This window comes from Arthrobacter sp. GQ119, from assembly GCF_059759125.1.
This window is the reverse complement of record NZ_JCAXEA010000024.1, coordinates 1-55198: the sequence shown is the minus strand read 5'-3', so window position 1 is coordinate 55198 and position 55198 is coordinate 1. Positions and strand designations below refer to the sequence as shown.

The window sequence follows — 55198 nt, the reverse complement described above, 5'->3', positions numbered from 1 at the left end:
CGTCGGCTTCAAAAATGCCTGGACCAGAGCATCCCTGACAGCGCGAACGCTGTCCCTTTCGAGCGCCGAGGACCTGGCTATGGCGACGATGCTGCGGTGCGAGTCGCCAGGCAGCCGCGCGGTAGGGCTGCTGCTCGGACGAAGCCCCATCATCAGGGGCGTGGCGAGTGTGATGCCCACACCGGATTCGGCAAGTGCGATCGACACTGCGGTATCGGTGACAGTGTGTTGAACATTCGGCTCGATTCCTGCCGTGGCACAGGCGAACCGGCACGCCCTGCCGAAATTGGAATCGACAGGCGGGAGGACCCAGTCAGCGACGTTGGCAAATTCGATCAGGGCTGCGCCGTCACCGCGCAGTTCCCTGGCCTCGGGCGGAAGGACCATGAGGAACGGCTCGCGGTGCAGGAGCTCGGTCACAACTCCACGCAAGGGAGGCTGCGGCGCATCGGCATAGTTCAGGCCGAGAGCAATATCAATACGGCCATTGAGGACTGCCTGCGGCATGTCCTCAACGTCCACCTCGACGGCCTGAATGGCAACGTTCCCGGCCGTGCTGCGCAGATAGCTGATGGCCGGGTGCATCGCCGATACCGCCGCAGACCCGAAGACCCCGACAGATACAAGCGCGCGCTGGTGGGACTGCGGTCCGCTTAGCGCCGCAGCCGCGTTGCGCTCCTCCTCGAGCAGGACGCGGGCGTGATGGAGGAGTGTCACGCCGGCGTCGGTCAGGGTCACCCTGCGCCCATCCCGGGCGAAAATGCGGCGCGGAAGGCCAGCCTGCAGTGCTGCCATCTGCTGCGACACAGCCCCGGCGGTGAAGCCCAACGCTTCCGCGGCAGCCGTCATGGTGCCCAGCTCCGCCACCACTTTGAACGTCTTGAGCTGTTCGAAGGTCCACTTCATATAGCAAATCTATACGAATCGTTCACAAAGAATCGATAGACCTAAACGACCTCGTGCCCTGAAGCTTGATCCAAGAGAACAATGTTGGAGGGATCACAATGCGTACAAAACACGTGGACAATGTCGTTCCGCTGGTTAAGTCGCCCGACCGGTCGTTGCCTGCCGAAGGTGCGGTTGTCATTCTGGGCGGGGGGATCATGGGGGCCAGCATTGCCTACCATCTGGCTGAAGCGGGCGTGCGGAACGTCGTCTTGGTCGAGCGGAATGTCCTCGGGTCTGGGTCATCTGCCAAGCCATTGGGCGGCGTCCGTGCCACGTTTTCAGATCCGGGCAATATCAGGCTCGGCCAGCGCAGCCTGGAGGCCTTTGAACGGTTCGGTGAGAAATTCAGGACGGACATCGGGCTCCGGCAGGTCGGATATCTTTTCCTGTGCCGCAACGAGGCGGAGCTGCAACAGGTCGAAGACAGCACGCATATCCAAAACCGCCTCGGCGGTTCCAGTCGGATGGTTGCCCCGGACGAGGCCCACGGGATCAACCCCTTCCTCGATCCGCGCGCACTCGTGGCGGCTTCCTACTCCCCCCGTGACGGCTTCGCCCAACCCTCCAAGGTCGTTAAGGCCTATGCCGAAGCCGCGCAGCAGCTCGGTGTAACGATCTGCCAGGACACTGAGGTCCTGGATATCGACGCCGCCGGCGGTGAAGTCCGGGCTGTTCACACGAACCGGGGTTCGATCCGGACCTCTACCGTCGTTTGCGCGGCAGGCGCCTGGTCCACAAGGCTGGGGGCGATGGCCGGGGTGCATTTGCCGATCGAGCCTGTCCGGCGTCAGATCGGCATGACCCCGCAGGGCAGCAGGCCGCTTCCCACGGTTCCGTTCACTCTGGACCTGTCGACGACGCTGTATTTCCACAACTATCTGAACGGGATGCTGCTGGGTATATCCAACCAGGACCAGGGGCCGGGTTTTTGCCGGGAATTCGACTACCAGTGGCTGCCGGCGTTCAACCGGGCCGCGGAAGTTGTTGCGCCCTCGCTGGCGCACCAGGATCTCGACGTCGGGTGGGCGGGACTGTATGAAAACACCCCGGACCACAACGCGATGATCGGATCTTCGGACACCGTGTCCGGTTTCATGTACGCCACCGGGTTCTCAGGCCACGGCTTCCTGCAGGGACCGGCTGTGGGAGAACTCGTCAGGGACATGTATCTGGGGAGGGAGTCCTTCATGGATCCGGAACAGTTCAGCGCCGCACGGTTCGTCGGCGAACTCTCCCAGGTCAAAGAAGTCCACATCATCTGATGATCAGCGCCCAACAGGGCGCCATCGCCGAAGACACAGCACCAGAAAGGACAACTCCATGCCAACAACAACGAAGCTGCAACTGTGGGAACTGAGGGCCGAATTCGCCCTGCGCCTGGCCACGCTCTACGGGAACGAAGTGCCGGCCTACAACACCCTTGTGGACGTCTCCCGGGAGGTCAACGAAGACTTCATCCGCAAGAACGGCGAGGACGCCGAGCGCCTGGGAAGCATCCAGCGCGTCACTGCCGAACGCCATGGCGCCATCCGCGTCGGATCCGCCCGGGAACTCGCCCAGGTAGCGCGGGTCTTTGCCGCCTTCGGCATGTATCCGGTCGGCTTCTATGACCTGCGTGACGCCTCGAAGAGTTCCGTCCCTGTCGTGTCCACGGCATTTCGCCCTGTCGATTCCGATGAGCTGGCCAGGAACCCGTTCCGGGTCTTCACCTCGATGCTGGCCCACGACGACCGCCGGTTCTTTGATGGGGAAACCGAGAAGCAGCTCGAGTCCTTCATCGGGAGCCGCACCCTGTTCAGCGAGGAGCTGCTCGCCCTTGCGGACAAGGCAAGCGCGGAACAGGAACTGTCGCAGGAGGAAGCCGCACGCCTTCTGGATCATGCGACGGCCGCCTTTGAACTCTCCCAGGAACCTGTTGACCATGACTGGTACTTCAAGCTTGAAAAGATTTCCGCGGTCGCCGCCGACATCGGAGGCGTCCCGTCAACACACATCAACCACCTGACCCCGCGCGTACTGGACATAGACGACCTGTACGCCCGGATGGAAGCCCGCGGCATCGCGATGATCGATGAGATCCAAGGACCGCCGAACTGGGAAGGTCCGGACGTGCTGCTGCGCCAGACGTCCTTCCGCGCCCTTGCCGAGGAGCGCAGGTTCCGCCACGCAGACAGCGCAGTGCGGCCGGGATCCCTCCGGGTCCGCTTCGGCGAAGTGGAACAGCGCGGCATTGCGCTGACCGAACACGGCCGGGACATCTATGACCGGATGGTCGCCGAAGTCGACAGCAGGCTCGCCGCAGCCCCGGCGGGGACTACCCGGGTAGAGATAGCCGGGCAGGTCTGGCGACAGAACCTTCCGGACACGGAGCAGGAACTTGCCCTGCAGGGCCTGGGGTACTTCACCTACCGTGTGGCCGATCCGGGTCAACCCCCCGGGAAGGAATCCGTTTCCCTGCGTGAGCTCGTGGAGGCCGGCGTCCTGTTCCCCGAGCCCATCGTCTACGAAGACTTCCTGCCCCGCTCGGCCGCCGGGATCTTCCAGTCGAACCTCACCGACGACGGCTCCCGCGACGACGAACAGCTCGGCACCCCGTACGACATCGACCGGCTCTCGGAGGTGCTGGGGACCAGGATCTTTGACCCCAACGAGCTGTACACGGCGCAGCAGACCGCCTCCATCGAGGCAGCCGGGCGGCGGCTCGGCATCACCATCACAGACCTCCCCTCCTAATACCAACCGCATATCCACCGCCAAACTTCGAAGGAAGGCAATCATGACCACCGTTACCTCCACCATCCCGGCAACCGCCGAAATCACCGAAGAGGTCCGCAACAGCCTCCAGGCCATCGGCGTGGACCCGGCGTCGCTGGACGGCACCCGCGAAACCCGCACCCCCATCACGGGAGAAGTCATCCTCCACACCAAGGTCCACACCGGAGAAGAAATCGAAGCGGCCATCTCCCAGGCCGCCGAAGCCTTCAAGACCTGGCGCAACGTCCCGGCGCCGGTGCGCGGAGCGCTCGTCAAGCGCTGGGGCCAGCTGCTGACCGAGCACAAAGAAGACGTCGCCACGCTGATCACCGCTGAGGTCGGCAAGATCCGCTCAGAAGCTCTGGGCGAAGTCCAGGAAATGATCGACATCGCAGACCTCGCCGTCGGCCAGTCCCGTCAGCTGTACGGCAAGACCATGCCCTCCGAGCGTCCGGGACACCGTCTGGCCGAAACCTGGCACCCGCTTGGCGTCGTCGGCATCATCTCCGCCTTCAACTTCCCGGTCGCCGTCTACGCGTGGAACACTGCACTGGCTCTCGTTGCCGGGGACACCGTGGTGTGGAAGCCGGCAGACGCCACCCGCCTCTCGGCCCTCGCCGTGGACACCCTCCTTGCCCGGGCGGTCAAGGACGTCGGGGCACCCGAGGGCATCCATCACCTGCTCCTGACGGACCGTGTCGGCGGGCAGAAGCTGGTCGAGGACCCGCGCATCGCCCTGGTCTCAGCCACCGGGTCGGTACGCATGGGCCAGGAAATCGCTCCCGTGATCGCCAAGCGCTTCGGCCGCATCCTGCTGGAACTCGGCGGCAACAACGGCGCCATTGTCGCCCCGTCCGCAGACCTGGATCTGGCCCTGCGCGGCATTGTGTTCGCCGCCGCGGGCACTGCCGGCCAGCGCTGCACCTCACTGCGCCGGCTCATCGTGCACTCGTCAATCGCCGACACGCTCGTCAGCCGGATCGTCGAGGCCTACCGCACGCTGAACATCGGCAGCCCCACGCAGGAAGAAACCCTCGTCGGCCCGCTGATCAACGCCGGCAGCTTCCAGGCGCAGCAGGATGCCCTGATCCAGGCAGTGGCCCAAGGCGGCGAGGTCATCTACGGCGGCAACCGCGTCCTGGCCGGGGACCAGCCCGAGGCCTACTACGTCGAACCGGCCGTGGTGCGCATGCCTGCGCAGACCGCCGTCGTGCATGACGAGACGTTCGCCCCCATCCTGTACGTCATGACGTACGAGACCCTGGAGGAGGCCATCGAGATCCACAACAGCGTCCCGCAGGGCCTGTCCTCGGCGATCTTCACGCAGGACCAGACCGAAGCCGAGCAGTTCCTCTCGGCCAGCGGGTCTGACTGCGGCATCGCCAACGTCAACATCGGCACCTCCGGCGCCGAGATCGGCGGGGCCTTCGGCGGCGAAAAGGAAACCGGCGGGGGACGCGAGTCCGGCTCCGATTCCTGGAAGGTCTACATGCGCCAGGCCACCAACACCATCAACTTCTCGGGGGAACTGCCGCTCGCCCAGGGCGTGAAGTTCCTCTAGGGATTCCCCGCAGGCGCAACGGCGGAAGGAACGGCCATGAACGCAACGGAACAGCAGCTGCCTTCCCGGCAGGAACAGATCCGTGACCTGTCGGACTGCGCCCGCGACTGCTACTACTGCACAGGCCCGGAGACCGACTGAGACCAAAGATGCGGTGGCCGCCCCCGGGCGGCCACCGCATCTTTTTTGCACCGGATTAAGGGCAGAACCCCACCAGACAAAGGAAGACCACCGTGATTACACCCATGGACCTGACGGAAGGACTCAAAGGCAGGATTCTGACCGATCCGGCCGAGCTGGTCCACTACAGTTCCGACGCCTCCCGTGCAGTACCCGAGGGGCTGCCGCTGGCTGTCCTCGCAGCACGCACCACGCAGGAGGTGGCAGCCGGCGTCCGCTGGGCGGCAAGGCACAATATCCGTGTGTCCGTCCGCGGCGCCGGCACCGGCCTCGCCGGCGGCGCCGTCGCCTACCCGGGCGGCCTGGTTATTTCCCTCGCCGAGATGGACACCATCCTCAGCATCGATCCCGGAAACAGGCTCGCGGAGGTCCAGGCCGGCGTCATTACGGCCGACGTCGACGCTGCCGCGGCCGAATACGGGCTCATGTACGCCCCCGACCCCGCCAGCTACCGCCAATCAACCATCGGCGGAAACATCGCCACCAACGCCGGCGGACTCCGCTGCGTGAAGTACGGCGTGACCACGGACAGCGTGGCCGGACTGGAAGTGGTGCTGGCCGACGGCGAGATCATTCGGACCGGGTCAAAGACCCGCAAGAACGTGGTGGGTTACGACCTCACCAGCCTCTTCGTCGGGTCGGAAGGAACCCTGGGCATCGTCACCTCAGCGACCGTCAGGCTCAAGCCGCGCCCGGCCGGCAAGGCCGTCACCTTCCGCGCGATCTTCCCGACGGCCGCGGCCGCCGGGCGGGCCGTCACCGGGATCATGAACAGCTCAGTGGTCCCCGACGTCCTGGAGCTGATGGACCGGGCCAGCGTGGAGATCGTCGAACAGTTCCATCCGACTGGGCTCTCGACCGACGGGGCAGCCATTCTCGTGGGGCAGTTCATCTCGCCCAGTTCCGAAAAGGATGCCGCGGTGGCTGCACGGATCTGCAAGGACGCAGGAGCCAGCAGCGTGGAGCAGGCCGAAGGTGACGTGCTCCTTGAAGCGCGCCGCGTGTCCGGCAAGGCGCTTGACGCCAGGGGCCTGCGTGCCTCCTGCGACGTCGCCGTGCCCATCGCCCGGCTGGCTGAGATGTTCGAAGCGCTGGAGAGGATCAGCGCGGATGAGAACGTGGCCATCCCCACGTTTGCCCACGCCGGCGACGGAAACCTCCATCCTTCCGTTGTCATAGCTGACGAGTCTGTCGAGGCGTACACGGAAGCGGAACGGATCCTGGACCTCATCACCGACCGGGCACTGGGTCTGGGCGGCACCATCAGCGGTGAGCACGGCGTCGGGTCGCTCAAATACGGCTCCCTGGCGAAGCAGCTCGATCGCGCCACGCGCGCGGCGCACCTCCGGATCAAGAACGCGTTCGACCCGCAGGGGATCCTCACCCCGGGCCGCGGCGTCTAAGGCTTCCCGCGACAAGAACCACGAAGAGGCGGTCCCCCATCGGGGACCGCCTCTTCGCTGGTGCTCTTCGCTGGTGCCGCAGTGCTACTTGATGAGGCGCGCCTCTCCAGTGTCCGCAGCCGAGGCTTCCAGGCCGTTGGCCTTCAGGATCTCCTCAAGCTTGCCGTTTTCCCGCAGTGTTTTCAGATCCGCGTTCAGCGCTGCGAGGAGTTCGGTGTTCTTCTGCGGTACGGGGATGGCGATTTGAGCCGCTTCCTTGGACGCGGCTATCGCCTCGTGGGGCTTAATCACGGCGACCTTGAAATCGCCCTTTTTGTTGAACTGGGCGGAGCCGTAGCTGTCGATTCCGACGTCGATGCGGCCGGCCGCGAGGTCCTGGTTCATGTTCAGCGTGGTCGGGTAGACCTTCAGGGAATCGCCGAGGAGTTTCTTCATGTCGTCCACCCATAGGTAGCCGTCAACGGTGCCGACGGTCTTGCCCTTCAGCTGCTCGGCAGCATCCAGCCCATCCTTGGAGATGATGGCCATCTGGTCGGTGTAGATCGGGTCGGTGAGGCCCACGATCTCGGCCCTGGCAGCTGTGCGGTACCAGGCTGCGATGGACACGTCGGCGCGGCCGGCCTGCACGGTGGGGATGTTCGCCGCGGTCGCGACCGACTTTGCCGCGACCGTCAGGCACTCCATCTCTGCGATGGCGTTGATGATGTCGCCGTCGACACCGGTCACCTTGTTGCCTTGGAGCCTCGAGAACGGGGGGAGGTCGTACAGGACCACCGAGAGCTTGCCCTGCGCGACCGTGGGAAAGGTGTGGGCGGGCTTGCAGTCGGCGCTCGGGGCACCGCTGGCGGCAGCGCCGCAGCCGGTCAGGGCGGTGGCTGCGAAGGCGAGCGCTGCGACGACGGCGGTTTTCTGGGTTTTCATTTTTCTCTCCTTGGGGGGTGGGGACTTAGAGGTGCCGGGCAAGGCGTTTTTCTGCCCTGCCGGTGAGCCAGCTGGCGGGGATGGTGATGGCTGCGTACATCAGACCCGCGAGAACCAGCACGCTCAGGTAGTCGAAGGTCGTGGATCCGATGGAATATGCCTGGCTGAGCAGTTCGGGCAGCGCCACGGTGTAGGCGAGGGACGTGGCCTGGAAGATCAGGATGGCGAAGCCGATGAGGGACGGGATGGCCACCCTGAAGCCCTGGGGGATGACGATGAACCGCAGCGTGTCCCGTCGACTCATGCCCAGGGCGCCGGCTGCCTCCACTTCACCCTGTGGCACGGCCTGCAGGCCGCCGCGCAGGATCTCGCTGGTGTACGCGGCCGTGGTAGCCGCCAAAGCAACAACACTCGCCCACATGGAGGACAGGGTGAGGCCGCTGGCCGGCAGGCCGAAGTAGAAGATCTGCAGGACGACCAGGGCCGGCGTTCCGCGCCCAACCTCAACGATGCCGATGATGAGTATTCTCACGAGTTTCTTCTTGCTGCTGGCGCCAATGGCCAGCAGCAGGCCGCCGGGAAGACCGACGAGCAGGCTTAGCAGTGCCACCTGGACGCTGATGCCAAGGCCGGCCAGCAGCCCGGGAAGGTAGGAGGGCCAGTCGCTGAGGATATTCATCGTGCTACTTTCTGCCGCAGTCGGGCGTCCAGGGCCCGGGTAGCCCAGGCGCAGGGAATGGTCATGATGACGTACACCAGTGCGGCCAGGAAGAACGGTCCGAGAGCGTCTGAACTTTGGCGGGACTGGTCATTGGCGAAGTACACGATTTCGGAAACACCGATGGTGTAGGCCACGGACGAGTCTTTGAGCAACCCGATGGCGTAGCTTGCCGCGGCCGGAACGGAGACGCGGAAGACCTGGGGTCCGATGATGAACGTCAGGACGGACTGTCTGCCCATACCCAGGGCTTCCCCGGCTTCCCACTGTCCGCGGGTGATGGCGGAGAGGCCGCCCCGGTAGATTTCGGCCATGTAAGCGCAGGAGATCAGTCCCAGGCCGATGATCGCGGAGGTGAGCGGATCGAGCACCGGCAATGCTGTGCCGAGGCCGAAGTAGATGATGAAGAGCCAGACGATGGGCGGGATTCCGCGCAGGATTTCGATCAGGGAGACGGCAACGAAGCTGACCCCCGGGATGGTGGAACGGCGGCACAGCGCCAGCGGGATTCCGCCGAGGGCTCCAATGCCCAGGGCGGCCACGGTCAGCCCGATTGTCATCGGGACGCCTTGAAGAATGGTCAGGAAAATGTCCATGGGGCCCTCAGCGCTCCAGCACGGCGCGCAGGAATTCACGGGTACGCGGCTGCACCGGGTTGGTGAAGATCTGGTCCGGATCGCCTTCTTCGAGGATTGACCCGTTCGCCATGACCACCAGGTGATCGGAAACGTCCCGGGCAAACTGCATCTCGTGCGTCACGACGACCATGGTCATTCCCTCCGCCGCCAGTTCCTTCATGACGGCGAGGACTTCGAGTCCAACTTCCGGGTCGAGGGCCGAGGTGGGCTCGTCGAAGAGCATCACCCTCGGATCAAGGGCAAGCGCCCGGGCGATCGCGATGCGCTGCTGCTGTCCGCCGGAACAACGGGATGGGTACTGCTTGGCCTTATCTGCGAGTCCCACGCGCTCCAGCAGCTTCATGGAGCGGATGTCCGCTTCCTTGCGTGAGCGTCCCAGAACACGTTCCTGGGCGATGCTGACGTTGCGCAGCACGTTCAGGTGCGGGAAGAGGTTGAACGACTGGAACACCATTCCGACGTTCCTCCGCAGTGCGGCCAGGTCCTTCGCCGTGAAGTTGGTGCTGGCATCGATCTGGCTTCCTTCCACCGTTATGCATCCGGTGTCCGGACGCTCCAGCAGGTTGATGCACCGCAGCAGTGTGCTCTTGCCTGCGCCACTGGGTCCGATCATGGCCGTGACCTCGCCTTCCCGCACCGACAGCGACACGTCGTTCAAGACGGTGTGGTCGCCATATTTCTTGGCAACAGAATCAAGCTGTATGGCCATGGGTTTGGTCAGGGGTTTGTCCTGGATATGTGGCGGCATTGGGCTGTGCTCCTATGGATTGACGCATGGAATACATGGGTGGGGACAGGGCGGCTTCGGCAGACAAAGCGGTGACCAACGGGCCTTCCGCTTGGACGCTGTGGCCGATATTTGCCCGTCTTATCTGGATGACTATGCCGGAGGGAATCGGGGAGTGGAAGGCTCCCAGAATGACCGATCGTGGCCCTAGGGCAAGCAAAACTTGCCCTCAGCTTCCGTGCATTGTCCGAAGCCGCGACGAATCCTTTGCGCTTGTGAAGGAGATGGGGTTAGCTGGCCGTATGCTCAATCCCCTGCACCTGAGAACCCTTATTGTGGTTCTCAGGACCGGCTCATTCGCCGAGACGGCGCGCCAACTCGGATATACCGGCTCAGCGGTCTCACAACAGATGGCCAGCCTCGAACGGGCGGTGAGGATGTCACTGTTCGAGAGGGACGCCCACGGCATCAGACCGACGCCCGCTGCCGAGTTTCTCGCTGAGAAAGCCCAGGAGGTGCTGTCAGCCTTTGGCGCCTTTGAGGACGAGGTCCGCGCCATGTCCGAGGGCAGCGTCGGACGGGTCCGCCTGGGCAGCTTCCCTACTGCCAGCCAGAAGCTTCTTCCACTCGCCCTCTCCGCCTTTGTCCAGGCCCACGGAAACGTGGAGATTGAACTCGACGAAGGCGAGCCCGACAAGCTCGTTCCCCTGCTGCTGGACCGGGACCTGGATCTCGCGCTCGTCTACCACTACGACCTCGTCCCCCATTCCTGGCCCAGGGCCCTCAGGTCCGCGCCGCTCCTGAGCGAAGATCTCGTGCTGCTCCTGCCGAAGGGCCACCGCGTAGAGGGGCAGGAGATCCCGCTGACGGAACTAAAAGACGAGTCATGGGTATCCACCGGGGAACGCACCCCCGGGGCCCGTTCCCTCCGCCGTGCATGCGCGGCTGCCGGCTTTGAGCCCGACATCAACTTCCGCAGCAACGATTATGACGTCATCAGGGGCTTCGTCCGGTCGGGCCTTGGAATCGCGGTCATCCCCGCTCTGGGCCACATCAGCACGGATGACATCTCCACCGCCCATATCACCGATCTCCACGTCCGCCGGCACGTCGTGGCCCTCTACCCTCCTACTGCCGTGAACCCGGCGGTGGAAGGCGCCGTAGCAGCCCTCAAGACCGCGGCGGCCGCGGCCGCCAGTGAGACCGCCGGGGTGTCCGTCAGCTAGGGCCGCCGTCGTGGACTCCTGCCGCCCGCTTTTCCACCACGGTGGCGGGCCCAGCCGCTTGCCGTGAGCAGGGCAAGAACTGCTTATGCCAGGTGCACCAACTGTGGCTCTGTAGGTCTGGTGCCAGCGGAAACTGAACCTGCAAGCTGATTAGCAACTGCTAATGCTTGAGACAGGAATGGATCTAAAAGTGACTGACAACGTGTTTGGACTGATGGACGAATGGGGCCCCGAAAAGATCGTTGTCGTCTCCGACCGCAAGACGGGCATGCGTGGAGTGCTGGTCCTGGACAACACCGCACGGGGAACCGGCAAGGGCGGGACCCGGATGAGCCCCAGCCTCACGGTCGGGGAAGTGGCACGGCTGGCCAGAACAATGACCTGGAAATGGGCCGCCGTTGACCTCTTCCACGGCGGAGCGAAGGCGGGCATCCTGGGAGACCCCAACGATCCCAGCAAGGAAGCGATACTCCGGGCCTTCGCCCGCGCCCTCGCAAATGAAGTCCCCGCGGAGTATGTGTTCGGGCTCGACATGGGACTGGCCGAGGAAGACGCCGCAATCTTCCTCGATGAACTCGGGGACCGGGGCGCTTCGACGGGCCTCCCCCGGGCTCTCGGCGGGCTGCCGTATGACCAGCTTGGCGTCACGGGCTATGGCGTTGCGGAAGCCGCCGAGGCGGCGGCCGAAAGCCGGAACATCGACCTCAAGGGATCGCGGGTTTCCATCCAGGGGTTCGGCGCGGTGGGACAGGCCGCAGCCCTGCGCCTCGTGGCACTGGGGGCCACCGTCGTGGCCGTTTCGACGGCGGCCGGCGCCGTCCATGACTCCGGCGGCCTCGACATCGACAAGCTGGTGAATCTCCGCGCCGAAACCGGAGACGCCTGCGTGCACCACTACGGGTCTGCGGTGCCGGCGGATTACGCCCTGACTGCCGACGCGGACATCCTGATCCCGGCCGCGCGCGAAGACACCGTCAACGACGTCATCGCAGCGTCGACGAACGTCAAGCTCGTGATCGAGGGAGCCAACCTCCCCACGTCCCCCAGCTCCCGCAGGATTCTCCACGAGCGGGGCATCGCGGTAGTTCCGGACTTCATCGCCAATGCCGGCGGCATCGTGGCGGCAGCACACTCCATGGCCGCCAGGTACTCCCCCTTCGTCGTGGAGCCTGCCGACATCTTCACCATGATTTCCACGAAGCTGAAGGCCAACACCACTGCGGTCCTGGACGAAAGCAGCCGGGCCGGGCTGACGCCGCATGAAGCCGCCTACGGCCTCGCGCAAAAGCGCGTCCTGGAAGCCATGCGGCTGCGCCGTCAGCTTCCGAAGGCCGCCACTGACACGATCGATGTCCTGGTGTAGACATGGACAGAAACCCGGCCTGTGAGCAGTCTCACGCGCCGTCAGCTTGAGACGACGGTGCCGCGCCGGGCATCATGGAACGGAAAGCCGGGCACACGATTTCCCGTCCGGCGGGGCCCTGAGGTTCATGCTGACGCGTAGATATTCAGTGGCTGAGAAGCACAGCAATACCCAACCTGGTGGACGCAACGAGGCCAAACCAGTGAGCTCAACTGAGCTTCACCAAGGTCTCCGATCGTTCACGGATTGACCGTTCCGGGCTTCGCGCCGACGCAAAGCCCATGACCGATATACGAATGAGGCACCGAATAATGACGTTCGAAACCACTGACTCCGTAACGCTGAAGATCTGGGACCGGTCCGCAATCGACCACACACTGGACACCGTCGTGCAGGACCTGTCCGCCAGGGCGAACGCCCCCAAGCACAGCATTGCAGTAACCTGCAGCGGGCCCAACACCTTCACGGTCAGCCTGAACCGCAGCGCCCCGACCTTCGAGGACGTTACGCGCTAGAACGCAACAGCAAAGAACGACGGCGGGAGCTTCCCGCCGTCGTTCTTTCGCGTTCCCCGAAGTCGGCCAAAGCGCAGCTGCACCATCATGCCAGTCATTGGTTTCTCCAATCTTTAACCTTCAGATATGATCGCTTTTCCTTATGTAATTTCCCTTCCATACTGGACAGGATTCACAACGACGTGAAGGCTGGCGCAGCTTCGGCGCCCGGCCGCCCCGACAAGAAGGCGACGGACCCATGACGGCTCTGACTTACCCTCAAACCTCTGACGTGCAGGAGCGGCGCCCGGCCGATCCAGTCCTCCCGTTGGAGGACTTTGACTGCAGCACCGGGGAGGAATGCTTCTTCTGCGCTTGCCCTGAAACTGACTGAGATGACAGCCACAACAGCCACGGACATGACCGCGACAACCACCGGAAGGCCCGCGGTCCACCCTTGGAGCGTCCGCGACTTTCACTCGGACGATCTCGACCAGCTCATCGGCGTCTGGCAGGATTCCAGGACACCCGGCGCACACCCCGTCTACAGCCTCTCCGAGATCATCGACGCGTGCTCCAACGGCGTGGGGGTCGTCGCCGTGCGGGAGGGACGGGTGGTCGGGGCAGCGGCGTGCAGAATCCACGATGGCCGCGCCTGGATGGTGCTGCTCGCACAGGACCGGGAGTGGCGGGACCAGGGGCTCGGGAGCGCCCTCCTCGCCGGCATGGAAGACCGGCTCACCAGCCAGGGCATCCGGCGGATCTCGGCGCTCCTGCCGGCCTCGGAAACCAGGGTCCGCGCCTTCCGCAACAGCGAGTACAGAGTGGAGGAGGACCTCCACTACTTTGAGCGGACCATCCCGCTGCAACCCCGCGAGATGGGGCCGCTGAGCCAGCTGGGTGGCCGCCTCCTCCCCCACGGGCTCTGGGAGGCGCTGGCCGGCATGCAGCGCGAAAAGGCGCTGATCGAACAGCGGCTGATCCTGCCGCTGGCGCGCACGGAACTCGCCAAGTCCCTGGGCGTCACGCCGCCGCGCTCCGTAGTCTTGTTCGGGCCTCCGGGCACGGGCAAAACCACCTTCGCCAAGGCAGTTGCCTCCCGCCTCGACTGGCCCTTTGTCGAAGTCTTCCCCTCCCGGCTCGCCTCCGATCCCCAGGGTCTCGCCGGTGCCCTGCGGCAGATATTCCTCGAGATCAGCCGCCTCGAGCACGCCGTCGTGTTCATCGATGAGGTCGAAGAAATAGCCGCCGCCCGCACGGGGGAAGCGTCGTCTGCGCTCCAGGGGGTCACCAACGAACTGCTGAAGATCATCCCGGCATTCCGGGAAAAGGAAGGCCGACTGCTGATCTGCGCCACCAACTTCATCCGCTCACTCGACAAGGCCTTCCTCCGCCACGGCCGCTTCGACTACGTCATTCCGATCGGCCCGCCGGACCTGGACGCCCGCAGGGCCATCTGGAACCGCTACATCCCGCCAGCCGTGTCCCCGCAGATCGACCTGGACGCCCTGGCCCTTGCCAGTGAGCGGTTCTCCCCGGCGGATATCGAGTTTGCGGCCAGGAAAGCTTCCCAGCAGGCCCTCGAGCACGCGGTGCAGGCGCCGCAGCCCGTACCGGAGGAGCAGATCCTCACGACCAGCGCCTACTTACAGGCCATCGAAGGGACCCGTGCCACGGTCACCGAACCGGTCGTCAGGGACTTCCTGGAAGACATCGAACGCATTGCGCGGGTCTAAGCGGGTGGCCAAAGACCGGAAATAGAGAACGACGGCGGGACCTTCCCGCCGTCGTTCTCTTGCATTGTGCGTTGCTGCAGCCCTTACGGCTCAGGCGCGGGAGTGCTCGGCGAGGAGGCCGTCGATCTGGCCGGCAGCCTCCTTCATGCCCTCCTCCATGCCCATCTTGACCATCTCTTCCATCTGCTCTTCGGAATCGAAGGTGGACCGGACGGTCATCCGCGTGCGGCCGCCGATATCCTCCAGCGTGACGGTCGCATGGGTTGTGCCCATGGCCTCGTCCGGCGCGCCGTTGTCGTCGGCGAAACCGTCGTCGAACTCGAGGCGGTTGGGGGCATCAATGCTGGTGATGCGCCACCAGCCGCCGGCTTTCTCACCTTCGGGGCCGGTCATGTAGTAACTGGCCTCTCCGCCCGGGGTGAATTCGTGCTTGCTGAACGTGGCCGGCCAGGTGGGCGGACCCCACCAGCGCTCCAGCTGGCGCGGATCTTCCCAGATCTGCCAGACCCGCTCGACGTCGGCGTCGAACTCGGCCACGAGGGTGAAGCTCAGCGTCTCGGGATTCTTCGTGGAACTGATAACGGTCATTGCCGGACCCTTCCTATTCTTCAGCCAGGATGTCGGCGATCCGCCCGACGCGCTGCCGCCAGATCGCCTCGTATTCATCAAGCAGCCGGCGGGCTTTTTGCAGGCCTTCATGGTTTCCCCGCACGATCTGCTCCCTTCCGCGCTTCTCCTTGGTCACCAGGGACGCGCGCTCCAACACCGCCACGTGCTTCTGAACGGCGGCGAAGCTCATGGCGTAGAGGGAGGCGAGGCCGGACACCGAGTATTCGCCCACAACCACGCGGCGCATGATGTCCCTGCGGGTGGCGTCGGCGAACGCCTGGAAGAGGCGGTCGAGTTCGGCATCGCCCATCTGATCTACAACCATTTGGTTGTAGGATATTCCCGTCGGGGAAGGGTGTCAATGGCAATTTCCTCCCGCCCGCAACGACAAGAGGCCGACGGCGGGAATCCCCGCCGTCGGCCTCTTGCCTCTACAGAACGAGCCGCAGCTTAGCGCTTGACGGCGTCCAGCTTGAGCATCTTGGCGATGACGCCGTCGAGTTCGGAGTCGTCGAAGATCTTCTTCCAGTCGTCCTTGATGATGGTGTCCTTGCCGTACTGGATGGCGATTTCGCATGCCTCGGAGAACGGGTTGGAACCGCGCAGGGCGTTGGTGAGCGCGATCTGCACGTGGCCGAACAGCATCGCCTTGGCTGCTTCCTCGGGCACGCCGGCGGTGTGAACGGTCTCGTGGAGTGCCTCGTTGAGCAGGGTGCCGATCATGCAGGCCACGGTCTCAACCAAAGTGGGTTCGAGGATGGCGAGCTGCTTCACGGTGACCCAGTGGACGTCGATGACGGGGGCGTAGATGATGCGGATGGTGGCCTCGGCCGCGGCCTTGGTTGCTTCCGGGGCGTCCTCGTCGATTGCGGCCACGACGTTCTGCGGGGCTCCCTGGCCGCCGAAGGTGTCGGCCCATTCTTCCTTGGTGGTGCGCTCCAGGAACACGGACGGGTGGCACGGGTGGGCCACCGCCTGGACCACGTCGTCGCGCTTGGCCAGCAGGCCGGCGTAAGCGGCAGCCGGATCGAGGGTGAGCAGGATGGCGCCGGACTTCATCTGCGGAACCACGCCTTCGGAGACAACGCCCAGGACGGTGTCCGGGACGGCGAGGATCACGACGTCGGCGCCCTTGACGGCGTCGTCGGTGGCGGTGATCTCACGGCCCTCGGCGCGGACCCGGTCCTGGCCCGCCAGCGAGTTTTCGCTGTAGAAGACGGTGTGGCTGGATTTCTGGAGGTTCCGGGAAACGCGCATCCCCATTTTGCCTCCGGCTCCGATGACGGCGACGGTCAATTTTTCTGCTGACATTTCATTTGCTCCTTAGGAAATCGATGCTTTGTTGGGTCCACTGGTTTTCGAGGCGGATGGTTTCGTCCTCGGTGTCCTGCCACGGCAGCCAGTGTTCGACGATCTGGTTGATGTTTCTTTGTTGGGGCTGGATCTTCCGGGCCATGTAGTCGTAGTCGAGAAGTCCTTCGCCGAGGGGCGCGCCGGAGTATGTAAATCCGACCCATCCCTCCTTGCGGCTGAACGCAAAGTCTTTGATGTGCATGTTCAGGACGTAGGGGGCGACGGCGTCAATCACCTCACGGGGCATCTCCAGTGCCGCGACGGTGTTGGCGGGGTCGCTGCAGATACCGAGGTGCGGGCTGTCCACGCGGCGGATGACCTCAAGGATCCGGGCGGTGGGGACCTGTTCGTAGGTTTCCACCGCGATCTTCACTCCGGCTGCCTCGAACTCCGGCAGCGCGTCCTTGAGGATCGCCACGGCCTCCTCCGCGCCGGGGGTGTGCCCGCGGACGTTGAACATGGTCCGCAGCAGCGGTGCGCCCAGGATCCCGGCGATGTGCAGGAATTTCCGCAGGTGCTCCGGGCGGATGCCCTTGGTGCCGAGCTCCAGGTCAATCCCTTGCGAGTCCGCGGTGGCGCGGACCTCCTTGAGCTCGGCATCGGTCATCGCCTCGAGCGGGGCGTAGTCGCAGATCTGGAAGAGATCCACGCCCATCGCCGCCGTCCGTTCCAGTGCCTGGTGGATCGTGAGCGGCTTGCTGACCTTGTCCGATAGCTGCCAGAAGAACGCGTAGCTGCTCAGGCCAATTCGGCTCATGCTGCTACCTCCATGAGGCCCAGCCGCTCGGCGGTCTCGTCCAGGATGTCCCTGACGGCTGCCGGGTTATGGGCGAAGCGGCCCAGGAACAGGCCGGCGACGGCGGGGCCGAGCCGGGTGATGAGGCCGGGGCCGGCGCTGCCGCCGTAAATGACCCTGCTGTCCTCCAGGCCTGTGTCAGTGCCGGCAGCCCGGGTGCGCAGGTGCGCGTCCAGGCCCGTGATGACCTCGCTGATGAACTCCGGAGCGGCCGGTTCGGGTGCCCCGATGGCCCACTGCGGCTCGTAGGCCACGATGGTGCGCCCGGTGCCTGCCAGGCTTCCGGCACGGTTCAGCACACCGTCGATTTCCCGGATGCAGTACCTGATGGCGTCCGATGCTGTGCCGCGGGCGGGTTCGCCGACGCACAGGACGGGGGTGAGTCCGTTGCGGTAGGCCGCTGCGGTCTTCAGCCCAATCACGTCGTCGTCCTCGCCGAAGATGCGGCGCCGTTCGGCGTGGCCCACCTCGGCGTAGCGGCCGCCGGTTTCGGCCACCATTTTGCCGCTGACTTCTCCGGTGAAGGCGCCTTCGTCCTCCCAGAAGATGTCCTGGGCGCCGGCGCCGGCCCCGGCGGCGGCGAGGATCCTTGCCGCTTCGGGCAGGACCGGGTGGGCGGGCAGGGCGAACAGTTCGATGTCGCCGCTGCGGACGGCCGGATGTGCGGCGGCGATGCCGGCCACGTCCCGGCACCACTCCAGCGTGCGCCCGTAGCCGAAGTACATCTTCAGGCTGACGCCGATGATGGCCCGCGGCCGGATTGCTCCTGCCTCACCCGTGGTGAGGGAATTAGCAGGAAGTGACACCTTCGTAGTCCTTAATCAGCGTGACCTTCTCGGCGGAGGCCGAAGACTCGTCGAAGGTGTAGGTGAGCCATTCCTTGGCGAGCCGGCGGGCGAGTTCCAGGCCCACCACGCGCTGGCCGAAGGTGAGCACCTGGGCGTTGTTGCTCAGGACGGAGCGCTCGACGGAGAAGCTGTCGTGCGCGGTGACGGCGCGCACGCCGGGGACCTTGTTCGCGGCGATCGCCACGCCCAGACCCGTGCCGCAGACCAGCAGGGCGCGGTCGGCCTTGCCGGCGGCGACAAGTTCGGCGGCGGCGATGGCCACGGACGGGTACGGGGTGTGGCTCGTGGCGTCCACTCCGACGTCGGTCACGGACTCGACCAGATCGGAGGCCTCCAGGTCAGCCTTCAGGGCTTCCTTGTACTCGAAACCGGCGTCGTCGGCTCCGATGACCAGGCGCAGTTTGGCGCTCATGCGTTCTCCTTAGTGGTGGTTGCTGCGGCTTTCGCCTCGAGGAAAGTGGTGTGGATTGCGCGGACGATCAGCGCCATCGATACGGCGCCGGCATCCGGGGTGCCGAGGCTCTTCTCGGCGTGCGGGCGGGCCCTGCCCATCAACGGCAGCAGGTTGGCTGTGTCGTCGGCGGCCTGCTGCGCTGCGGTGGCCGCGGCGCCCCAGGCATCAGTGAGGGACTGCCCGGCATTCACTCCGGCGGCGAGGGCGTCGCGGAACGGGACCAGGACATCGACGAGGGTCTTGTCGCCGGGTTTGGCCTTGCCGAAGTCCATGATCGCGGACGCGGCACCGGCAACACCGGTGGCGACGGCGCCGCCGTCGGGTGCGTTGCTGTCCCCGATCGCATCGCCGACCGCCCGCAGCGCCATGCCCCACAGGGCACCGGAGGTGCCGCCGGCCCGGTCGGCCCAGGCGTCCGCTGCCAGGTGCAGTGTGGTGGCGGCGCCGGCTCCGCGGCCGACGGCGGCGGCAGCGGCCTCGACGGCGGCCCAGACGCCGCGTTCCATGCCGATGCCGTGGTCCCCGTCTCCGGCGATCGCATCGATCCTGCCGAGTTCCTCAACGTTGGCATCGATCACGGCCTTCGCCGCCCCGAGGGCGGCCAGGACGCGGAGGGCTGCGCCGCGGGAGTCCTCGGTGGCGTCCGGAATCGCTGCGGCCTCCACGACGCCTGAGGCCAGTTCATCGGCGTCGAGCTTCTGGGCATCAAGCTTCTGGGCGGTGACCGCGCCGCGGCGGAACGCGGGGGCGTCCGCGGGGGCATTCCAGAGCGTTTCGAGTTCCTCGTCCAGCCAGAACAACGTCAGCGAGGTGCCGGCCATGTCAAAGCTCGTGACAAGCTCTCCCACCTGCGGGTCCACGGCTTCCAGGCCGGCTTCAGCCAGGAGCTGGGCGACCCGGCGGTACACGACGAAGAGCTCTTCGTACTTCACGCTGCCCAGGCCGTTCAGGATGGGGACCACCCTCGCGCCGCTGAGGTCAAGGCCGTCGGGCACCTCGGTGAGAAGCTTGCCCACGAGCAGCTCGGCGAGTTCATCCGCCGTCGGGATATCCGTTTCGCCGATGCCCGGCTCGCCATGGATGCCCATCCCCACGGCCATCCGGCCCTCCGGGACGGAAAACAGTGGATTCTCGGCCCCGGGAAGCGTGCAGCCGGTAAACGCGACGCCGAAGGAACGGGTGCGGTCGTTGGCGCGTTCGGCGATTTCGACTGTGCGGTCCATGCCGTAGCCGGCCTCGGTGGCAGCGGCCGCGACCTTGAAGACCGTCAGGTCCCCGGCGATGCCGCGGCGCTTGGCACGCTCTTCCAGCGGAGCGGAGGAGACGTCGTCGGTGACGGCGATGCTGCGGCAGTCGATGCCCTCCTTGCGCAGGCGCTCCTGCGCCTGGGTGAAGTGCAGGACGTCCCCGGCATAGTTGCCGTAACCCAGCAGCACGCCCGCCCCATTATTGGCGGCCTTGGCCACGCTGTAGACCTGCTGGGCGGAGGGGGACGCGAACAGGTTGCCCATCGCGGCGCCGTGCGCCAGGCCCTGGCCCACCAGCCCGGCGAACGCCGGATAGTGCCCGGAGCCGCCGCCGATCACCAGTGTCACGGTGTCCGGGGTGCTCTTCGTGCTGCGGGCCACGCCGCCCGGGACACGCCGCACCCACCGGCCGTGCGAGGCAACAAAGCCCTCGATCATCTCATCAGCAAACGCTGCGGGTTCATTGAACAGGCGGGTCATGGGAAGCTCCTGGGCCTAACTAAGGGGACGTCGGTTCTGGGGTGGCGGTTTGCGGGGGCGTCCTTCCGGGAGAAGGACGCCCCCGGGTTTGTCAGGGCTCCGAGTGGTGCCCGGCACCCGCCGGGTCAAGGGCTTCGGCGGGCACACCCTCGCTGACCTTGCCGGAGCGGCTGAGCGCCAGCATGAGGATGCAGGAGAGGAGCATGAATCCGCCGACGACGAACATGGGCACTGTGTAAGCGCCGGTCAAGTCCTTGAGCCAGCCGGTGATGTACCCGGCGCTGAAGCCGGCCAGGTTGCCCACGGTGTTGATCAGGGCGATGCCGGCCGCTGCCGCCGCGCCGGTGAGGAACTGGGTGGGCACCGTCCAGAAGTTGGGCAGCGCGGCGAAGATGGACATGGCCGTGATGGTGATGACGGCGATGGTGGCCGCCGGCGAACCGGCGAACAGTGCCAGCGGGATGCTCAGGCCGCCGATGAGGGCCGGCAAGGCGATGTGCCAGGTCTTGACGCCGCGCTTGGTGGCGTCCTTGGACCAGAAGTACAGGGCGAATGCTGCAGGCAGGTACGGGATCGCGGTGATCAGGCCCTTCTGGAACACATCGAACTTGGTGCCGTAGAGACCTTCGAAGCCCGCGATGATCGTGGGCAGGAAGAAGCCAAGGGCGTACAGGCCGTAGATGAAGCCGAAGTAGATGGCGGAGAGCATCCAGACCCGGCCATTGCCAAAGACTGTACGGACGCTGACGTGCTTGTTGCTGGCAGCGGTTTCCTTCTTTTCCGTTTCCAGGGCGCCGGTCAGCCAGGTCTTTTCCTCAGCGGTCAGCCACTTGGCCTTGGCGGGAGAATCGGCGAGGTAGAACCAGGCGATGATGCCAACCACGATGGCGGGAACAGCCACTCCGAAGAACATGAACCGCCAGCCTTCAAGGCCGAAGAAGACGCCTTCCTGCTGGATGAGGAGGCCGGCGAGCGGAGCACCGATGACCGTGGTCAGCGGCTGGGCAAGGTAGAAGAGAGCCAGGATCTTGCTGCGGTGCCTGGACGGAACCCAGAGGCTGAGGAACAGGATCGCGCCGGGGAAGAAGCCTGCTTCGGCCACACCGAGGATGAAACGGAGGATGTAGAGCTGCTCCACGTTGCCCACCCACGTGAACAGCAGGGAGACGATGCCCCAGCTGACCATGATGCGGGCCAGCCAACGCCGTGCGCCGAACTTATGCAGGGCGAGGTTGCTGGGGACTTCCAGCAGGATGTAGCCGATGAAGAAGACGCCGGACGCGAATCCGAACTGTGCCGCGGACAGCGCCAGATCGGTGTTCATACCGTTGGGGCCGGCAAACGAGATGGCCGTGCGGTCCAGATAGTTGATGAAGAACATGAGAGCGACAAACGGCACCAGCCGGATTGCCACTTTCCTGATTGCAGATCTTTCGACCACTGATTGGGTGGTGTCCACATTGACTCCTAGATGTTGGTCTCCCGGGCGCTTCCTGCTCTGGATGCTTTGGGATGTGTCTCGGTGCCTAGTGCGGGTAGCTGGCCGGGTTCCGGGCTAGGCGCGTGATTAACACCATAGGTCCAATTCGAAAATTGGTCAACCGGTTGACGTATTCATTTTTACCCGGGCTGCGCGCCCATGCGCCGCCGCTCCGGTTGCTACGCTTTGACTGTGTCAGCAAACTCCGCCGCGTCGACGGCCAAAATCAGTGCCGCCCTCGGCTCCATGGAGCAGGGCTCTGTGGTGTCCGAGGTGGCGGAACGCCTGCTGGCTTACTTCACCAGCGGCGAAATCGCCCCCGGAACCCGCCTGCCAGCCGAGCGCACACTGGCTGCATCCTTGGGCGTGGGCCGTTCCGCTGTCCGCGAGGCCCTGGCCGCCCTCGAGATCCTCGGGATTGTGGTTGTCCGGCCCGGCTCCGGAACATACCTGCGCGACGGCGTCTCGGAACTGCTCCCCCGCACGCTCAGCTGGGGAATGATGCTCGGTGCTCCCCGGACCCGGGAACTGGTGGAACTCCGCGGCGGGCTTGAGGTGCAGGCAGTCCAGTTGGCGGCCCAGCTGATCACCGATGAAGCATTGGACCGCATGCAGGCCAACCTGGACACCATGGCGCAGAACCTCGATGACCTGAAGGCCTTCGTAGAGGCGGATGCCGCCTTCCACCGCGAAATCGCGTCCGGCTCAGGCAACCAGGTCCTGGAGGAACTGCTGCAAAGCATCCGCTCGCTGCTGCGGATCTGGGTGGACCGTGCCCTGACGGACGAAGGGCACGCTGCCGCGGCACTGGCTGAACACACGGAAATTTTCCAGGCACTGAAGTCCCGGGATGACGCCGCCGTCACAGCGGCCATGCGCTCCCACATGAACACGGCGGCCAGACGCCTGCTGGCCGGCTACGACGCCGACCGCCTTGAGGCCGGCGAGTAGCCCGAACCATGGCAATGTCCGAGCGTGAAACTCCGGCCCAGGCGGACCGTCCGGGCAGAGTCCGCTCGGTGCGTCCGGTGGGAACGCGCACAGTACTCGCGGAACTCTCCGGGCTGCAGGACGTGCTCGCACTGCAGGCTGCGCTCCTTGAGGCGCCGCTTCCGGGGCAGCAGGACGTCCTGGCTGCGGCCGAAACCGTCATGGTCAGGGCAGAGTCGCCGGCAGCCGCCCGGCGCATTGGCAGGATCCTCCTGGAGCTGGACCTCACGACCCAGGCGCCGCAGGACGGCGGGCTGGTGGTCATCGATACGGTGTACGACGGCGACGATCTCGCCGAAGTCGGGAAACTGACCGGCCTCGGCGTTGAGGGCGTAATCGCCGCGCACTGCGGCCAGACCTGGACCGTGGCGTTCGCCGGCTTCGCCCCCGGCTTCGGCTACATGGTGGGAGAGAACCAGTCGCTCGAGGTTCCCCGCCGGAGTTCCCCGCGCACCGCTGTCCCCGCGGGGTCGGTCGCGCTGGCCGGAAACTACTCCGCCGTCTATCCGCGCAGGTCCCCCGGAGGCTGGCAGCTGATCGGCCGCACCGGAGCCCGCATGTGGGACCTCCACCGTCCCGAACCCGCTCTGGCAAGCCCGGGCCACCGGGTGCGGTTCCGCGCGGTCCGCGACGTCGTCCAGATGGCGCCGGAGCCCTCCGCTGCACCGGGCGGGGAGCAGCCAGCCACGCAGGCCAGTTCCGGGCTCCGTGTCCTTTCGCCGGGAATCCAGAGCCTGATCGAGGACCTGGGCCGGCAGGGCCATTCCGCTTTGGGTGTCTCCGCGGCCGGGGCACTCGACCGGGCCTCGCTCCGCAGGGCCAACCGCCTCGTGGGAAACAGCCCGTCGGCAGCTGCCATCGAAACCGTGTCCGGCGGGCTCAGAGTGCAGGCCGTCGGTGACCAGGTCCTGGCCGTTGCCGGCGCACCGTCGGACCTCTCGGTCCTCACGCCGTCGGACGCCGATTCCGGAGAAGCCGAACAGCGGCGCACCATTCCGGTGGCCACACCCTTCGCCCTCCTCGACGGCGAAATCCTCACCATCGGGGTTCCGGAAGCAGGCTTCCGGAGCTACCTCGCCGTTCGTGGCGGCGTGGCGTCCGAGCCCGTGCTCGGCAGCCGTTCCACGGACACCATGTCCGGAATCGGGCCCCCGCCCCTGGCCGCCGGACAGCTGCTGCCCGTCGGCATCGAAACGGAATCCGGCGTCGTGGGCAATCCGGAGGTCCAGCCCGACTACCCGCGCGGGGTCACCGTACTGGACATCGTCCCGGGCCCCCGCGCGGACTGGTTCGACCAGGCTGCCCTGGATTCACTGTGCGGGCAGGACTGGACGGTCACACCGGAATCCAACCGGGTGGGCATGAGGCTGCAAGGGACGCCCCTGCAGCGCAGTCGCACCGGCGAACTCCCCAGCGAGGGAACAGTGGCCGGCGCAATCCAGATGCCGCCGGAAGGCCTGCCCGTGCTTTTCCTCGCGGACCATCCCATCACCGGCGGTTACCCGGTCATCGGCGTCGTGGTGGACCACCAGCTTGACCTGGCCGCCCAGGTTCCCATCGGCGGACGCATCCGCTTCCGCATCTCCCCCGAATACAAAACCCCCGGAAGGTCCTGATGCCAGCAACACGGGTCAGCGCCGAAGACGGCGGCGGGACCTCCCGCCGTGGGGACCTCCCGCCGTCGTCCGCCGTTTGACGCGGGTGCCCGTGATTGTTCACAGTGAAACCGTGCGGTCAAACGTCAAAAATGGAGCCTCCGGCTCCCCACACCCGGGCAGGCAACCCTGGGTGCGGAACACCACCGCGCTGCTCTGCTTTCTGGCGGTGTCGTGGACGGTGTCGATGCTGGGGTCCCTGCCGATCAGGATGAACGCCAACGGCTGGTACGCCGCTGCGGAGAAGGCCCCGTGGACCCCGCCCGGATGGATGTTCGCCATGACCTGGTTGACGCTGTACACCGCGATGGCGGTGGCTGCCTGGCTTGTCTGGGCAGCGGCGGGTCCCCCGCGGTGGCGCGCTCAGGCTCTACGCGATCCAGTTGGCACTGAACCTCGCGTGGCCGCCTGTGTTTTTCGGCATGTACCCGATGCTGGGGACCGCCGCCCTGTGGCTGGCATTGATGATTCTTGGAGCCCTCACCGTGGCAGTGATTCTCACCGTCCTCCGCTTTGGACCCATCAGCAAGGCGGCCGGGCTGCTGATGCTGCCGTATGTTTCATGGCTCGTGTTCTCGGGAAGCCTGAACCTTTACGCAGCCCTGCACAACTGAGTCGTGCGGCGGCGTGGCTGGTTTGCGGTGCTTGTGCCCCCGCCGGAGCCTGCGCTACCGCCTGCCCCGCGGTAGCCTTGGGACGTGGAGGGCAGATGACGGTTCGAAGCGCAGGCATCCTGCTGTACCGGCAAAAGGCGGAATCGGAGCCGGACGTCTGGATAGCCCATATGGGCGGGCCGTTCTGGGCCCGCAAGGACGACCATGCCTGGTCCATCCCGAAGGGCGAGTACCTCGAAGACGAGAATCCGCTCGTAGCCGCCATGCGGGAATTTTTCGAGGAGATGGGCACCCCTGCACCTCCCGGCGACTACACCGAGCTTGGCGCTTTCCGGCAGCCCTCAGGCAAGATCATCACGGTCTTCGCGGCCGAGGCGGATTTCGAGCCCGAGCAGATTGTGAGCAACACGTTTTCGCTGGAGTGGCCCAAAGGGTCCGGGGTAGTTCGCGACTATCCCGAGATCGATGCCGCCAGGTGGTTCACAGCATCCGAAGCGCGCACGAAGCTGGTGAAGGGGCAGGTACCGATCCTCGACACGCTCCTTGAGCTCCTGGAGCCCGCTTAGCCAGTCACGACGACCAGCTCCACCGGGACTGCTCGGCGGACCGCGTCGTCAACGGGAGAATGCCCGTCCGCCCACTGGACGATGTCCCGAAGTGCGGTCTCGTCGGCGTCCGCGGCCGCCACACGGACCACTGTGCGCAGACCAAGAGGCCCCGCGGGAACTTCATCGCCGAGTCCCAGCATGCCACGGTTATCAGATTCACTGTCGACCTCGACTTCCAGCAGGGACAGGTCCACGCCCTTCTCCGCCGCCCGCATCGCAATGAGCGAGACGAGGCAGGCGGCGCTTGCGGAGCGCAGCATCCAGCCGGGGGTGGGCGCGGAACCTTTCCCGCCGACGCCGGGTGCCATGTCCGTCACCATGGACCAGCCGCGGGGACCGTCCACGCGCACCCGCAGCCCCTCCTCCAGCACGGCCGTGGCCTTCGAGTCGCGCGAGCGCGCCTTTTCGGGGCTGTCACTCAGGTACTGCCTGGACCTACTGATCGCTTGGGCTATTTCCGACTGCGACATGCTTGTGCTCACTTCCGCAACACGATCCGGTTCGGACCGGGCAAGAATACACCTCCCGGCCACGAGGAGAAATGCCCTGCAGCCATCCTCTGGAGGGCGGCCGCGGGGCCCCGGTGCTGGAAGAACCTCACTGGATCGGCCGGCGGCGATATTATGTGCCAGTGGCTGGCAGGGTTTCGACGGGCGACGTCATCGCGTTTCGTCTGGGCGCCCATAATCTCGCCGAACGATTGGGCGACGGCGGGGTGCTCGAGGCCGCCGGCCGGTGCGGGATTCAGAACAGCCCGCCCGGGTCGGCGTTGCTTGCCCTGCACGCGAGGGTGCGAAGCCTCACGCCGGAACAGGTGGCCAGCGCAGTCGCCGAGGACAAGAGCCTGCTGCAGATCTGGTGCATGCGCGCCTCGCCGTTCTACTTTCCGGTCTCTGACGCACCGGTATTCACCACCGGCGTGCTGCCGCCCACCGAGGAGGCCATGCGCCATCTCGTTCCCGGCGTAGAGCAGGCGCTGGAGAAACTTGGCCTGGCCCTGATCGAGGCGGTCGGGCTCACCGGCGCGGAGATCGGTGACGTGCTGTCCGGGCGCAGGCTCGACATCAACGAGCTCGGCGCCGAGATCAGCACACGGATTGCCCGCAGGCTGCCGAAGCGGCAACGCGACATCTGGGAGGAAGAAGGTCCGTACGCCCCGGGGCAACCGCTCGGTGAGGGCGTCGTACATTTCTGCGTCCGCATCCTCACCCTGCAGCGGGTGGTCTGCTTCGCGCCGCGCGCCGGGAACAAAGCACCACTCGTCCTCGTCGACGAGTGGCTTGGCCATCCGATCCCGGACATCGACCCGGACCTCGCGCGCGCCGAACTGCTTCGCCGCTACCTGCGCTGCTACGGGCCGTCGACACGCGGAGACTTCGCCGCCTGGGCGGGGATCCATGCCGGTGACACCGGCCCCTGGTGGAGCTTGGTCGAGGACGAGCTGACAAGGGTCGAGTTCGGTGGCACCGCTTGGATCCTCACCGAGGATCGGGACGCACTGCAGTCGGCGCAGATGCCGAAGGGTGTGCGCCTGCTCCCGCCCCATGACCCTTACACCCAGATGCGCGACCGCGAAACGATCGTCGACAGGAAGCACCACCGGGACGTGTGGATGATGGTCGGCGAACCCGGCACGGTCCTCGTGGACGGCAAAATCACCGGCACCTGGCGTCCACGCAAGAGCGGCCGGAAGCTGACCGTCACCATCACGCCGTTCGGCTCGCTGTCAGACCGGGACAAGACGTCGCTGCAGAGTGAGGCCGAGCAACTCGGGCCGTTGCGGGGCGCGTCGTCCGTGGACGTCGAGTTCGTCACCGGCGCCGGTTGACTTCAGCGGCCGGCTGAAAGGCTCTCCCGGCCACCTCCCCTCCCAGCGATTCGTCCTGGTCCGGCGGGGACGGTTTGTAGACCCATGCCACGAGAACCACCGAAATGATCATCAGCAGGAACCAGGAGACGAGCTTGTCGGGTGAGACCATGTGCCAGCCGTCCAGCTGGTTGGGGTAGAGCCAGGCACCGGACCAGGTTGCGATGTTCTCGGCGATCCAAATAAACAGGGCCACGAGCAGGAACGCCAGGACCAGCGGCATCCGGAACTGCCGGTGGAACACGCGGAAGTGCATCAGGCAGCGGCCGAAGATGACCACGACGGCGGCCAGCAGAACCCAGCGGCCATCAAGGATGTAGTGGTGCGTGAAGAAGTTCGCATAGATGGCTGCGGCCAGGATCGCCGTGACCCACCGCCATGGATATCTGGCGAAGCGCAGGTCGAAGAGCCGGAAGACCCGGACCATATAGGATCCGACGGCGGCATACATGAAACCGCTGAAAAGCGGAACCGACCCAATGCGCAGGAAGCCCTCGGCCTCGTAGGACCAGGATCCGACGTCGGTCTTGAACAGTTCCATCACCGTGCCCACCAGGTGGAAAAGAACAATCACCCGGAGCTCACGGGCAGTTTCCAGCCGCGTGGCGACCATCAGGATCTGGATGGCGACGGCTGCGAGCGTCAGGAAATCGTTCCTGGCCAGCGCGGCGCCGTCCGGATACCAGAGTCGGGCCGCCAGGATCACCGCGAGGAGCGCGGCGCCGAAGATGCACGCCCATGCCTGCTTCAAACCGAAGACGGCAAACTCGAGAAGCCTGGAACGGACGCCGTCGGCAGCTGCACGGTCCAGAATCCGATGTGCACGCTCATCGATTCGACGCTCGACAGACGTGAAGCTGCGCATGGTTACCCCGTTCCCCCGCCACGAGTGGCACTGTGTATTTATCCGAACCACCCAGGAGGCCGCCTCGGGCGGCCGAACCGGCGTGGTGACGAAGAAACCACCTTAACGCAACAGACGACGGCGGGAGTCCCGCCGTCGTCGTGGGCGTTCAGCCGGAATCGGCCATCTAGGTTGCGGCTTCCGCCTCCGCCAGTTTGATCATGCGAAGTTCGTCCGCCACCGCGCGGGAAGGCCAATGGTCATGGGTTAGGTCCCTGATGCGGTCTTGATCGGCGGCAGGAAAGAACCTGTCGATCAGCCCCGTTGCCCGAAGCAGGGCGATCAGCGCCCTGGTCCTGGCATCGGTCGGCGCACCGCGAAGTGCTGCCTGAATCTTTTCCAGGACACCGGCTTCCGGCGCGTGGTCCTTCTCCGGGTACCGCGTGGTCCGAAACAGCCCGAGGTGCCTTTCGCCGACGTGCTCCACGATGCCAAGCGACGCCATACCCTCGTAGACGCGGTGCAGTTCGGCGCGGCTCTCCAGCATGGAGACCCACCGCCTCGGAGAGTGGGGCCGTGATTTGTCACGGATGAGCTCCCACTGGTGCTGGAATTCGGAGTCCGGAGCGGCACCGGTGGCCCGCACGTGCTTTCCCTCCAACTCGATGGCCCCCAGCAGATCCAGTTCGGCCAGTATGGCCCCTGCCAAAGCGGCTCTGAGCACGGGCTGCTGGACGTCCGGCTCGCCGTCCTTGTCGTTCGTTGCCAGAAGTAGGAAAGCCTGGGGAATGTTCAGCTCCGCGGCGCTCGGTGATTCAGCGTTCATACCATCATGGTGGCGCAGTTAGGCAACCACCACAACGGGGACTCAGAGCCACGAAACCTCCACATTGGGGCGTGAAATTCACGAGCCCGAAGCTGGAACACTATCTGCAAACAGAATTGCATAGTACATTTGATGCAATCAGCCTTGCAGAGTGATCTGCGTAACGGAAAGGTCTGGATTTGAATCCCAACGCTGTCGATCCTGAAGCCGGCACATCAGCCACGAACGGCGCCAACGCCTCGCATGCGTGGCTCGGCGACGCGCTTCCGGACGTTCCGCTGTCCAAGGCCCAAAGCCGGGTCGTCGATGTCATAGCCCGCAATCCCCAGCTCTCCTCATACGCAGACATCGCCGAAATTGCACAGCGGGCGGACGTCAACAATTCGACTGTCGTGCGTGCAGCGCAGCATCTGGGCTACCGTGGCTGGCCCGATCTCCAGCGGGAACTGCGCTCCCGCTATCTGGTCATGATCTCCACCGAGGACACGCTGACCGAACACGGGGAACACCGCAGCCCCCTGCATGACGCGCTCAATCACGACATCGAGAATCTGCGGCTGACGCTGGATTCCAATACGGCCGACGACGCCGAGGCCGCCATCGCCGCCATGGCCGCCGCCAGGTCCATCACCGTGGTCGGACTCGGTTCCTTCGCCGGCCCCGCCAGCGTGATGGCGCACCTTGGATCCACGATGGGATACCCCATCACCCTCGAGAACCGTGGCGGCGTCCACCTCGCATCCAGTGCCAACTCCCTCGGGGACGGGGACGTCCTGGTGGTCATTAACATGTGGCGCTCCGTCCGGCAGATCATCGTCACCGCCGAAGCGGCGAAGCAGGCGGGCGCGAAGGTCATTGCCATCAGCGACATGCGCCGCGGTCGCCTGGCAGCCGCGGCCGACCACCTCCTGGTGGTGGCCTCGGAGGGGATCTCCTTCTTCCAGTCCGTCACCGCCGCAAACTCGCTGGTCTACGGCCTGCTCGCAGGCATGGAAGCCGCCCACCCCGAACGCAGCCGCACCGCCATCCGCCGCACGCAGCAGCTGTGGAAAGACCTCGACATCTACCTCGACTGATGTGCCCCCGCCTCACCCAGACCAACGCCCTTCCCCCAGGAGTAATTCATGAACACCGACACCGACACCGACACCCACACCGACCGCCGCATAGCCGTCATTGGCCTCGGCTCCATGGGCGGAGCGATGGCCGCCACGCTTCACCGTGCCGGCTGGAACGTCACCGGTTTTGACCCGTCCGAAGCAGCGCGGGCCGCGGCATCCGCAGCGGGAATCGCCAGCACGGCCAATCTCACGGATCTCGCCGGCACCCCCTACGCGGTCCTCTCCCTCCCGGCAGCGAACGTCGTCGAAGACACCGTGCCGCGGCTCCTGGCATCGCCGGGAACCGTCGCGATCATCGACACCACCACCTCCGAACCGGCCACCAGCAAACGCATGGCCTCCCTGGCCGAGGAACAAGGGGCAGCCTTCGTGGATGCTCCGGTCTCCGGCGGCCGCGACGGGGCGGCAACGGGAACGCTGAGCGCCTTCGTCGGCGCAACCGACGCGGCTCTTGCCGCCGCCGAGCCCGTCCTGCTGGCACTCACCGGCGGCAAGTACAACCACATCGGCGGCCCCGGCAGCGGCAACGTGGTCAAGCTCCTCAACAACGTCCTGGCCGCTGCCAACCTGGTGTCGGTGGGCGAGGCCCTGGGCGTCGCCAAGGCCTATGGCATCGATCCGGCCAAGGCGGCAGCGAGCATCAGCGACGCTTCCGGCGGCAGCAAAGTCTCCGCGAACATGTACCCCAACTGGGTGCTGTCCGGCACCCACGATTCGGGGTTCTCGCTGGGCCTGATGGCCCGCGATGCTGCCCTCGCCGTTGACGTGGCAGCGCAGATCGGCGAAAGCCCGGCGCTGCTGGCAGCGGTGGCCGGCCAATGGCAGGAAGCCCTGGCCGCCCTCGGACCGCGTGCGGATTTCACCGAGATCGCGCGGACCGTGGCACCGGCCATCACCCCCGCCGGCGCACCCAACACCCCGACCGCCGCCTAGGCACCAAGCGACAAAAGGACCAGCACATTGAGCATCACAACAGCACCCACCTCGTCCTCGGCAGCCACCGCCCGGGCGGTCCTGGACGCGGCATTCCCGGGCGGCCTGGGAGCTTTCCTCGACGGCCGGACTGTTCCCGGCGGCGGCGAAAGCATCACCCTTACGGCCGCGGCAACCGGTGAAGCCTTTGCCGCCTACGCCGACCCCGGAGCGGAGGGCGCCCACGCCATCCTGGAAAGCTCGGCCGCCGGCGCAGAGACCTGGGGCGGGCTGAACGGGTTCGAACGCGCGGCAATCCTGCGCAACGTCAGCCGCTTTGTGGAAGCGCATGCGGAGGAGCTTGCCATCCTCGAGTCAGCCACCACGGGCAAGCCCATCCGTGACGCCCGGGTTGAAGCCTTGAAAGTGGCCGAAATGTTTGGCTACTACGCCGGCTGGGCCGACAAACTGACCGGGCAGACCATTCCGGTTCCCGGGCCGTGGCACACCTACACCGAACGTGTCCCCTGGGGTGTCGTCGTCGCCATCACGCCGTGGAACGCGCCGCTGTTCACCGCCGGCTGGAATTCCGCCGCCCCGCTGGCCGCCGGGAATGCCGTGATCATCAAGCCCAGTGAATTCACGCCGGCCTCCACGGTCCGCCTCGCCCAACTGGCCCACGAAGCCGGGTTGCCGGCGGGCGTTTTCAACGTCGCGGCCGGACTGGGCCAAACGGTGGGCGCCGCCCTCACCACCGACCGGCGGGTGGGCAAAGTCAGCTTCATCGGCTCCGTCCCCACCGGGCGCCGGGTGGCAGTCGCCGCGGCGCAGGCCGGGATTCCCGCCCTGCTGGAACTCGGCGGCAAGAGCGCCAACATTGTTTTCGCGGACGCCGACCTGGAACGTGCCGCCGACGGTGCGATCGCGGCAATCTTCTCCGGCGCGGGGCAGTCCTGCGTGGCCGGATCGCGCCTCCTGGTTGAGCGCAGCGTGCACGAAAAGTTCGTTGAGCTCGTCGCGGACCGGGCCGCGCGGCTGCGCGTCGGTGACCCGCTGAGCGCGGACACCGAGGTGGGCCCGATCATCACGGCGCAGCAGTTCGCCACCGTCACCTCCCTCATCGAGGCAGGACTGCACGACGGCGGACGCCGGCTCACGGGGGCAACGCTCCCCGATGCGCTCGCCGGTTCGCCGCTGGCCGGCGGGCACTGGGTCATGCCCACCCTGCTCGACGGGGTAACACCGGACAACCGGCTCGAAACCACAGAGGTCTTCGGACCCGTCGTCGGAGCTGACGCGTTCGACACGGAGGCAGAGGCGATTGCCCGGGCGAACAACACCAACTTCGGCCTGGCCGGGGCGGTGTGGACGTCCGATGTTTCCCGCGCACACCACGTTGCCCGCCAAGTGAAGGCCGGCACGTTCTGGATCAACTCCTACAAGACCATCCACGTGGCGGTTCCGTTCGGCGGTTTCGGCGACTCGGGCCACGGCCGTTCCTCCGGGCCCGGAGTCCTGGACGAGTACACGCAAACGAAAGCCATCTGGGTGCCCACCCGCGCTGCAGGCGCTCCCTTCCCGTCCCTGTCCTACTAGGAGGCAGCAGATACCCATGGAACTGACAGACACAACAGCAGGCATGGCGACTCTTCGCGCTGCCCTTTCCAACGGCGTCGAGAACTGGAAACCGCGGATCCAGGCCATGGCGCACGAAATCCACACCAACAAGGAGCTGTCCTTCGAGGAGGTCCGCTCGGCCGAAGCGGCAGCAGCGCTGCTGGCCGAGGGCGGCTTCGACGTCGAACGCGGCACCGGCGGCCTTCCCACGGCCTTTACCGCGAGCGCCGGCACCGGCGAGCTGACGGTAGCCCTGTGCGTGGAATACGATGCGCTTCCCGATATTGGACACGCCTGCGGGCACAACCTCATCGCGGGCGCCTCGGTGGCCGCCGCACTTGCCCTGCGGCCCTACGTGGACGAGCTGGGCATCACGCTGAAGGCCATCGGAACGCCCGCCGAGGAGCACGGCGGCGGCAAGGTCCTGCTTCTCGAGCGCGGGGCGTTCGACGGCGTCGGACTCGCCCTCATGGTCCACCCCGTGCAGGACGGAGTGACCTACAACCCGGCGGGCACCAGCGCCCAGGCCGTGGGCCGGTACAGGGCGGAGTTCACCGGTAAGGCATCGCACGCGGCCGCGGCGCCGCACCTCGGCGTGAACGCCGCGGACGCGGCGGTGCTGAGCCAGGTCGCCGTCGGGCTGCTGCGCCAGCAGATACCCGGGGACCACCGCGTCGCCCTCTACGTTGCCGAGGCCGGACACGTCACGAACATCATTCCGGAGCGGGCTGTGGTCGAGTTTGAATGCCGGGCCTTCACCATGGGGGAATATGAGGCCTTGCTCGAGCGTGTCCGCCGCTGTTTCGAAGGAGCCGCCCTGGCCACCGGAACCACACTGGCCATCGAGTCATCAGAGCCGGTTTACGAACCGCTGCTCCAGGACACCGCGCTGGCGGCGCACTGGACCGAGGCCATGGAGGTGTTCGGCAAGGACACGTCGCCGTCGTCCGGCATCACCGGCGGTTCCACCGACATGGGCAACATCTCCCAGGTCATCCCGAGCCTGCATCCGTGGCTCAGCATTCCCGGTGCGGACGTGGCAATCCACTCGCACGGGTTCGCCGCCCTTGCCGATTCCCCGGAGGCGTACGGCGTGATGTTCGAGGCGGCCACCGCGCTGGCCTGGACCATCGCCGCCGCGGCCGCCATTCCCTCCGAAAGGGCACGCTTCACCAAAGCGGCATACCGCCGTCAGACTTTCACCCAGGAAGGCACGTCATGAGCACCAGCACCACACCCGCGCGGACCGACAAGGCCGGGACGCGGCTGACGCTTCCCATCGCTGCGCTGGCCTTCGTCATTGCCCTCGCGGTCCAGTTCATCGGCCAGGCCAAGATTGATGTCGGCATCGGCTCCATCGTCATCTTCCCCATGGTGTGGGGTCTGATCCTGGGGCTTTTGGTCTCCATCCAGAAGTTCAGGCCTCTGGGCCTGGATCTGCAAAGGGTCGCAGCCGCCCTGGTGGGAGTGGCCGTTCTGCTCCTGGTGGCCAGGCTGGCCTTCAACATCGGCCCCAGCCTCCCCACCCTGATCAAGGCGGGGCCGGCGCTGCTGTTGCAGGAAGTGGGCCACCTGCTGGGCACCATCGCACTGGCCCTCCCGCTGGCTGTTCTGCTCCGCATGGGAAAGGCGACCGTGGGGGCCACGTTCTCCCTTGACCGGGAGCCGTCCTTCGCCATGGTGTCCGAAAAATACGGCCCCGATTCGGACCAGTACCGTGGCGTGCTGGCCATGTACGTCTTCGGGACCCTGTTCGGCGCCGTGTTCATCACGCTGCTCACCTCCCTCGTGGCCAACTGGAAGATCTTCGACCCGCTGGCCCTGGCCATGGGGGCAGGCGTGGGATCCGGCTCCATGATGGCGGCATCATCAGCCAGCATTATCGCGGCCTACCCCGGCGACCAGGAAGCCATCCTGGGCATGGCAGCGGTTTCCAACCTGATCACCACCATCCTTGGCGTCTACGTCGGCATCTACATCGCGCTGCCGCTGGCGGACCGTTTCTACAGGGCCCTCACCCGCCGGCAGACGCGGGAAGCTGCTGCTGTCACGGCCGGTGCCGCCGCTGAGGGCGGCCGGGCCGACATGGAGCGGTACGAGGCCCAGGCCGAAGAAAACCGGCGGTTCCGCGAACGGGTCGCCGAATCCTCAGCAGCCATACATCTCCCGCTGTGGCTCTCCCTGTCGGCGCTTACAGTCCTTGGCATCGGCACTGCCTCGGTGGCGGCCAAGGGGTTCAGTCTGTCGATTGTCGCCGGGTACGGGATCATGCTCGCACTGGTCCTGGTAAGCATTGCCCTGTCGAAAGTCACCAGGAAGATTTCGGCGATCGTCTACATCACCACCATCGGTGCCTACATCTCCAGCCCGTGGTTCTTCGCCGCCGAAGCGCTCACCGCGGTGATCAAAACGGTCGACTTCCTGTCCATCGCCACCGTCATGCTGACGCTCGCCGGACTGTCCCTGGGCAAGGACATCCCATTGCTGAAGAACATCGGCTGGAAGATCATCCCGGTTGGTCTGGTGGCCATCACGGCATCCTTCCTGCTGTCCACCATAATTGCGCAGCTCGCGCTGGGGCTCGGGCAGTAGCGCGCCCGCTGCCGCAGGGGGTGAACGGACGACGGCGGGACCTCCCGCCGTCGTCCCCGTGCGTTCCGAGGATCCGCACCGTATCCGCGAACTGAACGCGTAGCGTGGTACTGAACAGGCACCGACGACAACAAAGGGAAACCCCACGTGGCAGATACAGACCCCCGGAGCGAGGGCGGACGAAGCGGCCTTTCAGCCCGGATCCTTGGCGGCGGAACCGAACCCGATCCCCGGTTCACCCTCGCCAACGAGCGCACCTTCCTGGCCTGGATCCGCACCTCGCTCGCCCTTCTCGCAGGCGGCGTCGCCGTCGAGGCCTTCATGGCCGACCTCTTCGGCCCGGAACTCCGCAAAACCATCGCGGTGCTCCTGCTCGTGCTCGCCCTCGTCATCGGCGGCGGATCGTTCTTCCGCTGGCTGAACGTCGAGCGCTCCATGCGCCAAAAGACCCCGCTGCCGCTGCCCTGGATCGCACCCATCCTCGCCGCCGGCGGCGCCCTCGTCGCCGCCATCATGGTCGTCTTCGTCCTCGTCCGCGCCACCTGACCCGTGCCGGCACAGAGCGATACACCAATTCACGGCGACGCCGGTCTGCAGCCTGAGCGCACGGACCTCGCGTGGGGCCGCACCACCATGTCCATGGTGGTGGCCGCCGCCATCTTCCTCCGCTGGATGCCGCACCACGGCTGGTTCGCCGGTACCCTGGTGGCCGCCGCCGTCCTGACCGCCCTGGCCATCAACCTCACCCGCAGGCGCCGCCTCCGCCGTGCCATCCGCGGCATCCAGCAGGATGTGATGGCCCCGGACATCGCGTCGACGGCGGCCGTCGCGGCGAGCGTGGTCCTTCTCGCCGTCCTGGGGATTTATACCGTTCTCTTCCTTCCGCTCGAGTAAGGAAGTTGTACCAGTTCGTCCGCCTACGCAGGTGTCAGGCGTCCTCGAGGGCGAGGTTGCTGGAGAGTTCGCGGTGCGCGTCGGCCTGGTCGCGGAGTTCCCTGGACCGGGTCTCGAAGGTGCCGACGGCGTCCGCTCCGGCGGCAAAGCGCAGCGGCGGTTCGTCCAGCCCGGCCAGTTGGATCAGGGCGTCGGCGAGCTTGGCCGGGTCGCCGCCCTGCAGGCCGTTCATGCCCTTCCACGCGGTGACCGTCTGCTCGGTCCGCTCGGCGTAGTCGCCAATGGTGGATTCGGCGTACTGCGTGGATTCCGGGGTCAGCAGTTCGGTGCGGAAGAAGCCCGGTTCCACGATCATGGTGCGGATGCCGAAGTGTGCGATTTCGGGGGCGAGGGATTCGGCCCAGCCCTCGACGCCGAACTTCGATGCGGCGGAGGCCGCCGCGGCGCCCGGCGCGACGGCGCGTTGGCCGTCCGCGCCAGATCCATCAGGTGCACCCGCTCGGCCTCGTCCAGCTGAAGGGCGGAAGAGACAGCCTCGAGCACGGAGTCGGACACACCGCGGAGGCTGCCGCGCTCCAGCCGCGTGTAGTAATCCGTGCTCACCCCGGCGAGCTGCGCCACTTCTTCACGGCGCAGGCCCGGCACACGTCGCAGATGCCCGTAGCTGGGAATGCCGGCCAGCTCGGGGCTGATCTTCGCGCGGCGCGAGATCAGGAACTCACGGATGTCGTCTTTTCTGTCCACAACCATCACGCTACGCAGCCTCATCGGACTGCGGCAGTGTCTATCAGACACCCCCAACCCCTTGTGGCGGCGGCGAAGCCGACGACGGCGGGGCCTTCCCGCCGTCGTCCCCCTTGCTGCTCAGACGTGCTGGTCTACAAGGACCGGGTTGCCATCCGGATCCAGCACAATGAAGCTCGCCTCAGAATTTAAGCTGGGCCGCTCCGAATGACACGGCGAACTGTACGCACCACAGATCAACGGACTTGTACTTCGAAAGATCAGCGTCTGCGGGAATTGCATACACCTGGTTGCCCTGGTTTCCCTTGATCAGACCGAGGTCAAGATACGCCGCGGAACCGGCCGTGTACCACCCGGCGGTTCCCTCCACGACGTCGGCGGCGCTGAGCCAGACGTGCACATCCGGCCCGTTGGAGGTGTCGAGATTCTCCAGGGTAAGCACCCGCGTGCCGTCCGCCTGCTTAATTATCCGGACGTTCCCGGTCGTTGCGTGTTCGTGGCTGATGAGGGAGCCTGAGGCTAGCTGGACCGGGCCGGCGGGGGCTTTCTGCGTAGGGGTCGCGGGCGGGGAGGGCACCTCGGAAGCCGCGGTAGGAGATGGTGCCGCCCGTTCGGGGGACACAGCAACGGTCGGCAGCGCTTCATCCACCTTTACGTCGACAAACAGCAGCCACGGTTTGAACAGTGCCAGCCCAATAGCGAGCACGACGGCGGCAGCCGCCGCCGCGATGATCCACCCCCGCTTGCGCCCAGTGGCCTTCGCCGTCACCATCCGGCACCCCGCAGTGACGAGACGACGGGTCCGAATACATCTGCACTCATGAATCCATCCTCCACTTGCCTGCCGCATCCGGCAATGGGCTGGAAATGCAACAGGCTACCCAATGTATATCAGTTGAAAATGATCGCTTTTCATGGATTATCCGGACTGGGCGCGTCGGTGAACCGGGTGCTGCTGCCCGGCTCAGTCTGCGGGGGCCAGACTGGCTGTGAAACCGCCCCTGCGGTCCCGGATCGACGCGAGGTCGTCGAACGACCCGATCCGCACGATTCCAGGAAAGTACCCGACGCGCTCGTAGTAGAGGACGAGGGCCTGGTCAGGCGCGTAGTAGCCGATGGTCAGTGGATCTGCGTCATCGCCGGCGGGCACGCCGTCGAGCGAAAGAGGCTCCGGTAGCTTCGCGATTTTTTCCTGACCGCCGTGATCGCTGAAGGAGAGCGTCAAGGGAAGCCGCTCGATCAGGGACCGTGCAGTGGCGTTACCGGAGAGGGCTCCGGCCACGGTCTCGCCATCGATCCGGATGGTGATCGGGGTGCTGCCTGCTGTCGCTTTCATGCTCATGGTCAGTCCTCGATCTTGTCGGTGGTCGGGCGGGGAGGACGGCGCCGGAGTGGCAGAAGCCGGAGCGTTCGAGGGGGTGCTGCACCCGGCGAGGGACAATGCCAGCGCGAAGACCGCGGCCAGAGTCGGGTTTTTCAGTCGCATGCTGGACACCTTTTCTTCCTTCCTGCGCCATCAGCGCCCGGGTTGATATCCACCACACCATGTATCTGCGGGCGGAGGGAGTCCCGCCGGAAAGGGGTACCTGGAGGGACTCCTTCAGCGCAGTCGGGGCGCCTATCGTGGATTCATGGACAACCGTGCAGACGTTCGCGAATTCCTCACCTCACGGCGTGCCAGGATCTCGCCCGGGGAGCTCGGGCTGCCCACAGGGACGAACCGCCGTGTTGCCGGGCTGCGCCGCAGCGAAGTGGCAACACTCGCCGGAGTGAGCATTGAGTATTACACCCGGCTGGAGCGGGGCGCCATCAGCGGTGCGTCCCCCGAAATCCTTGACGCCATCGCCCGGGCCTTGCGCCTGGACGACGCCGAACGGGCGCACCTGTTCGACCTCGCGCACGCAGCAAGCCCCGTGGCACGCCCACCCAAACGCCGGAGTTCAAAGAGCTGGACGCCGCACACGAGCCTTCAGTGGGCTCTCGACGCCGTCACTTCCGGGCCGGCGTTCGTCCGCAACGGCCGCATGGACCTGCTCGCCGTCAACACACTCGCGCGCGCCTTCTACAAGGACGTGTACGACATGCCTGGCCAGCCGCCGAACCTCGCCCGTTTCATCTTTCTCGAGGAGCGCGGCCGGGACTTCCACCCGGACTGGGACTCCGCGGCCGACGTCGTTGTCTCCATCCTGCGCGCCGAAGCCGGCCGGGACCCGCACAACAAGGAACTCCATGACCTGGTCGGTGAGCTGGGCACGCGAAGCCAGGAGTTCCGACGCCGCTGGAGCTCGCACAACGTCCGCCACCACGGCGCCGGCTTCAAGACCTTCCGCCACCCGGTCGTCGGCGAGATCACCATTGCCTACGAGGGACTCGAGATGGCCGCCGAGCCTGGGCTCACCCTGACCATTTACACCGCTGAGCCGGGTTCGCCATCTGAAGAGGCCATGCGTCTGCTCGCATCCTGGGCCGCCACTGAGTACCCGCAACAAGCAGGGCAGCAGCAGGCAGGGAAACAGCCCGCCGGCTGAGGCGTCGCTCCGGTAGAGACACGCCCTTAGATCGGCCCTACCCGTCCACCCTCGTCGAGCCCTGAGAGCGAAGTGCCAGGGTGCGGTGGATGCCTGTGTGATCGAGAGCGCCGTCGCCTCGGCCCACCATCTCGTCGAACAACCCCGTCACGGTGCTGCTCAGCGGCAGTTCAAGGCCTTCCGCAGTTGCCGCATCAAGGATGAACATGAGGTCTTTGAGCTGGTTCTGCGCGCTGCCGCCGCCGGCGAAGTCGCCGTTGAGCCACCTGTAACCCTTTTGCCGGAGGACAGCGGAATCGGCCAGCCCGCCTTGCAGCAGCTCGAGCATAACCGCCAGGTCCAAGCCTCCATTGCGTGCCAGAAGCATGGCTTCGGAAACTGCCGTCACTGTGGCGGCAACGACGATCTGGTTGCAGGCCTTGGCGAGAGCCCCTGAACCACTCGGGCCCATGTACCGGACGGTGGTGCCCATGGCCCGGAGCATGGGCTTCATGGATAGGGCCGCGTTCTCATCCCCACCGACCATGATGCTGAGCGTTCCCTGCTCCGCCCCGACGGTGCCGCCGCTGACTGGCGCATCAAGGACCGTGACCCCGTGCTCGCGGAACAAGCGTTCGGCAAAGGCCGCCACGGCGATCGGTGAGACTGTCCCGTGCACCACGAGGAAGGGGCGGGTGATGCCCTTTGCCGCCCAGCCGGACAGCAATCCGTCCTGTCCCGGCAGCAGGGATTCGACCTGGTCCAGATCGGGCAGGACCGTGAGGACGACGTCGGACGCGGCATCCGCCGGCGATGCGGCGGCGCGCGCACCCAGTGCAACCAACTGTTCCGCTTTGGCGGACGTCCGGTTCCAGACCGTGAGACCGCCGTCGAAGTCCAGCAGCCGGCGGGCCATGGGCCCGCCCATCGGGCCGAGTCCCAGCAGTGCGAGCGAGCGTCGCGTGGTTTCCGTCATGAACAAGTCCTTACGTTTTGAGGCGGCCGGCGGCTGGGCGGGAGCAGCAAGCAGCCAGGACACCGGGGGCAATAGGCGGGAGTGGTAACAGGTGGAACCGGTTCACTTTTTGTACCATGCAGGGCGCCCCGGTGTAAATGACCCCTCCGGCAGCTCACGCGCGGCGGGAGCCAGCCCGGGTGCCCGGATGACTAGGCGGGCGGCTTCGGCCGGGCAACGCTGGAGCGTTCGATGAGCTCCGCATCGACGCGGACAACAGTCGGTTTTCCGGAGGTCTTGCCGCTGGGGTTGGACAGTGCCAGCCGGACGGAGTGCCGGGCCAGCAGATCGATAGGCTGCCGGACGATGGTCAATGGTGGGGTCATGAGTTCGGTCCAGGGGGAATCCTCGAACACGATGACCGACAGTTCCTCCGGAATCGAAACCCCGGCATGCACGAGGCGCCGGAGTACGGCCGTCACCTGAGCGGTATTGGCCACCACGAGGGCAGTGGGCGGATCCGCAAGGTTGAGCAATGCCGTCGCGGCATCGCCGCCAGCCCCGCCGCGGAACGCGACGGACCGGATGAGAAGGTCATCCTGAGCCAATCCGGCGGCTTCAAGCGCTTCGCGGTAGCCGGCGATCCTGTCCCGCCCGGTTGTCGATGACGCCGGGCCGGAGATTATCGCGATGCGGCGGTGTCCATGGGCAGCCAGCAGGGCCGTGGCCGAGCGCGCCGACTCGGTGTTGTTGATGGCGACAACGTCGACCGCCGGCAGCGACGGGATCGAGCGGTCAACAAAGACCACATCGGTCCCCATATCCTGGAGCCTTTTCCAGGTTTCCAGATTGTTCCCGGTGGGCGTGGCGATGATCCCGCTCACCCTCCGCTCAATGAGCGTAGCGAGACGCTCCGACTCAAGCTGGTCGTCCTCCTGCGTCGTCATGAGAAGCACCTGGATTCCGCGGGAGTGGGCCTCCTGGACGACCTGGTCCGCCAGCCGGGCAAAGAAGGGATTGGAGACGTCGGCCAGGAGCAGCCCCAGTGTGGTGGGCGGGCCGTGCTTCAGTTCCCTCGCCGCCGTGCGGGGGTGGTACCCAAGGGATTCCATCACGTCGTTCACCCGGCCGCGGGTCGCCGCCGCCACCGGCCCCGAGCCCGGATTGAGGACCCGGGAGACGACGGCAACGGACACCCCCGCAGCCGCGGCAACATCGCGTATGGTCGGCTGCTTCTGCACGTGTACTCCTCAATCGGCTGCTGCGGCTCCCCGGAACCTCCGGCAGGAACTTTTTCAGACTAGGGTATTGACCTCGTCGGGCAGGTATGACATAAAAGTGTAACCGGTTCCATTATGTTTACTTCGGAGCCGGTTGTCTACCACAGCACCGCCAGGGTCCGAGGCAGCACACCCCAGCCAGCCACCTGAGCGTCGTTCACCGCAACGCTGCGGCAGACCCCAAGTTTTCCGCCGGCCCTCCATTCGGGATGGAGCCGCACCCACTGAAAGGTAGTTATGAACCTGCACAAACTTCTGACCCAGCGCGAGGCCGAGGGCGCCCCCATCCGCGTGGGGCTGATCGGCGCCGGACGGTTCGGCACGATGTACCTGGCACAGGCCCGCAACATTCCCGGCATCCACGTCGTGGCCATCGCCGACATCAACGCCGAACGCGCCAAGGGGGCACTGAAGCTGGTTGACTGGCCCGAAGAAGCCTTCGCCGCGGACATCCCCGCGGCCATCGCAGCGCGGTCCACGGCCGTGGTAACCGACGCCTCCGTCCTGTTCGACGCCGACCTGGACGTCATCGTCGAAGCCACCGGCAACCCGATCGTGGGCATCAACCACGCCCTGCGCGCCATCGAGACAGGCAAGCACATCATCATGGTCACGGTCGAGGCTGATGCCCTCGCCGGACCCGCACTGGCGAAGCGGGCCGAGGAAGCCGGCGTCGTATACTCCCTGGCTTACGGCGACCAGCCGGCGCTGATCTGGGAGCTCGTGGACTGGGCCCGGACGTCGGGCTTCGACGTCGTCTGCGCCGGCAAGGGCGCCAAATACCTGTCCCACTACCACCAGATGAACCCGGATAATGTGTGGGAGAACTGGGAGTTCTCCAAGGAACTGACAGAATCCGGTCAGCTCAACCCCTACATGCACACTTCCTTCCGCGACGGTACCAAGGCCGCCATCGAAATGGCGGCCGTGGCCAACGCCGCGGGCCTGCGCCCGTCGGACGAGGGATTGACCTTCACGCCCGGCGATGTGGAAGAGATCGCCACGATCTGCCGACCGGCAGCCGACGGCGGCGTGCTCGCCAACGCAGGCAGCGTTGACGTCATGTCAAGCGTGACCCGTGAGGGAGACTGGATTCCCCACAACACGCAGGAGGGAGTCTTCGTCGTCGTGAAGGCAACCAATGAATACGTCTCGGGCTGCTTCCAGGAATACCCCTGGCACCCGGACCCCACCGGCCAGTACGCCGCGCTCTACCGCCCCTACCACTACGTCGGGCTGGAGCTCAACGTCTCCATCGCCAACGCCGTGCTTCGCGGCGTTGCGACCGGCGCGCCGGAAGGCTTCCACGCCGACGTCGTTGCCTGCGCCAAGAAGAACCTGCGCGCCGGGGAAATCCTCGACGGCGAGGGCGGCTTCACCGTCTGGGGCAAGCTCATCTCGGCCGAAAAGTCAGTCCGGGACCGCGCCCTTCCTGTCGCCATGGCCCACCACGTCAAGCTGGTCAACGATGTGCCTGAAGGCGGCATCGTCGGCTGGGACGACGTCGAAATCGACACGTCCCTGGAAGAGGCCCTGAAGCTGCGCCGTGAGACGGAGGCCCTCGCACTCGACGTGGTGCCCGCGACATGATGGACCGGCGCAATTTCCTCGGGATTGCCGGGGCTGCAGCCGCCGGCATGGTCCTGGCCGGCTGCGGGGCCGGCCCGAACATCGACCCGAACCGTGCCGCATCGGCCGGAGGCACGCTGAAGTTTGGCAGCTGGCAGTGGCTTGAGCCCGGCCGCGGCGAGGCGATGTGGCAGGCCATTCAGGCCTACAAGGAAGCCAACCCCTCCGCGAGCCTGGCCCAAAGCACCACACCGTTCCTTTCCTTCGCAGACAAGCTCAACACCGAGCTCGGCGGCAAGGGCGGCCCTGACGTCTTCGTGGTTCAGGACGTCAACTTCTACCCGTTGGCCGACGCAGGCATTCTGGCCCCGCTCACCTCCGTCATCTCGTCACACAAGGGCCGGCCGTTCAACCACACGAACGCGTCGGGGCTGGTCAACGGGGTGCAGTACGGGATCACCTGGGAACGGCTGAACTGGAACTTCTTCTGGAACCGCAAGCTCCTGGCGAAAGCCAACGTCACCCCGCCTCGCAATGTCGCGGAACTGATCTCAGCCGCCAGCCAGATTCGCTCCGCCACCGGACTGGACGGCTTCGGCGTCCGCCACCAGATGACGGAATTCGATTCCTGGTTCATGGACTTCGATGTCTGGACCTACGGGCACGGCGGATCCTGGTCGGACGGCTCGCGGCCCACCATCGATTCGGCGGAGAACATCGCCGGCGTCGAGGCGTTCGGGGAGATCTACCGTTCAGGCGCCATGCCGATCGGTGATGACGCCTCAACCATGCGCACGAAATTCCGAGAGGGCCGACTCGGCATGATGATCGACGTCTCCTCCACAGTCGCCGGCATCCTGCGGTCCTCCAAGACCCTTAAATCGGCCGACATCGGTTTCGCCGACCGGATCCCGCTCCCCACGCCGTCGGCGCACCAGGAAATCGTGCTGGCCGTCAACGGGTACGGCAAGAACAAGAACCTGGCCGTCGACTTTGTCGGCTGGGTGGGCTCCGACGCCGGACAGGCAGCACTCCGGAAGGCCATGGGTCCCTCGACGCTCGCCACGGACGTCCCGCTGGCTCCTGATTACGCCGCCGCGAATCCGTGGGCGAAGTCCTTTATCGACCTCGCTGCGGACTCTCGAAGCCCCCTTATCAAGGGGTACGAGGCGCAGACGAAAGCCATCATGCGGGAAGTCATGACCCAGGTGGAACGCTACCTCGTGGACGGTGGCGACGCCGCAACAGCACTCTCCACCGCCCAGAAACAAGTAACTCAGCTGCTCGGCTGAGTGGACCAACGCAAAGGATCAGGGCAATGTCGCTCCGAACTTCGATCTCCCCGCCGGCTGTGGCACAGAACCAGATACAGGACGCTCCCTCCAGACACCACATGTGGCAGCGGATCTCCCCCTACATCTACATTGGCCCCGCGGTTATTTACCTGATCATCTTCATGATCATCCCCGTGGTGCAGGGCGTTCAGCTCAGTTTCACCAAGACCCCGCTGGTCAGGCCCGACGGCGGAACGGGGATCGGGCTGGAAAACTACTCCCGCCTGCTCAGCAGCCCCCAGTTCTACAACTCCCTTGGCGCCACCATCCTGTACACGGCGGCGACGGTCATCTTCGCCGTCGCCATCGGCGCAGGATCCGCGCTGCTCCTGAACCAGGCCTTCAAGGGACGCACGATCGTCCGGGCCATCATCACGTTCCCCTGGGCCGTCCCAACAGTGGCGACCGCCCTGATTTTCAGCTGGATCTTCAACCGCTCCGACGGTGTGCTGAACGAAGTGGTCGGAGTGCTCGGCATCGGCCAGCAGGGCTGGCTTGTCGATCCAAAATTCGGCATGGCCGCCGTCGTCCTGACCTCCGTCTGGAAGGTCATGCCCCTCGTCATGCTCGTGGTGCTCGCCTCGCTCCAATCAATCCCGAGCGAACTCTACGAGGCCACCCGCATGGACGGCGCCGGGGCACTGGAAACCTTCAAGGCCGTCACCTGGCCGCACATCGCCCCCACCGTCAGAGTGGTCACACTCCTCATGACGATCTGGTCCATCCGCCGTTTCGAGATCATCTACCTCCTGACCGGCGGCGGACCGGTGGACAGCACCAACACCCTGGTGGTCAACGTGTACCGGCAGGCCTTCAGCAACCAGGAGCTGGGCCGTGCCGCGGCCATCGGCGCCCTCGGACTGGTGCTGTCCCTGCTCGTCACGGTTGTCTACTTCATGATGGAACGGCGCAACGCCGCTAAGGAGGCCTAGCCCAATGACAACGAAAGAAGCACCACCAATCGCACGGACATCCCCTGCAAGGCGGCGCCTGAAGGCACCTGGCACGCGAAACTTCAGCAGGCCCGTCCGCTATCTCATGCTGGCAGCCCTGGTCCTCTTCTCGGGCTTCCCGCTGTACTGGATGCTGAACACGGCGCTCAGCCAGGACTCCGAACTTTACGGCCAGGCCCAAGGCTGGTGGCCGCACTGGGAACGCCTCGGGGACCTCGGCGACGTCATCGGCAGCGTCCCCATCTTCAAATGGCTCAGCAACTCCATGGTCATCGCCGGCGGAACCACGCTGCTTTCCCTCATTTTCGCGGTGCTGGCCGGCTACGCGCTGTCGAGATTCAAGTTCCATGGCAAGGGCGCCGCAGGGTTCCTGCTCTTCGCCACCCAAATGCTGCCCGAGGCACTGCTCGTCGTCCCGATCTACGCGCTGTTCGCTTCGCTGGGGCTCCTTAACGGAATGGGCGGCCTGATCCTCGCCAACGTTGCCTTCACGATGCCCGTGAGCGTCTGGATCATCAAGGGGGCCATCGATGCGATCCCCTACGAAATCGAAGAGGCGGCCGCCGTCGACGGGTGTCCCCGCGTCACCATACTGTCGCTGGTCCTAACCCCGCTGATCCTTCCCAGCATCGCCGCGGCCGCCGTTATCAACTTCTTCGACGGGTGGAACGAATTCCTGCTGGCCAAGACCTTCATCGCCGAACGTGACCTCTGGCCGGCGTCGGTGGGCCTGGCCTCCTTCATCGGCCAGTACCTGACCTCGCTGAACTCAGTTATGGCCGCCGCGTTGCTGTTCACGCTGCCGGCGCTGATCTTCTTCCTCCTTGTCCAACGTCGAATCGTCTCGGGCCTCACGGCCGGCTCAGTCAAAGGTTGATCATGGCAAAGCTCTCACTACGCAACATCAGCAAGCGGTTCGGGGACACCCAGGTCATCCACGACTTCAGCGCCGACGTCGACAACGGAGAATTCCTTGTCCTGCTCGGCGCGTCGGGATCAGGAAAATCGACGCTGCTCCGCATCATTGCCGGACTCACGGATGCGAGCGCCGGCGACATCATCTTCGACAACCTCCGCGTGAACCGCCAAAGCCCGCGCGAACGCGACATCGCCTTCGTCTTCCAGTCCTATGCGCTCTATCCGCACCTGACAGTCCGCGACAACATCGCATTCCCCCTGGCGCTGGACAGATTCAAGGCCTGGCACCACATCCCGGGCATCAGCGCGATCGCACGCCGCATCTTTGGCTCGTCCAAGGACATCTCCGAACGCGTCGCCGGTGTCTCGGCGATGCTGGAACTGGACCAGTACGCGAACCGCAAGCCCGGAGGACTCTCCGGCGGCCAGCGGCAGCGTGTGGCCTTGGCGCGCGCCCTGATCCGCAACCCGTCAATGTTCCTGCTCGATGAACCGCTGTCCAACCTCGACGCCAAGCTCCGCGCTGAACTGCGGGGCGAAATCGTTCGGCTGCACAGGCTGACCGGGAAGACGTTCATTTACGTCACCCACGACCAGGTTGAAGCCATGACCATGGCCACCCAGATCGTCATTCTTCACAACGGCATCGTGCAGCAGCATGCCACGCCGCAGGAGATCTACACCCGCCCCGCCAACGCGTACGTCGCCAGGTTCATCGGCAGCCCGCCCATGAACCTGATGGCGGCCACGGTGACCGACGGGCTCCCCGCCCTCGGAGGGCTGCGGCTCCCGGCGCCGGAAGGGCTCCGGCTCAGGACCGGAACCACGACGCTGGGCCTGCGGCCGGAACACCTGGCTGTCTCCGCCGACGTCGGCGGGCCCGGCCTCGCGGGAACGGTCCGGAGGATCGAGGACCTTGGCGCGGACACCCTCATCGGAGTCCAGCCGGACCCCGCCCTGGACCTGAAGCTGTGGGAGCTCAACCAGGACGAACTCCTGTGGGTCCGTCAGACGGGACAAACCCGCCTGATGGCAGGAGATGCCTGCACGGTCTCCCCCGAGGCCAGAATGGCCAGCTACTTCGACAGCGAAACCGGGCTGAACCTGGCATCATCCGAACTGATCCCAGACGCCGGAATTCTGCCGATGCGCGGCTGACAGCGCCCCCCAGTCTCCGCAGGCCAAGCCTGATCGCATTTCACACACAAGGAAAAAACACCAATGACCATCGTTGTCACCGCAGCATTTACTCCCAAGGAGGGCACCTACCACCAGGTCGTCGCCGCCCTCTCCCCCGCCATTGCAGAAGTGCATGAAGAGCCCGGCTGCCTGCTGTACGCCATCCACGAATCACCCAGCGGCCAGATCATGATGATTGAAAAATGGGAACGTGCCGAACTGCTCGACGCCCACGGCGAGGGCGACGCCGTCAAACGGCTCAACGCTTCACTCGAGGGGCTCCTGGAAAGGCCTGTGGAAGTCACGCGCCTCGTGCCGATTCCCGCCGGCACTTCCCACCAAGGCGCACTTTAATGTTCCGCCACCCAATCGTGGTCATGGGTGTCTCGGGGGCAGGCAAGTCCGTCGTCGGGGCAGCGCTGGCCGCCCGCCTGGGTGCCACGTTCGTGGACGCCGATTCCCTGCACCCGCCCGCCAATGTAGAAAAAATGGCTGCGGGCATTCCCTTGACCGACGCGGACCGGTGGCCGTGGCTCCGTCTCGTTGGTGCTCAGCTCGCGGCTTCCCGGCAAGAAGGAACCGTGGTCGCATGCTCAGCCCTCAAACGGGCGTACCGGGATGCCATCCGCGCAACGGAACCCGCGACCCGGTTCATCCTCCTGAACGCGGAGCCCGCCGTGCTGCAGAAACGGCTGACCCAGCGCCCCGGTCACTTCATGCCGGCATCACTCCTGACCTCACAGCTCGAAACCCTCGAACCCCTGGAAACAGACGAAGCCGGCCTGTGCCTCACGTCAGAGGGAGGCGTCGAATCCATCGTCGACCGGATTTGCGCCCACCTGGCGAGTGACGCTGGTGGGGCGCGCCAGTACGCGGACCGGTAGCGTGAGCGGGCGATGCGGGCGTTAGCCAGCGGACGACGGCGGGGCCGCCCGCCGTCGTCCGCTGGCGTTGCGGGTGTGAATCGCCGCGATCAGTGGCGGCATTTTCGCAGCGCTAAATGTCGTACCTAGTACATTCTCTTTGCAGCACAAAGTTGACCTCCTAGCAGTGGGCGCCGCGTCGGTCTTCAGACGAGGCGTCGTCGGAGCTCGCGGTACACCGTCGTCCGGGACACCCGGAACAGCTCTGCTAGTTCAGCCTGCGTATACTCGCCGGCATCGTGCAGCGTCAGAAGATGCTTCCGCTGCATCTTCTTCAAGCAGGGCAAAAACGACCGTTTCTGCACCTGCAAGACGGGCTTCGGACAGCAAACTATTGACTGCACCCTTGCGCCGGAACGGATTGCAGTGGCAGTCAAAAACAAGCGTTTTTGAAGGCGTGCGGCTGCGTTATACGACGTCGAACCAGGGGCTAGAAAGGGTCCACGTCATCTGTTGGGCAGCTCGTCGGACCATGCGGGCGAGTGTCTGGACGTCGATTTCGCGTAAGCGGAGTCTGGTGAGGGTGGCTGTGATGGTTCCGTTGATGAAGTAGGGGCCACTGACGCCGAAAGCGTCTGAGATGCGTCCGGCGTCGCCGGTGGCCATTCGCGTTTCTAGGGTAGCGGAGCCCGATGTCATGTTCATGGAGCCCATGAATAAGGCCGTCAGCCGGGCTTGATGTTCTGGTTGAGCCTGAAGAAGTTCGTTGGGTCGTACTTGCGCTTGAGTGCCTTGAGCCGGTCGTACTTGGCGGCACCGTAGGCCTGCCTGACCCGCTCCTCGCCCTCTTCCATGAGGAAGTTGACGTAGACGCTGGTGTGGTGGGGGGCGAGGGCGGACCAGTAGTTGCGGGCCCATTCGCGCTCAGCGTCGAAGCCATCGGCGGTCATGCTGTTGCCGTTGATGTTGAAGGTGAACCCGGCCTGGCGGCCATTGAACGCGGTGGCATCGTCCTCGACACGCCCCACCGCTCCGCCCATCTGCCACAGACCGATGCTGGTGATCGGCGAGGTGATGCGCATGCCATGCTCGACGACGATGTCGATGACGTCATCGTTCAGTGCTGCGACGTCACAGGACCGGACGTAGTATGACCAGCCGTGGGGGAACGATGGATCGAACATCTTCTGATGTTCCAGATAAGGCTTCGGCCGGCAAAGATCCAGCACAGGCGAACCGAATTCCTTGAGTGGCCGCACAACCCGTTCACCCTCCTCGACCGATCCCGCATAGCAGGCGGCGATCGCCACGACGTGCTTTCCGACCAGGTCGGGCGGGACGATCGGCAGCGCCGGCGCCCTCCTCTGCACAGCGATGGTCATAAGCTCGTCGGGGCAGTCCGCGATCCAGTCGCGATAAAACCGCAGCACCTCCGGAGCATCTTCCATCGGCCAGAAGACCGGACCGGCCATAACGTAGGGGCCCACAGGGTTAAGACGGAACTCGAACTGGGTGACTATGCCGAAGTTCCCGCCCCCGCCCCGCACGCCCCAGAAGAGGTCGGCGTTCTGATCCTCGCTGGCCCTGACCAGCTCGCCTTCGGCGGTGACCAGGTCTACGGACAGAAGCTGATCAATCGTGAGCCCGTACCTGCGCATGACCCACCCAAGGCCGCCGCCCAGCGTGAGACCCGCCACTCCGGTGTGGGTGACGATTCCCGAAGGAACAGCGAGACCGAACTCCTGCGTTTCTCGATCGAGCTCGCCAAGCAGTACACCGGCCTGAACACGTGCCGTTCGCGCCTCGGGGTCCACTCGAATCCCTTTCATCGGCCCGAGATCGATGAGCATGCCGTCGTCGCACACTGACAGCCCAGGGAAGCTGTGACCGCCTCCGCGCACAGCGACCAGCAGATCCTGCGAGCGGGCGAGCCGGAGGGCAGCGCGTACATCTGCGACGCCGGTGCAGCGCGCTATGAGTGCGGGATGGCGATCAATCGATCCGTTCCACACCTTGCGATGGTTGTCGTAAACAACATCGTCCGGACGGACGAGTTCACCCCGAAAGGATGTCTGTAGTTCATCGACAGCATCGCCGTCGATCTCCGTGCTCTCTGCCATAGCCTCACGGACCTCTCTCCTCCGAGCAGATTCCCACCGTTCGGACGAACTGGCAAGAGGAAACGGTAATCCGGCGCGACATGAAGGCCCCCACTGCAGGTCTGCCGATGACAAGATCCACGGCCACCAGCAGTAGTTGTTTCCCACGGAGGTCGTGAACAGCGTGGCCGCGATGAGCACTGCTGCCAGGACCAGCAGGGCCTTCCGGGACGCTACCTGCTGCCTCTCAGCCCCATGCGCGTTACCCAAGACTTATACGGAAATGAAACCACGGCATCCTGCACGCAAGCGGCGACCGTCAAGAGCGACCGTTTCTGACCTGCCTTCGGCATGCCTCCGAAAAAATGGAATCGCAGCGATAAGTGGCGGCATTTTCGCGTCGCTAAATGTCGCGGCTCGTGCCCGTAAGCCGAACCTTGAGCGAACCTCCGCCGGGCTCGTAGCCTGTGCTGCACACGGGATCGTTTGGACTCTCCTCCGTCGAAGGCAATGCAGCAGCGCCGTGGTCTCAGAATTGGACTGGCGTTCGGCGATGGCTGACCTCACAGTATGTCTATCTGTTCCCCACCTGAGAACTCAACGGAGGCATCACGATGACAGGCGAAAGTACTGCGCTGGTTACCGGAGGAGCGCGCGGGATCGGTCGGTCAATTGCAGAACGGTTAGCGGAGAGTGGCTGGAATGTAATTGCTACATACAACACCGGTCTCGATGAAGCGAAGGAGCTAGCGCGCACGCACGGCGTGGAAATACGTCAAGTCGATCTAGCAGACAGATCTGAATCCCTGGACTTTGCCCGCCAGATCCGTGATGAATTTTACTTGGATGCGCTCGTCAACAATGCCGGGATCCTTGAGAAACAATCTTTCGAGGAAATTACTCTTGATGCCTGGGATAGAACGCTTGAGGTCAATGTCACGGCACCCCTCATCCTTGCTCACGCACTCGGCTCCTATATGTCCCCCGGCGGAGCATTGTCAACATCGCCAGCACGGATGCCTTCATCGGGTCCTTCCGAAGCATCGCCTACTCGGCCAGCAAAGCAGCTCTGCTTTCAGTCACTCGAAGCCTCGCCAACGTGCTTGGGCCCCGCGGAGTTCGCGTCAATGCCGTGACTCCGGGCTGGGTCGTCCGGCATATTGACTGACTCATGCGAAGCAGCACGCCTCACTCCGTTGGGTCGCAATGGGAGTCCCAGCGACATAGCCAAGATCGTCGCTTTTCTCCTCAGCGCCGACGCATCGTTCATCACGGGGGCATCTATCGTCGTTGATGGGGGATACACCGGTGTGGATTACTTCATGAACAAGGAAAATGAATCCCTTGGCTAAGCACGTGGAGTCATAGCCCGGTGAAAACCAGATTCGTTGCCCGAAGGATGGCAACAACGCCAAAACCATCCCGTGAGGGGGTGTCCTGTAAAGGGGGCTGGCAATGTCCGCAAGCCGGTGGGCGAAGGTCACACGGCATCCTAACCCCGGGCACTTTCGGCGAACAGGGTTTCGGCGAACGGCGTTCTAAGGTGCGGTCTCAACGAGCGTCAGCCGGATCATGCGCAGTTCGTCCTCCACCGCCCGGGACGGCCAGTGGTTCTTGGCCAGTTCCCGCGCCCTGCTGAGATCTGCTTCCGGGAAAAGAGTGCCGAGCAGCTCGGCCGCCTGAAGGAGGGCGATCAGTGCGGTGGTCCTGGCATCGGGCGGCGCAGCGACAGACGGTGCAGTGCCGGACACTTCAGCGCCTGGCTGAGCCGTCGCGGGCGGAACTGGCTCAGGCTGCGTGGCCCCCGGCTGCACCGCACCGGAAGACGCCGCCGCGGGAGACACAGCACCGGAAGACGCCGCCGCGGGCGGCGCAGCAGGAGTCGGCGCAGGGCTAACTGCCGCGCGGATCTTTTGGATCAGCGCCGCTTCCGGACCGTGGTCCTTCTCCGGATATCGCACAGACTTGAACAGTCCAAGGTGCTTCTCACCGACATGCTCCACGATGCCCAGCGACGCCATCCGTTCGTACACACGCTGTACTTCGCCGCGGCCCTCCAGCATGGAAACCCACCGCTTGGGTGTGTGGGGCCGCGATTTCTCCCGGATGCGGTCCAGCTCGCGCTGGAATTCCGTCTCCGGGGCGGCGCCGGTGGCCTTGACATGCTTCCCCTCCAGGGCGATGGCGCCCAGCAGGTCCAACTCGGCGAGTATCGCCCCTGCCAACGTGGTCCGGAGCACGTAGGCCGGCAGCTGCGGTTCGCCGTCCTTGTCGTTCGTGGCCAGAAGGAGGAACGCCTGGGGAAGGCTCAGTTCCTCCGCTTTTGGTGTTTCCGCGTTCATACCTTCATGGTGGCGCAGTTGGGTAGCCGCCACAACGGTGCAGTGGTTCGTCCGCCGGAAGAAAGCAGAAGGGTGCATCCAAATCTGCGCCGATCGGCTATAACGGGTGCTGGGAGAACTGAATCGACGGCCTCCAGACGTGTTCGGAAAGGACTTGGCAATGGCTGACGACGGTACGGACATGGTCAGCGTCCGGTACATGGTGGACGACGTCGACGCAGCGGTCGACTTCTACACGAAGCACCTCGGATTCACCCTCAGGATGAGCGCCGCACCGGCGTTCGCCGACGTCGGCCGCGGCCGCCTACGGCTCCTGCTGAGCGGACCCGCCAGCTCGGCCGGCCGGCCCATGCCGGACGGCGCCGTGCCGGAGCCGGGTGGATGGAACCGCATCCACCTCATCGTGGACGACATTGCCGCCGAGGTGGACCGGCTGCGCGCCGCCGGACTTACGTTCCGAAACGACATTGTCACCGGCCCGGGCGGCCAGCAGATTTTGCTGGAGGATCCCGCCGGCAATGTCGTCGAGCTGTTCCAGCCCGCCGGTCACTAGGCACTGGTCCAGCAGCCTCATCACAGTGACCGAGCGTGCGTTCCCTGCACTGGTGCCCATGTGATAGTTGTGTCTACGAGCCATTCGGGACGGGGCGGGGGGGACACCGGATGAGGGTCCTGGTTTATTTTGGCGTTGTTCTCCCAATACTGTCTGCGGCGATAGCGGGGCGCTTCCGGCTGCCCTTCAAAGAGGGATCCCGCGGGGACCGTACTATGGATGGCGCCCAGCTGGGATGCAATGTCTTTGCGCTTGGAGTCGAGCTCCTTCTACCGTTCGCGACCGGATTCGTCGGGGCTGCCGGGACTCGCCTTTGCCGCGGCGGCCCTCCGACTGGCTGCCCTGTCCCTCTTCACCTTGCGTGTTCCCGTTATTGGGCCTTTCGCCCCGAATACTTCCGGCCGGCACTCGGTCGACGAAGCCAGCATCCGCCGCACCCGCTGGCCGTATCAGACTCTGTTCGCCGCGGCCCACATCCTGCTAATCGCCTTCTTAGCCTCCCTCATGGGACGTCTTCCTCCCGCCTAAGCACAGTCTTGATGGACTAGGCGTGCCGACTGGATCACCCAGTAGGGCACGGCATGGGACCCGATGGCTACTTTCATCAAAATTTCTTAGTCCTGCGCTACGGTTGGCAGCACAATTGAATTTCTTGAGGGGGGACAAATGGAATTTGCAGAAAAGCTCTCAGCGTTGGCAGCAAAGGTGCGCCAGCAGCGAGGAGTGATCCAGACGGAAGAGGCAACCAAGAATGCCTTTGTCATGCCGTTCATTTCCACAATTCTCGGCTATGACGTCTTCAATCCGCTGGAAGTCGTTCCAGAGTTCATCGCTGATGTCGGGCTCAAGAAGGGGGAGAAGATCGACTATGCCATCGTCAAGGACGGGGAAATCCAGATCCTGATCGAGTGCAAGAAATCCACGGAGCCCGTGAAAATCGAGCACGCATCTCAGCTTTTCCGGTACTTTGCCGTGACGAACGCCAGAATCGCGATCCTCACTAACGGTGAGGTGTATCAATTCTTCACTGACCTCGATGCACCGAACCGCATGGACGCCAAGCCGTTCCTCGTGCTCGATCTGAACGACATCGATGAGTCCCTCATTCCCGAGCTGCAAAAACTATCCAAGGACGTCTTTGATCTGGACTCGATCATCAGTGCGGCTGGTGAACTGAAATACATCGGTGAACTCAAGAGGACACTAGCGGCACAATTCAAGGAACCGGAGGACGAATGGGTCAAGTTCCTGACAGGTCGCGTGTATACGGGACCCTATACGCAGAAGGTTCGTGAGCAGTTCACTGTGCTCGTAACCAAAGCGTCGAAGCAGTTCCTGAACGACCAGGTGAACCAGCGACTGAAGAAGGCGCTTGGCGCCCCAAGCTTTCCGCAAAACGAGGACGTGGCTATCGCCGCCAGTGTCA

At 65.2% G+C, this 55198-nt stretch carries 56 protein-coding genes and 3 pseudogenes (1 of these 59 cut by a window edge); 32 read left to right on the top strand and 27 right to left on the bottom strand.

The annotated features are described in order from the left end of the window. Positions 1–906, bottom strand: the 5' portion of a protein-coding gene (locus AC6CH3_RS19455; protein WP_498133981.1) for a LysR family transcriptional regulator. 36 nt of this gene lie to the left of the window's left edge; the window shows 906 of its 942 coding nt (coding positions 1–906); its start codon is at positions 904–906; its stop codon lies beyond the left edge, outside the window. A gap of 98 nt (positions 907–1004) precedes the next feature. Between AC6CH3_RS19455 and AC6CH3_RS19450 the strand changes: the two genes are divergently transcribed. The 4 genes from AC6CH3_RS19450 (at position 1005) to AC6CH3_RS19435 (ending at position 6846) form a co-directional block, all read left to right on the top strand. Then, complete coding sequence (locus AC6CH3_RS19450; protein ID WP_498133980.1) at positions 1005–2210, top strand: NAD(P)/FAD-dependent oxidoreductase; 1206 nt, start codon at positions 1005–1007, stop codon at positions 2208–2210. Between the two features lie 58 nt (positions 2211–2268). Continuing rightward, positions 2269–3681 (top strand): 2-oxoadipate dioxygenase/decarboxylase, encoded by a 1413-nt coding sequence (gene hglS / locus AC6CH3_RS19445; RefSeq protein ID WP_498133979.1) that lies wholly within the window; start codon positions 2269–2271, stop codon positions 3679–3681. A gap of 43 nt (positions 3682–3724) precedes the next feature. After that, on the top strand, positions 3725–5263 hold the full coding sequence (amaB, locus tag AC6CH3_RS19440) for an L-piperidine-6-carboxylate dehydrogenase (protein WP_498133978.1): 1539 nt from the start codon (positions 3725–3727) through the stop codon (positions 5261–5263). A gap of 233 nt (positions 5264–5496) precedes the next feature. After that, a complete protein-coding gene (locus tag AC6CH3_RS19435) occupies positions 5497–6846 on the top strand; it encodes an FAD-binding oxidoreductase (RefSeq protein WP_498133977.1) in 1350 nt (449 codons plus the stop codon). 84 nt (positions 6847–6930) lie between these two features. Here the strand turns inward: AC6CH3_RS19435 and AC6CH3_RS19430 are convergent, their stop codons facing one another. From AC6CH3_RS19430 to AC6CH3_RS19415, 4 genes are read right to left on the bottom strand one after another with little or no spacing between them, the layout of a single operon-like run. Further along, on the bottom strand, positions 6931–7767 hold the full coding sequence (locus AC6CH3_RS19430; protein WP_498133976.1) for a substrate-binding periplasmic protein: 837 nt from the start codon (positions 7765–7767) through the stop codon (positions 6931–6933). A 25-nt stretch (positions 7768–7792) separates the two neighbouring features. Continuing rightward, positions 7793–8446, bottom strand: coding sequence for an amino acid ABC transporter permease (locus tag AC6CH3_RS19425; protein WP_498133975.1), 654 nt, complete (start codon positions 8444–8446; stop codon positions 7793–7795). Beyond that, on the bottom strand, positions 8443–9081 hold the full coding sequence (locus tag AC6CH3_RS19420) for an amino acid ABC transporter permease (RefSeq protein WP_498133974.1): 639 nt from the start codon (positions 9079–9081) through the stop codon (positions 8443–8445). Before AC6CH3_RS19420 ends, AC6CH3_RS19425 begins: the two co-directional genes overlap by 4 nt. Before the next feature lie 7 nt (positions 9082–9088). After that, a complete protein-coding gene (locus tag AC6CH3_RS19415) occupies positions 9089–9871 on the bottom strand; it encodes an amino acid ABC transporter ATP-binding protein (protein WP_498133973.1) in 783 nt (260 codons plus the stop codon). Between the two features lie 281 nt (positions 9872–10152). Between AC6CH3_RS19415 and AC6CH3_RS19410 the strand changes: the two genes are divergently transcribed. From AC6CH3_RS19410 to AC6CH3_RS19395, 4 genes are all read left to right on the top strand, one after another. Then, on the top strand, positions 10153–11076 hold the full coding sequence (locus tag AC6CH3_RS19410; protein WP_498133972.1) for a LysR family transcriptional regulator: 924 nt from the start codon (positions 10153–10155) through the stop codon (positions 11074–11076). A gap of 190 nt (positions 11077–11266) precedes the next feature. Then, positions 11267–12439, top strand: coding sequence for a Glu/Leu/Phe/Val family dehydrogenase (locus tag AC6CH3_RS19405; RefSeq protein ID WP_498133971.1), 1173 nt, complete (start codon positions 11267–11269; stop codon positions 12437–12439). Positions 12440–12750: 311 nt separating this feature from the next. Further along, entirely contained in the window at positions 12751–12954 is a 204-nt protein-coding gene (locus AC6CH3_RS19400) for a hypothetical protein (protein WP_400580631.1), read from the top strand. A 398-nt stretch (positions 12955–13352) separates the two neighbouring features. Next, positions 13353–14669: an ATP-binding protein gene (locus AC6CH3_RS19395; RefSeq protein WP_498134005.1), complete on the top strand. Its 1317-nt coding sequence runs from the start codon at positions 13353–13355 to the stop codon at positions 14667–14669. A gap of 90 nt (positions 14670–14759) precedes the next feature. Here AC6CH3_RS19395 and AC6CH3_RS19390 read toward each other — a convergent pair whose 3' ends face one another. The 8 genes from AC6CH3_RS19390 to AC6CH3_RS19355 form a co-directional block, all read right to left on the bottom strand. Next, positions 14760–15257 carry an SRPBCC family protein gene (locus AC6CH3_RS19390; protein ID WP_498133970.1) on the bottom strand — a complete coding sequence of 166 codons (498 nt, stop codon included), beginning with the start codon at positions 15255–15257 and terminating at the stop codon, positions 14760–14762. A 13-nt stretch (positions 15258–15270) separates the two neighbouring features. Then, positions 15271–15603 carry an ArsR/SmtB family transcription factor gene (locus AC6CH3_RS19385; RefSeq protein ID WP_498133969.1) on the bottom strand — a complete coding sequence of 111 codons (333 nt, stop codon included), beginning with the start codon at positions 15601–15603 and terminating at the stop codon, positions 15271–15273. Between the two features lie 125 nt (positions 15604–15728). Beyond that, complete coding sequence (locus AC6CH3_RS19380; RefSeq protein ID WP_498133968.1) at positions 15729–16589, bottom strand: phosphogluconate dehydrogenase C-terminal domain-containing protein; 861 nt, start codon at positions 16587–16589, stop codon at positions 15729–15731. 1 nt (position 16590) lies between these two features. After that, positions 16591–17388 carry a sugar phosphate isomerase/epimerase family protein gene (locus tag AC6CH3_RS19375; protein WP_498133967.1) on the bottom strand — a complete coding sequence of 266 codons (798 nt, stop codon included), beginning with the start codon at positions 17386–17388 and terminating at the stop codon, positions 16591–16593. Then, on the bottom strand, positions 17385–18233 hold the full coding sequence (locus tag AC6CH3_RS19370; RefSeq protein ID WP_498133966.1) for a triose-phosphate isomerase family protein: 849 nt from the start codon (positions 18231–18233) through the stop codon (positions 17385–17387). Before AC6CH3_RS19370 ends, AC6CH3_RS19375 begins: the two co-directional genes overlap by 4 nt. After that, positions 18217–18687: a ribose-5-phosphate isomerase gene (locus AC6CH3_RS19365; RefSeq protein WP_498133965.1), complete on the bottom strand. Its 471-nt coding sequence runs from the start codon at positions 18685–18687 to the stop codon at positions 18217–18219. The genes AC6CH3_RS19370 and AC6CH3_RS19365 overlap by 17 nt, the downstream gene beginning before the upstream one ends. Further along, on the bottom strand, positions 18684–20456 hold the full coding sequence (locus AC6CH3_RS19360; RefSeq protein WP_498133964.1) for a dihydroxyacetone kinase family protein: 1773 nt from the start codon (positions 20454–20456) through the stop codon (positions 18684–18686). Before AC6CH3_RS19360 ends, AC6CH3_RS19365 begins: the two co-directional genes overlap by 4 nt. Before the next feature lie 91 nt (positions 20457–20547). After that, positions 20548–21915, bottom strand: a complete 1368-nt coding sequence (locus tag AC6CH3_RS19355; protein WP_498133963.1) for an MFS transporter — start codon at positions 21913–21915, stop codon at positions 20548–20550. 213 nt (positions 21916–22128) lie between these two features. On the opposite strand from AC6CH3_RS19355, the gene AC6CH3_RS19350 reads away from it, so the two are divergent. Both AC6CH3_RS19350 and AC6CH3_RS19345 read left to right on the top strand, forming a co-directional pair. Then, positions 22129–22887 (top strand): FadR/GntR family transcriptional regulator, encoded by a 759-nt coding sequence (locus tag AC6CH3_RS19350; RefSeq protein ID WP_498133962.1) that lies wholly within the window; start codon positions 22129–22131, stop codon positions 22885–22887. A gap of 14 nt (positions 22888–22901) precedes the next feature. Continuing rightward, the gene (locus tag AC6CH3_RS19345) at positions 22902–24542 is read left to right on the top strand and encodes a 5-oxoprolinase subunit B/C family protein (RefSeq protein WP_498134004.1); all 1641 of its coding nucleotides are present in this window, start codon (positions 22902–22904) and stop codon (positions 24540–24542) included. Between the two features lie 99 nt (positions 24543–24641). Here AC6CH3_RS19345 and AC6CH3_RS19340 read toward each other — a convergent pair whose 3' ends face one another. After that, positions 24642–24884 (bottom strand): hypothetical protein, encoded by a 243-nt coding sequence (locus AC6CH3_RS19340; protein WP_498134006.1) that lies wholly within the window; start codon positions 24882–24884, stop codon positions 24642–24644. Between AC6CH3_RS19340 and AC6CH3_RS19335 the strand changes: the two are divergent. Both AC6CH3_RS19335 and AC6CH3_RS19330 read left to right on the top strand, forming a co-directional pair. After that, positions 24769–25195, top strand: a pseudogene (locus AC6CH3_RS19335) (TspO/MBR family protein). The gene AC6CH3_RS19340 and the pseudogene AC6CH3_RS19335 sit on opposite strands and share 116 nt — an antisense overlap. 95 nt (positions 25196–25290) lie before the next feature. Further along, on the top strand, positions 25291–25761 hold the full coding sequence (locus AC6CH3_RS19330; protein ID WP_498133961.1) for an NUDIX hydrolase: 471 nt from the start codon (positions 25291–25293) through the stop codon (positions 25759–25761). Here AC6CH3_RS19330 and AC6CH3_RS19325 read toward each other — a convergent pair. Continuing rightward, the gene (locus AC6CH3_RS19325; protein WP_498133960.1) at positions 25758–26273 is read right to left on the bottom strand and encodes an OsmC family protein; all 516 of its coding nucleotides are present in this window, start codon (positions 26271–26273) and stop codon (positions 25758–25760) included. The two genes, AC6CH3_RS19330 and AC6CH3_RS19325, sit on opposite strands and share 4 nt — an antisense overlap. A 155-nt stretch (positions 26274–26428) precedes the next feature. Between AC6CH3_RS19325 and AC6CH3_RS19320 the strand changes: the two genes are divergently transcribed. After that, complete coding sequence (locus AC6CH3_RS19320) at positions 26429–27631, top strand: winged helix DNA-binding domain-containing protein (RefSeq protein ID WP_498133959.1); 1203 nt, start codon at positions 26429–26431, stop codon at positions 27629–27631. Here the strand turns inward: AC6CH3_RS19320 and AC6CH3_RS19315 are convergent. Continuing rightward, positions 27615–28535 carry a DUF817 domain-containing protein gene (locus AC6CH3_RS19315; protein WP_498133958.1) on the bottom strand — a complete coding sequence of 307 codons (921 nt, stop codon included), beginning with the start codon at positions 28533–28535 and terminating at the stop codon, positions 27615–27617. The genes AC6CH3_RS19320 and AC6CH3_RS19315 overlap by 17 nt on opposite strands. Positions 28536–28701: 166 nt before the next feature. Continuing rightward, the gene (locus AC6CH3_RS19310) at positions 28702–29340 is read right to left on the bottom strand and encodes a GOLPH3/VPS74 family protein (RefSeq protein ID WP_498133957.1); all 639 of its coding nucleotides are present in this window, start codon (positions 29338–29340) and stop codon (positions 28702–28704) included. A gap of 179 nt (positions 29341–29519) precedes the next feature. On the opposite strand from AC6CH3_RS19310, the gene AC6CH3_RS19305 reads away from it, so the two are divergent. The 7 genes from AC6CH3_RS19305 to AC6CH3_RS19275 all read left to right on the top strand — a co-directional run bounded on the left by AC6CH3_RS19305 (position 29520) and on the right by AC6CH3_RS19275 (position 36476). Further along, positions 29520–30416 (top strand): MurR/RpiR family transcriptional regulator, encoded by an 897-nt coding sequence (locus AC6CH3_RS19305; protein ID WP_498133956.1) that lies wholly within the window; start codon positions 29520–29522, stop codon positions 30414–30416. Positions 30417–30464: 48 nt separating this feature from the next. Further along, complete coding sequence (locus AC6CH3_RS19300; protein WP_498133955.1) at positions 30465–31394, top strand: NAD(P)-dependent oxidoreductase; 930 nt, start codon at positions 30465–30467, stop codon at positions 31392–31394. Positions 31395–31421: 27 nt separating this feature from the next. Further along, positions 31422–32969, top strand: a complete 1548-nt coding sequence (locus AC6CH3_RS19295; protein ID WP_498133954.1) for an aldehyde dehydrogenase family protein — start codon at positions 31422–31424, stop codon at positions 32967–32969. A gap of 16 nt (positions 32970–32985) precedes the next feature. Further along, positions 32986–34212 (top strand): amidohydrolase, encoded by a 1227-nt coding sequence (locus AC6CH3_RS19290; protein WP_498133953.1) that lies wholly within the window; start codon positions 32986–32988, stop codon positions 34210–34212. Beyond that, complete coding sequence (locus tag AC6CH3_RS19285) at positions 34209–35582, top strand: DUF3100 domain-containing protein (RefSeq protein ID WP_498133952.1); 1374 nt, start codon at positions 34209–34211, stop codon at positions 35580–35582. Before AC6CH3_RS19290 ends, AC6CH3_RS19285 begins: the two co-directional genes overlap by 4 nt. Before the next feature lie 147 nt (positions 35583–35729). Then, a complete protein-coding gene (locus AC6CH3_RS19280; RefSeq protein WP_498133951.1) occupies positions 35730–36128 on the top strand; it encodes a YidH family protein in 399 nt (132 codons plus the stop codon). Between the two features lie 3 nt (positions 36129–36131). Further along, entirely contained in the window at positions 36132–36476 is a 345-nt protein-coding gene (locus AC6CH3_RS19275) for a DUF202 domain-containing protein (RefSeq protein WP_498133950.1), read from the top strand. Positions 36477–36510: 34 nt separating this feature from the next. On the opposite strand, the gene AC6CH3_RS19270 is transcribed toward AC6CH3_RS19275, so the two are convergent. The 4 genes and pseudogenes from AC6CH3_RS19270 to AC6CH3_RS19255 form a co-directional block, all read right to left on the bottom strand. Next, positions 36511–36831, bottom strand: coding sequence for a hypothetical protein (locus AC6CH3_RS19270; protein ID WP_498133949.1), 321 nt, complete (start codon positions 36829–36831; stop codon positions 36511–36513). Positions 36832–36905: 74 nt separating this feature from the next. Continuing rightward, positions 36906–37226, bottom strand: a pseudogene (locus AC6CH3_RS19265) (helix-turn-helix domain-containing protein); the annotation flags it as partial. Between the two features lie 175 nt (positions 37227–37401). Continuing rightward, the gene (locus AC6CH3_RS19260) at positions 37402–37992 is read right to left on the bottom strand and encodes a DM13 domain-containing protein (protein ID WP_498133948.1); all 591 of its coding nucleotides are present in this window, start codon (positions 37990–37992) and stop codon (positions 37402–37404) included. A gap of 192 nt (positions 37993–38184) precedes the next feature. After that, entirely contained in the window at positions 38185–38706 is a 522-nt protein-coding gene (locus tag AC6CH3_RS19255) for a cyclophilin-like fold protein (protein WP_498133947.1), read from the bottom strand. Positions 38707–38851: 145 nt separating this feature from the next. Here AC6CH3_RS19255 and AC6CH3_RS19250 point away from each other — a divergent pair, with 145 nt between their 5' ends. Beyond that, positions 38852–39748: a helix-turn-helix transcriptional regulator gene (locus AC6CH3_RS19250; protein WP_498133946.1), complete on the top strand. Its 897-nt coding sequence runs from the start codon at positions 38852–38854 to the stop codon at positions 39746–39748. A 37-nt stretch (positions 39749–39785) separates the two neighbouring features. On the opposite strand, the gene AC6CH3_RS19245 is transcribed toward AC6CH3_RS19250, so the two are convergent. Together AC6CH3_RS19245 and AC6CH3_RS19240 are read right to left on the bottom strand one after the other, a co-directional pair. After that, on the bottom strand, positions 39786–40703 hold the full coding sequence (locus AC6CH3_RS19245; protein ID WP_498133945.1) for an NAD(P)-dependent oxidoreductase: 918 nt from the start codon (positions 40701–40703) through the stop codon (positions 39786–39788). Positions 40704–40894: 191 nt separating this feature from the next. Continuing rightward, a complete protein-coding gene (locus AC6CH3_RS19240; protein ID WP_498133944.1) occupies positions 40895–41923 on the bottom strand; it encodes a substrate-binding domain-containing protein in 1029 nt (342 codons plus the stop codon). Between the two features lie 276 nt (positions 41924–42199). Here AC6CH3_RS19240 and AC6CH3_RS19235 point away from each other — a divergent pair, with 276 nt between their 5' ends. The 7 genes from AC6CH3_RS19235 to AC6CH3_RS19205 all read left to right on the top strand — a co-directional run bounded on the left by AC6CH3_RS19235 (position 42200) and on the right by AC6CH3_RS19205 (position 48799). Further along, the gene (locus AC6CH3_RS19235; RefSeq protein ID WP_498133943.1) at positions 42200–43552 is read left to right on the top strand and encodes an NAD(P)H-dependent oxidoreductase; all 1353 of its coding nucleotides are present in this window, start codon (positions 42200–42202) and stop codon (positions 43550–43552) included. Continuing rightward, on the top strand, positions 43549–44823 hold the full coding sequence (locus AC6CH3_RS19230) for an extracellular solute-binding protein (protein WP_498133942.1): 1275 nt from the start codon (positions 43549–43551) through the stop codon (positions 44821–44823). The genes AC6CH3_RS19235 and AC6CH3_RS19230 overlap by 4 nt, the downstream gene beginning before the upstream one ends. 26 nt (positions 44824–44849) lie before the next feature. Continuing rightward, complete coding sequence (locus tag AC6CH3_RS19225; RefSeq protein ID WP_498133941.1) at positions 44850–45797, top strand: carbohydrate ABC transporter permease; 948 nt, start codon at positions 44850–44852, stop codon at positions 45795–45797. Positions 45798–45801: 4 nt separating this feature from the next. Next, positions 45802–46695: a carbohydrate ABC transporter permease gene (locus AC6CH3_RS19220; protein WP_498133940.1), complete on the top strand. Its 894-nt coding sequence runs from the start codon at positions 45802–45804 to the stop codon at positions 46693–46695. Positions 46696–46697: 2 nt separating this feature from the next. Further along, positions 46698–47894 (top strand): ABC transporter ATP-binding protein, encoded by a 1197-nt coding sequence (locus AC6CH3_RS19215; RefSeq protein ID WP_498133939.1) that lies wholly within the window; start codon positions 46698–46700, stop codon positions 47892–47894. 63 nt (positions 47895–47957) lie between these two features. Continuing rightward, a complete protein-coding gene (locus tag AC6CH3_RS19210) occupies positions 47958–48269 on the top strand; it encodes a putative quinol monooxygenase (RefSeq protein ID WP_498133938.1) in 312 nt (103 codons plus the stop codon). Then, a complete protein-coding gene (locus AC6CH3_RS19205) occupies positions 48269–48799 on the top strand; it encodes a gluconokinase (RefSeq protein WP_498133937.1) in 531 nt (176 codons plus the stop codon). The genes AC6CH3_RS19210 and AC6CH3_RS19205 overlap by 1 nt, the downstream gene beginning before the upstream one ends. Positions 48800–48984: 185 nt before the next feature. On the opposite strand, the gene AC6CH3_RS19200 is transcribed toward AC6CH3_RS19205, so the two are convergent. The 3 genes from AC6CH3_RS19200 to AC6CH3_RS19190 form a co-directional block, all read right to left on the bottom strand. Further along, positions 48985–49107 (bottom strand): helix-turn-helix domain-containing protein, encoded by a 123-nt coding sequence (locus AC6CH3_RS19200; RefSeq protein WP_498134003.1) that lies wholly within the window; start codon positions 49105–49107, stop codon positions 48985–48987. A 139-nt stretch (positions 49108–49246) separates the two neighbouring features. After that, the gene (locus AC6CH3_RS19195) at positions 49247–49444 is read right to left on the bottom strand and encodes a hypothetical protein (RefSeq protein ID WP_498133936.1); all 198 of its coding nucleotides are present in this window, start codon (positions 49442–49444) and stop codon (positions 49247–49249) included. A 59-nt stretch (positions 49445–49503) separates the two neighbouring features. Next, the gene (locus AC6CH3_RS19190; protein ID WP_498133935.1) at positions 49504–50898 is read right to left on the bottom strand and encodes an FAD-binding oxidoreductase; all 1395 of its coding nucleotides are present in this window, start codon (positions 50896–50898) and stop codon (positions 49504–49506) included. A 593-nt stretch (positions 50899–51491) separates the two neighbouring features. Between AC6CH3_RS19190 and AC6CH3_RS19185 the strand changes: the two are divergent. Both AC6CH3_RS19185 and AC6CH3_RS19180 read left to right on the top strand, forming a co-directional pair. Next, positions 51492–52015: pseudogene (locus tag AC6CH3_RS19185) on the top strand (SDR family oxidoreductase); the annotation flags it as partial. A gap of 22 nt (positions 52016–52037) precedes the next feature. Next, positions 52038–52229 carry an SDR family oxidoreductase gene (locus AC6CH3_RS19180; RefSeq protein ID WP_498133934.1) on the top strand — a complete coding sequence of 64 codons (192 nt, stop codon included), beginning with the start codon at positions 52038–52040 and terminating at the stop codon, positions 52227–52229. A gap of 186 nt (positions 52230–52415) precedes the next feature. On the opposite strand, the gene AC6CH3_RS19175 is transcribed toward AC6CH3_RS19180, so the two are convergent. Next, positions 52416–53219 (bottom strand): GOLPH3/VPS74 family protein, encoded by an 804-nt coding sequence (locus AC6CH3_RS19175; protein ID WP_498133933.1) that lies wholly within the window; start codon positions 53217–53219, stop codon positions 52416–52418. 160 nt (positions 53220–53379) lie between these two features. On the opposite strand from AC6CH3_RS19175, the gene AC6CH3_RS19170 reads away from it, so the two are divergent. Beyond that, entirely contained in the window at positions 53380–53772 is a 393-nt protein-coding gene (locus AC6CH3_RS19170; protein ID WP_498133932.1) for a VOC family protein, read from the top strand. Positions 53773–54438: 666 nt separating this feature from the next. Beyond that, on the top strand, positions 54439–55198 hold a 760-nt coding region (locus tag AC6CH3_RS19165; protein WP_498133931.1), incomplete at its 3' end, for a type I restriction endonuclease.

Excerpts from the sequence above, each read along its gene's own strand:
- AC6CH3_RS19450 (WP_498133980.1), top strand. The coding sequence starts at position 1,005 with ATGCGTACAAAACACGTGGACAATGTCGTTCCGCTGGTTAAGTCGCCC.
- hglS (WP_498133979.1), top strand. The coding sequence starts at position 2,269 with ATGCCAACAACAACGAAGCTGCAACTGTGGGAACTGAGGGCCGAATTC.
- amaB (WP_498133978.1), top strand. The coding sequence starts at position 3,725 with ATGACCACCGTTACCTCCACCATCCCGGCAACCGCCGAAATCACCGAA.
- AC6CH3_RS19430 (WP_498133976.1), bottom strand. The coding sequence starts at position 7,767 with ATGAAAACCCAGAAAACCGCCGTCGTCGCAGCGCTCGCCTTCGCAGCC.
- AC6CH3_RS19425 (WP_498133975.1), bottom strand. The coding sequence starts at position 8,446 with ATGAATATCCTCAGCGACTGGCCCTCCTACCTTCCCGGGCTGCTGGCC.
- AC6CH3_RS19420 (WP_498133974.1), bottom strand. The coding sequence starts at position 9,081 with ATGGACATTTTCCTGACCATTCTTCAAGGCGTCCCGATGACAATCGGG.
- AC6CH3_RS19415 (WP_498133973.1), bottom strand. The coding sequence starts at position 9,871 with ATGCCGCCACATATCCAGGACAAACCCCTGACCAAACCCATGGCCATA.
- AC6CH3_RS19410 (WP_498133972.1), top strand. The coding sequence starts at position 10,153 with ATGCTCAATCCCCTGCACCTGAGAACCCTTATTGTGGTTCTCAGGACC.
- AC6CH3_RS19400 (WP_400580631.1), top strand. The coding sequence starts at position 12,751 with ATGACGTTCGAAACCACTGACTCCGTAACGCTGAAGATCTGGGACCGG.
- AC6CH3_RS19395 (WP_498134005.1), top strand. The coding sequence starts at position 13,353 with ATGACCGCGACAACCACCGGAAGGCCCGCGGTCCACCCTTGGAGCGTC.
- AC6CH3_RS19390 (WP_498133970.1), bottom strand. The coding sequence starts at position 15,257 with ATGACCGTTATCAGTTCCACGAAGAATCCCGAGACGCTGAGCTTCACC.
- AC6CH3_RS19385 (WP_498133969.1), bottom strand. The coding sequence starts at position 15,603 with ATGGTTGTAGATCAGATGGGCGATGCCGAACTCGACCGCCTCTTCCAG.
- AC6CH3_RS19380 (WP_498133968.1), bottom strand. The coding sequence starts at position 16,589 with ATGTCAGCAGAAAAATTGACCGTCGCCGTCATCGGAGCCGGAGGCAAA.
- AC6CH3_RS19375 (WP_498133967.1), bottom strand. The coding sequence starts at position 17,388 with ATGAGCCGAATTGGCCTGAGCAGCTACGCGTTCTTCTGGCAGCTATCG.
- AC6CH3_RS19365 (WP_498133965.1), bottom strand. The coding sequence starts at position 18,687 with ATGAGCGCCAAACTGCGCCTGGTCATCGGAGCCGACGACGCCGGTTTC.
- AC6CH3_RS19360 (WP_498133964.1), bottom strand. The coding sequence starts at position 20,456 with ATGACCCGCCTGTTCAATGAACCCGCAGCGTTTGCTGATGAGATGATC.
- AC6CH3_RS19345 (WP_498134004.1), top strand. The coding sequence starts at position 22,902 with ATGTCCGAGCGTGAAACTCCGGCCCAGGCGGACCGTCCGGGCAGAGTC.
- AC6CH3_RS19330 (WP_498133961.1), top strand. The coding sequence starts at position 25,291 with ATGACGGTTCGAAGCGCAGGCATCCTGCTGTACCGGCAAAAGGCGGAA.
- AC6CH3_RS19325 (WP_498133960.1), bottom strand. The coding sequence starts at position 26,273 with ATGTCGCAGTCGGAAATAGCCCAAGCGATCAGTAGGTCCAGGCAGTAC.
- AC6CH3_RS19315 (WP_498133958.1), bottom strand. The coding sequence starts at position 28,535 with ATGCGCAGCTTCACGTCTGTCGAGCGTCGAATCGATGAGCGTGCACAT.
- AC6CH3_RS19310 (WP_498133957.1), bottom strand. The coding sequence starts at position 29,340 with ATGAACGCTGAATCACCGAGCGCCGCGGAGCTGAACATTCCCCAGGCT.
- AC6CH3_RS19300 (WP_498133955.1), top strand. The coding sequence starts at position 30,465 with ATGAACACCGACACCGACACCGACACCCACACCGACCGCCGCATAGCC.
- AC6CH3_RS19290 (WP_498133953.1), top strand. The coding sequence starts at position 32,986 with ATGGAACTGACAGACACAACAGCAGGCATGGCGACTCTTCGCGCTGCC.
- AC6CH3_RS19285 (WP_498133952.1), top strand. The coding sequence starts at position 34,209 with ATGAGCACCAGCACCACACCCGCGCGGACCGACAAGGCCGGGACGCGG.
- AC6CH3_RS19270 (WP_498133949.1), bottom strand. The coding sequence starts at position 36,831 with ATGATCGTGGAACCGGGCTTCTTCCGCACCGAACTGCTGACCCCGGAA.
- AC6CH3_RS19260 (WP_498133948.1), bottom strand. The coding sequence starts at position 37,992 with ATGGTGACGGCGAAGGCCACTGGGCGCAAGCGGGGGTGGATCATCGCG.
- AC6CH3_RS19255 (WP_498133947.1), bottom strand. The coding sequence starts at position 38,706 with ATGCGACTGAAAAACCCGACTCTGGCCGCGGTCTTCGCGCTGGCATTG.
- AC6CH3_RS19250 (WP_498133946.1), top strand. The coding sequence starts at position 38,852 with ATGGACAACCGTGCAGACGTTCGCGAATTCCTCACCTCACGGCGTGCC.
- AC6CH3_RS19245 (WP_498133945.1), bottom strand. The coding sequence starts at position 40,703 with ATGACGGAAACCACGCGACGCTCGCTCGCACTGCTGGGACTCGGCCCG.
- AC6CH3_RS19235 (WP_498133943.1), top strand. The coding sequence starts at position 42,200 with ATGAACCTGCACAAACTTCTGACCCAGCGCGAGGCCGAGGGCGCCCCC.
- AC6CH3_RS19230 (WP_498133942.1), top strand. The coding sequence starts at position 43,549 with ATGATGGACCGGCGCAATTTCCTCGGGATTGCCGGGGCTGCAGCCGCC.
- AC6CH3_RS19225 (WP_498133941.1), top strand. The coding sequence starts at position 44,850 with ATGTCGCTCCGAACTTCGATCTCCCCGCCGGCTGTGGCACAGAACCAG.
- AC6CH3_RS19220 (WP_498133940.1), top strand. The coding sequence starts at position 45,802 with ATGACAACGAAAGAAGCACCACCAATCGCACGGACATCCCCTGCAAGG.
- AC6CH3_RS19215 (WP_498133939.1), top strand. The coding sequence starts at position 46,698 with ATGGCAAAGCTCTCACTACGCAACATCAGCAAGCGGTTCGGGGACACC.
- AC6CH3_RS19210 (WP_498133938.1), top strand. The coding sequence starts at position 47,958 with ATGACCATCGTTGTCACCGCAGCATTTACTCCCAAGGAGGGCACCTAC.
- AC6CH3_RS19205 (WP_498133937.1), top strand. The coding sequence starts at position 48,269 with ATGTTCCGCCACCCAATCGTGGTCATGGGTGTCTCGGGGGCAGGCAAG.
- AC6CH3_RS19200 (WP_498134003.1), bottom strand. The coding sequence starts at position 49,107 with ATGCAGCGGAAGCATCTTCTGACGCTGCACGATGCCGGCGAGTATACG.
- AC6CH3_RS19195 (WP_498133936.1), bottom strand. The coding sequence starts at position 49,444 with ATGGCCACCGGCGACGCCGGACGCATCTCAGACGCTTTCGGCGTCAGT.
- AC6CH3_RS19190 (WP_498133935.1), bottom strand. The coding sequence starts at position 50,898 with ATGGCAGAGAGCACGGAGATCGACGGCGATGCTGTCGATGAACTACAG.
- AC6CH3_RS19175 (WP_498133933.1), bottom strand. The coding sequence starts at position 53,219 with ATGAACGCGGAAACACCAAAAGCGGAGGAACTGAGCCTTCCCCAGGCG.
- AC6CH3_RS19170 (WP_498133932.1), top strand. The coding sequence starts at position 53,380 with ATGGCTGACGACGGTACGGACATGGTCAGCGTCCGGTACATGGTGGAC.